Genomic DNA, 57,671 nt, shown 5'->3' on the forward strand with positions numbered 1-57,671 from the left:
AAAATCGTTGTAATTTCATTCCAATAAGTTACCTCTTCGAATTTCAACATTTCTACTGGGGCACCTGTGATGATCATACCATCGTAAAAGTTCTCTTTTATTTCACTAAACCCCTTATAGAACATTTCCAGGTGTTCTTCCGAAGTATTTTTGGGTGTATGTGTGTCCAATCTTAAAAACTCTACTTCTACCTGTAGTGGATTGTTTGATAGCAATCTTACGAAATCCGTTTCTGTGGATATTTTAAGGGGCATCAAATTCAGAATAAGCACGCGCATCGGACGAATATCCTGCGCATCGGCCCGTAGGTCGTTCATCACAAATATATTCTCCTTCTTTAGAAGCTCTATTGCTGGCAGATTATTTGGTATTTTGACTGGCATATCCTAATTTCCTTATTGTATTTTGTACAAAAGTATAAAGAATAAATGGGAACTTAAAAATTCAGGACATTGACTTTTGAGGATGTGGTTCTATATATTGTATTTATAATTGCATATAAAGTCAAATTTATCTAAGTTTGATATATTAAAATTTTTCTGATATCTTTAACTAACTAATTTATAAATTAAATAAAAAAAATGAACAAAGCAGATTTAATAAAACATGTAGCTTCGGAAAGCGGCATTTCTCAAGCTCAGGCAGAAAAAGCAATCAACAGCTTTACTTCAGGTGTTCAACAATCCTTGACTAAAGGAGAAACTGTAACACTGATTGGTTTCGGATCGTTCTCTGTAAGTGAACGTGCGGCACGTAACGGACGTAACCCACAAACGGGGGCAGTGCTAAAAATAGCCGCTAAAAAAATACCAAAATTCTCGGCAGGAAAGGCGCTAAAAGAAGCGGTAGCCGGCCCTGCGAAGAAAACAAAGAAAAAGTAAAATATATTTCTGAAATATATGAACATTACTGCGGGGCGACTATCAAGTTGCCCCGCTTCATTAGTCATCTTAATTAATTAGCTTATTTTAAGCTTTTTGGCACAGATATTGTACAACTATTAACTCATAATTTAGGTTAAATAATTGGTTTAATCCTCTGACGTCGCCCGGTGTTGGAGGATTTATTTTTTCGGTATATTCAGTAATTAAGTTTATTAAATAATATTCGATTAATTACAATAACTCTAGATTTTTAGATATATTAGGCATGTATCATAACAAAAAAACATGATCCGCTACATCTGTTTAATTAGACCACTATCCTTTTGGAAGTAGTTCTCAAAATATGTTGAAAGCGTAAATAAATCGGTGCTCATATGAAAAAATACATATCCATCCTTATCGTTATCGTTTATTGTAGCTCTTGCAATTTGTCAGCAGAGAAAGACCTGTCGCGCATTGAAAAGCGCGATAATGTTTTAAAGAACATTATCCCTCCTACTATTTCGGAGAACGTAATGCTCTTAACAAACTTCGGGGCAATTGGAGATTCGTTGACCGACTGTAAACCTGCCTTCGACAAAGCAATCGAAATATGTAAGGAACAAAATGGAGGAAAAATTGTCGTACCTGAAGGGACCTACCTTATCAATGGGCCGATTCATTTAACCAACAATGTATGTATAGAATTACAAAAGGGATCGAAATTGGTTTTTGGATCGACTCCGTCCGACTATCTCCCGGTTGTACTTACGAGTTGGGAAGGGACATTTTTATATAATTATAGCCCATTTATTTATGGCTATCAATTAGAAAACATTGCTATAGTCGGTGAAGGGACTATCGACGGAAATGCTCGTGACACCTTTAGTAAGTGGGCTGAACACCAAAAAGAAAGTCAGTTGCTAAGTCGCCGGATGAACCATGAAGACACACCGTTAGCAGAAAGGGTGTTCGGAGCAGGTCACTTTTTACGGCCTCATCTCATTCAGTTTTTTGAGTGTAAAAATATTCTAATCGAAGGTGTTACGATAAAAAACTCCCCGTTTTGGTGCGTTCATCTGTTGAAATCTGAAAACATTACAGCCCGGAAAGTAAAATTTGACGCTTTCAATAGAAATAATGACGGTTTTGATCCCGAGTATTCAAAAAATATATTGATTGAAGACATTGAATTCAACAACGCTGATGACAATGTTGCCATTAAAGCAGGACGTGATCATGAGGGAAGAAAAACAGGAATTTCATCCGAAAATATCATCATACGCAACTGTAGATTTAAAGGTTTACATGGTGTGGTTATTGGCAGTGAGATGTCGGCAGGTGTACAAAACGTATTTATCGAAAATTGCACATACGGTGGTTATTGCAAACGCGGCATTTATTTAAAATCAAACCCCGACCGTGGCGGCTTTATTCGCGATATCTATGTAAATGATGTGGATTTCGGTGAAGTTGAAGACTTTTTCTACATTACAGCTTATTATCATGGAGAAGGGAAAGGATTTGAAACCGACATCCGAAATATATTTGTGGATAATGTAAAATGTAGAAAAGCAACCAACGCTGGCTTGGTAATCCAAGGATACCCTTCGAAAAAAGTATCGGATGTTTACTTCTCCAATGTCCAGATTGATTCCTGTGAGACGGCTATGAGTTTTACGAATACGGAAAACATCGTGTTGAACGATATCATTATTGGACAGGAAGTAAAGGTACCTTCCCATGCAAAGTAAAATATTTTATATTGATTGCGTATGCGCTTGAATACGTAATCAATATAGAACATCTTAACGAATTGGAAGGATTACCCCAAATCAAATTTGTATCCTACCCCCTTCACTGTAGATACGTAGTTTTCACCTATTTTTTCGCGCAACTTGCGAATATGTACATCTATCGTCCTATTCGTCACCACCACAGAATCTTCCCAAATGGCTTTCAGAATCTGTTCTCGGGTAAAGACCTTATTGGGTTTAGACGCCAAGAGATATAGGAGCTCAAATTCTTTTTTTGCTAAAACAATTTTTCCATCAGCACGATAAACTAGAAACGAATCACGATCTATGATCAAGTCCATGATTTCAAGTTTATCCGTCTCTTCCTCTACCGACTCAGTGGCATTTCTCCGTAGGATGGCGTTAATACGGGACATCAATGCACGGGGTTTAATTGGTTTTGCAATATAATCGTCGGCACCAACATGAAATCCCGCAATTTCAGAATATTCCTCGCTTCTAGCTGTCAAAAACACCATAAAGGTATGTTTGAATTCCGGCAACGAGCGCATAATACGGCAGGCTTCGATACCATCCATTACTGGCATCATCACGTCTAAGATAATTAAATCAGGATTAACTTCCTTAGCCTTTTCAATAGCTAACTTTCCATTGGCGGCCGTATAAACCTGATAACCTTCTCGTTCTAAATTGTAAGATATCAAATCTAAGATATCCTTTTCATCATCTACCACAAGTATTTTCTGCTTGACGCTCATATTTGTTTTTTTATTAAAAGTATGTACTTTATGGTAAGATAAAGTTAAGCAAATGTTATGATATTGTTAAGTGTTAAAATAAACTTAATAAATTAATAAAGTGCTTCTAATTTAACGCTTTATTTAAAAAATCTTCCAATTCTTTTCCGCGTAAATTTTTAGCGGCTATGTTTCCGTTTGCATCAACCAAAACAGATGCTGGGATTGCTTTTATTCTGTAGGTAAGCACCAGATCCGAACTCCATGCTTTCAAGTCCGAAATATTGGTCCACATTAGCTCATCTTCTTCAATGGCACGCATCCATGAGCCCGGGTTATTATCAAAAGATACACCCAACACGGTAAATCCATTATCTTTGTACTGATTATACAAACGCACGATATTTGGGTTCTCTTTACGACAAGGTACACACCATGAAGCCCAGAAATCTACCAATGTCAATTTACCTCTGTAATCAGATAGTTTTACAACTTTATTATCAGGGGTATACGCTTCAAATTCGGGGGCCGGTTGTCCTACGGCTAGCCTCTTTAATTTGGCAGCCTCGTCCTTAAATTGGTTTACGTATCTATTTTCGCCAAACTGGTCGTGTATCTGCTCCGCATAAGCAATGATCTCCTGTTCAGCAATATCGGGATCGAGTGTACTGATCGCGTAGAAACCAGCTAAATTTTGGTTTTGAGTGGCAAATTCAACAACTTTCTTCGTATAATAACTAAGTTCTTCCTTAAATGAGGTAAGGTATTCCGAACGCAAGTTTTCAATTTCAATTTCAGTTTTTCCAGCGGTAGCTTTGACAAAGGACGACTGTAGCGAATCCTGAATAAATTCTTTCCTACGTTTTACCGGTGCGAATTCCTTCAATTTTGACGACAGTTCGGACCCGACAATATCGTATTGCTCTGGATTCTGAAGGTCAGTTACAAACTCCGTCTTTTCTCCAGGGGTTAATATAATAGGGTATCTATTCTTCCCTAATTCGACAGACAAGAGTCTCGGCTGTGTAGCTTGTCGCTCAAATTTAAATTTGTTCTGATCACCTAAAAAGACAGAATCCAACTTGCGATCGCCCTCATAAAATGCAACCACCTTAATATTACCTGGATTATTTATTTGTCCGGAAATAGATATCACATCCTTTTGACTACAACTCCACAACACGGTGAGTGCTATTATACCTAAAACAAACCTTACTGTTTTCATTTTCTATATTAATTTACAAAATCTCTTGCACGCTGAATAGCCTTATCCAGCCCTGAAGCATCTTTCCCTCCTGCTGTAGCGAAGAAAGGCTGGCCACCGCCGCCACCTTGTATATCTCTAGCAAGGTCTCTAACGATGTTACTGGCATTCCATTCTCTTTCTTTCGCCAACTCGTCCGAGATAACAACGGTTAAACTGGGTTTACCGTCAAAATCTGCGCCTAAGACGAGAAACAAATTGCTTATAGCACCCTTCAATGCATAAGCCAACGTTTTCACAGCCTCGGCATTTGGAAGCTCTACTACGGTAGATAAAAAACTAACTCCGTTTATATTTTCCAATTTTGCTTCAATATCCTTTTTCAGCAATAATGACCTTTCTTTAATCGCATGTTCGATCTCTTTACGCAACGCACTATTCTCCTCCACTATTTTACCAATAGTCGATACAAAATCTTTCGGATTATTTAATAGTTCCTTGACATTTTGAAAAAGCTCAAAGTGTTCCCGAATTACCGCAGCTGCTTTAGTCCCGGTAATCGCTTCGATACGTCTTACCCCTGCCGCGACTGCAGATTCCGAAATAATCTTAAAAAATCCGATCTGTCCCGTGGCTTTTACATGTGTACCGCCACAGAGTTCTTTAGAAAAATTATCATCAAAGGCGATCACGCGCACATAGTCACCGTATTTTTCACCAAATAAAGCGGTAACACCCGAGTCGACAGCCTGTTGAAAAGGCACCTGTCTTTCCTCTTTCAGTACAATATTTTCACGAATCCTGGTATTAACAATATCCTCCACTTGTTTGATCTCTTCCTCCGTCATTTTTGAAAAATGAGAGATATCAAATCGCAACATATCCGGAGACACCAAAGATCCTTTTTGGTTTACGTGGTCACCCAGCACTTGCTTCAATGCAGCATGCAACAAATGCGTCGCGGAATGGTTGCTCTCGGAGTCTAATCTTTTCCCGGCGTCTACATTCGCTTCAAAAAAGCCTTCAAAAGATACCGGCAATTGATCCACAAAATGAATTATCAGTCCATTTTCTTTTTTTGTATCGGTAACATTTATCTTCTCTCCTGATTCGGAAACAAGCACCCCAACATCTCCGACCTGACCTCCGCCTTCTGCATAAAAAGGAGTAACCGATAACACCAATTGATATTGATCTTTCCCTTTGGCTGTGACTTTACGGTATTTTATTATTTCCGTTTTTGCTTTTAGCACATCATAGCCTACAAATTCGACGTCGGTCTCCTCCCCGACTACGATCCAATCTCCAGCATCAATAACCGTCGCTGCGCGTGAGCGGTCCTTTTGTACATTTAAAGCCACATGAAATGCTTCCATGTCTACAGAAACACCTTTTTCACGCGCTAAAAGATCTGTCAGATCGATCGGAAATCCGTACGTATCAAATAGTTCAAATGCAAAATCTCCATCTATTGATGTGTGCTCTGCTGCGTAGTTTTCAAAACGCTGGATTCCAGTAGTCAATGTGCGTAAGAACGAAACCTCTTCCTCTAATATTACTTTTTCCACAAAATCCTGCTGTTTATACAGTTCATCAAACACGCCTTTAAATTGGTTCGCTAACAACGGTACCAATTCGTGAAAGAAAGGATTTCTGAAATTTAAAAAAGTGTAGGCATAGCGCACTGCCCGACGAAGAATTCTTCGAATGACATAGCCAGCTTTATTATTGGAAGGTAACTGACCATCTGCAATAGCAAAGCTCACCGCCCGAATATGATCCGACAACACACGCATCGCAATATCCGTCTTTTCGTCAGTACCGTATTTTATATTTGCCTTTTCCGCGATATAGGTTATCAATGGCTGAAATACGTCGGTATCGTAATTCGAGCTTTTCCCTTGTATAGCACGCACCAACCTTTCAAATCCCATACCGGTGTCAACATGTTTAGCAGGGAGAGGCTCTAAACTCCCGCTTTTCAAGCGATTGAATTGCATGAATACCAAATTCCATATTTCAATGACCTGCGGGTGATCCGCATTCACGAGATCCTGCCCTCTAACAACCATCCTTTCAGCATCTGGACGCATATCATAATGGATTTCAGAACAAGGACCGCAAGGCCCCGTATCTCCCATCTCCCAAAAATTGTCCTTTTTATTCCCCAACAAGATACGATCCGCGTCAATATATTCTTTCCAAAATTCGAAAGCCTCGTTATCGCGTTCCAATCCTTCAGAAGCATCACCTTCGAAAATGGTAACGTATAATTTATTCTTGTCCAACCTATACACTTCTGTAAGCAACTCCCAGGCCCAGGCAATGGCATCCTTTTTAAAATAATCGCCAAATGACCAGTTCCCTAACATTTCAAAGAGCGTATGGTGGTAGGTATCAATGCCCACTTCTTCTAGATCGTTGTGCTTTCCGGAGACCCGAAGGCAGCGTTGTGTATCAGCAATACGTGGATATTTAACGGTGGCTTCTCCTAAAAACAAGTCTTTAAATTGATTCATCCCGGCGTTGGTAAACATCAGTGTTGGATCGTTTTTTACCACAACAGGTGCTGATGGAACAATATGATGGGATTTATCTTTGAAAAAATTCAAATAAGCCTCGCGTATTTCTCTACTGGTCATGAACTATATCTATTTTAATAAACGATGCAAATCTACTTAAAAATGATTGCTCTTCCAACGACAAATCTATGCAGGCTGTGGGGTGATAAAACTCCTCCAAGGCAACAGCAATACAACTAAAACATGAGATGAGCCATTTTATTCCTCATTTATTTTTAGTACATTTATATGGACTATAAGTATATATAAGATTTCATGAAAAACAAGATTCTGATTCCTACAGATTTTTCCGAAAATGCATTATTTGCAGCACAATACGCCTGCAGGCTGGCGCAGCAAAACGACGCAAGCGTCACCTTATATCATTGCTATACGGCACAGTCTTCAAATTTTGATTCAGAAGAACTGGCGGAAAAATTTGAAGATGACAAAATTTTTAAAGCTGACCTGTTAATTGAGGAATTACGGAACAGCCTTATCCTTGAATTCTCCGACCTGACAATAGAAACCACTTGCGAAAGGGGGCTATTAATAGAAACCCTTCCGTTATATGTGAAACAGGAGCACATTGGGCTTATTGTAATGGGTACAACGGGCAGAGGAAACAACAAGTCTATCGTGTGGGGGAGCAATACAAGCCAAATTAGTGCACAATCCCCTGTTCCGGTAATTGCCATACCGAATAAGCATGCGTATTTTAAGCTGGAAAAAGCTGCAATTTTAACCAATTTCAAATCCGAAGAATTAGAAACCCTCAAGGATTTCTTGAATTTATTTCAACATATCCAACACCTTGAAATCATTCATGTGGTAAAAGATGAAAAGAATATAGCGCAAATTAAAGAAAAACTGGCCTCTTGGGAATTTATTGTTCAAGATTTAAATGGAATAGAGCAGGTCTCAAGCACATTAGCGTGTATCGACGAATCGGACAAAGAGTTAGACACCATTCCAGAAGTCATCAATAGTACAATTAATAAAGAAGATTTTGATATGATTGTAGTAACGAAAACACGTAAAAGTTTCTTCGAACGTTTATTTAGAAAGTCTGTTTCAAAAGAACTTACCCTTAACCTAAGGAAACCTACATTCTTTGACAACAATTAAAAAACACATTAAGCCATGACAAATAAAATAATCATTCCGGTAGATTTTTCAGAATATTCTCAAAATGCAATTGAAGTAGGTTGTGAAATCGCAAAGCAAACCTATCATGATATAGACTTGGTTCATATCTTTACAGATCATACTAATATATATCACAATGCGATTGATACGCCAGATTTAATTGACCCACGCGTTGGTATGGCAAAGAGGGATATGCAACAAGTGATTTCAAGAATAATAGGGCAATATCCGCAGGTGAATATCAATACCATTTTTAGAGATGGCAACCTATATGAAGAGATCAAAAAATTGACACATTCGAATTCGTATGACGCCATTGTAATGGGCACCAAAGGTTCTTCAGGACTTGATGCATTACTGATCGGATCTAATATGTATGATGTATTCCAGAATTCAACTACACCTGTTTTAGCAATACCTTTGAATTCAAAAAAATTCAAAAAAGACAAAGTGGGCTTGTTATGTAATTTCAAAGACGGGGAAATAGCGGTCTTGAATCAAGCCATAAAAGTGTTTAACACCAACTTCGAACTTATTTTAATACACATAAACACAAATAACACCCCAATATCTAGTATTGACAAACAGTTTGAATCTTTTATACCTCGTGTTATCGAAGAGACCGGAATAGACAATATCTCCTATGTCGTGAAAAATCAATCTTTCTTTGTCCAGTACAAAGAAAATATCTCTTCTGCTATCGACAGTGTTATAGCAGATGAATTAATAGACATCCTCTTAGTGACAAAAAGTAAAAAAAGTCTGTTCAGGCAGATCACATCTGAAAACATCGTTAAAAAAATGGCATACCAAATTAAAATACCAAAATTTTTCGCCAGATCGTAGTGACTTATTACCTTAAAGCGCTGTCCATGTAGTGCGACAGCTACATATATATTTATTTATATGTGTTAGCACCGATAAAAAACAATAATGGAATGATTTGGCAGTAGATTTGCAATGGACTTGGTATCAAATTAAATTTTATGAAACCGAGATGTAACTAATTTAAACGAACAAAGGAAAGATTAATTACATCGAGCTCTCATCAACCATTAAAAAGAAAATAAATAGATGAAAATTAGAAATTTACAAAAAGTATCTGTGTTGATTGCCGCTGGTATGATTACTACGGCGTCGTTTGCTCAGGAAAGAAACAAGACTTCCATTGAAGGCACATCTCCATTGGGCTCCACTTCGGAATACAGAACTTGGTCGGTAGGTGTCAATGCGGGTCTCCTGAACCAATCCAACATCTTCGGTTTTAACCGTGACGGTTTTGACAAATTAAACCACAACGTGGGATATAGCGCCTATATCAAAAAGCAAATCTCTCCGTCATTCGGGCTGAAAGCGCAATATATGGGTGGCAAGGTCGGTGGTATCAACGAAGACGCAACGGGAACTGATATATCCGAATTTGAAACGAAAACTCCTTGGTCTGCCGCATTATCAGCAGAGTGGACCATGGCGAATACCAACTGGCGTTTTTTCAACAGCTTTATTAAACCCTACGTTGCTGTGGGATTAGGCGGTTTAAACTTTGAGACCACTAGCATATCGGCTGACGGCACGTCAACTACTGCCGAGGCACAGACCAAACTTTACGTACCTGTAGATGCAGGTTTAAAATTTGCTGTCGCAAAGGGCATCAATATAGATCTGGGATACCAACTAAACTGGGCTAATCAGGATTTTGATGGTCAAGCAGGTGGAACTTTCAAAAACGATTTATTCTCCTATGCGCATGCCGGTTTAGAAATTGCATTAGGTAATGGCAGCAAACCGTACTTAGGAAACAGTAATCCTGTAGCTACGTTAATAGATGATTACACTAAAAAGTACGATGAACTAAAATCGGAACGTGATGCATTGGTCGCTTCAAATAATGAGTTAAAATCTCAAATGAACAACTTGAATGAAGAACTGAAAGATGATGATGGAGATGGTGTAGCGAATAAATATGACAAATGTCCCAATACACCGGCAGGAGTTAAGGTAGATGGATCAGGTTGCCCACTTCCAGAAATGAAAAATGAAACGAAAGTCATCGAGAAAATTGTCGTTACAGAAGAAGATAGAAAAGTCGTAGATGAAGCGATCAAAAATCTTGAATTTGATCTTGGCAAATCTACGATCCGATCCACCTCATTTTCCTCTTTGGATCGTGTCGCTGCATTATTGATTGAGAAAAACTTTAGCCTGAAATTAGCTGGTCATACGGACAATACCGGTTCAATGCAAACCAACTTACGTTTGTCTAAAGAGCGCGCAGAAGCTGTAAAAGCATATTTAGTATCTAAGGGAGCGAATGCATCCCGTGTAGAAGCTACTGGTTATGGCCCCAATCAACCAATTGCGACCAACGCAACAGCTGAAGGTCGTCAACAAAATCGTCGCGTAGAATTCACACTGTATTAACAGAAACACTATATAAAAAGATAAGGGAGCCATGAGCTCCCTTATCTTTTTAACCATATCGCCATGTAAGCGAAATATACCTTTTATGGATTGGATTCGCCGCTTTCAATTTCCTTACGCAGAACACTGTGTTTCCGCCCATACAAGAAATAGACCGCAACGCCAATTAACATCCAGATTCCTAAGCGTTCCCAACTTACAAGTGGTAGAGACGCCATCATTAACATGCACACAATAACACCCAATATCGGTATTAACGGCACTAACGGCGTACGAAACGGACGTTCAGCTAATGGATCTTTCTTTCTTAGCACCAAGATACCGATGCACACTAAGGTAAATGCAAGGAGCGTTCCGATACTTACCATGTGCCCCAAGTCGGAGACGGGAACAAAACCCGCAAAAATGCTAACAAAAACCATGAATATTAAGTTTGTTTTCCAAGGGGTTTGTCTTTTCGACAAATCGGAAAATATTTTCGGCAACAAACCGTCTTTACTCATCGAATAAAAGACACGACTTTGTCCGAGTAACATCACCAGAATAACAGACGTATATCCGGCAATAATCGTCACGATCATGGCCGTATTTAAAAAATGATATCCTGTTTTTTCAAAAGCGGTAGCCACAGGCTTTGCGTCGCCTTTGAAATCGGTATATGGTGCTAATCCCGTCATAACATAAGAGAAGAGCACATATAAAATAGTACAAATAATAAGCGATCCAATGATGCCAATTGGCATTCCCTTTTTTGGATTTTTCGCTTCCTGCGCAGCTGTACTAACGGCATCAAACCCGATGAAAGCAAAGAACACTACTCCTGCAGCCCGTAATATGCCACTGATTCCGTAATGTCCGAAATATCCGTCTTTAAAAAAATCAAAAAAACCAATCTTGCCCTCTTTGAGCAATGTTTCACCCTCATTCGCTGGAATGAAGGGCGTATGATTTGCTGGATTGATAAATTGCCACCCCAATGCAATAAATAACAATACAACTGCAACTTTGAGCACGACTAAAATATTGTTCACAAAAGACGACTCCTGTGTACCTCGCATGAGTAGCAAAGAGAGCAGGCAGACGATTACAATTGCCGGCAAATTGACCATTCCGCCCTCCCATGGACCTTTTAGCAGTTCCACAGGCATTTCTAACCCGAAAATCAGTAATAATTCGTTAAAATATTGAGACCAGCTTGCAGCCACGGTAGCCGCGGCCAGCGCGTATTCCAAAACCAAATCCCAGCCTATTATCCAAGCCATAAACTCGCCCATTGTTGCGTATGAATAGGTATAGGCACTTCCGGCCACCGGTATCATGGATGCAAATTCCGCATAGCAGAGACCTGCAAAGGCACAACCAATCGCGGCGATGATAAAAGCTATCGTAATAGAAGGACCCGCATGATCCGCTGCGGCGATACCGGTTAATGAAAATAATCCGGCGCCAATAATCGCTCCAACCCCGAGGGCTACTAACCCTCTGCTTGACAAGGTTCGTTTCAAAGTGCCTTCACCACTTTGTTCAGCCTCTGCGACCAATTTAGAAATAGACTTTTTATACCACATAATAAAGATTAATACATTTATAGACCCAAAGCTAAAAAAAAATAAAAAAAACCAGTGTTTTATTGAAAATTTAACCACCCTTTGTTAAAATATGCGTATTATGGTCATGTTAGCGCTTAATGTCAAATATCATATTCATCTCATAAAGCTACCTTTACAAATATAATAACCTGAACTATAGGATAATTCAGATATAATTCCTATCTTTGCATCGCCTTAGGCAATTGAGCCTATTGTATAATTTATTTCATGAACCCATTTTTAGAACTGGGAATCCGTCATGAGGTTGTTAATGCCATCACAGAGTTAGGTTTTGAAAAACCTTCCGAGATTCAGGAAAAAGCCATTCCTGTTTTATTGACTGGTAACGACGATTTTGTCGGATTAGCCCAAACCGGCACAGGTAAGACAGCGGCATTTGGTCTTCCATTATTAGAGCAATTAGACTTTTCTCAAAAACATCCACAGGCGTTGGTCTTATGTCCAACACGTGAATTGTGTTTGCAAATCGCAAAAGATTTAGAAAAATATGCTAAGTACATCGACAACGTAAACGTTGTGGCTGTCTATGGAGGTGCAAATATCAGCGACCAACTACGTCAGATCAGACGTGGCGTGCAAATTGTAGTAGCGACCCCTGGTCGTATGTTGGATATTATTGGTCGTAAAGCGATCGATTTTTCTCAAGTAAATTATGTTGTTTTGGATGAAGCGGACGAAATGTTGAACATGGGCTTCCAAGAAGACATCAACAACATTTTGTCAGAGACTCCTGACACTAAAAAAACGTGGTTATTCTCAGCTACAATGCCTGCTGAAGTTCGCCGTATAGCTAAAAACTATATGACAGATCCAGTAGAAATGACTGTAGGAACCAAAAATACAGGTAATGCGAACATCGAGCATAACTACTATTTAATTCGCGCAAAAGACAAATATGCTGCTTTCAAACGCATCGTAGATTCGAATCCCGATATCTTCGGTATCGTGTTTTGTCGTACGAAAATTGAAACGCAGGAAATTGCCGAAGCCTTGATTAAAGACGGTTATAATGCAGATTCTTTACACGGAGATTTATCTCAACAACAACGTGATAAGGTTATGAAGCGTTACCGTGATCGCAACTTACAGTTGTTGATTGCAACGGATGTTGCTGCGCGAGGTATCGATGTTAATAACGTGACACACGTAATTAACTTCTCATTACCAGACGAAATCGAAAACTACACACACCGTTCGGGCCGTACTGCTCGTGCAGGTAAGACGGGTATCTCAATCTCCTTAATCAATATTAAAGAGCAAAGTAAGATCCGTCATCTGGAGAAAGTAATCGGTAAATCATTTGACCGTAAAGAAGTTCCGCAAGGTTCTGCAGTAGTTGAAAAGCAATTATTAACTATTGTTGATAAGGTTCAAAATGTAGCAATAAACGAAGAACAAATCAATCAATTCTTACCTGCTATCATGGAAGGTTTTGAATCGTTATCTAAAGAAGATATCGTGAAAAGATTTGCTTCTCTTGAGTTCAACCGTTTCTTAGAGTATTATAAAGATGCTCCTGATTTAAATATCGATGCACGCGATACTGGAAGAGGCGATCGTGATTTTGACAGAGGTGAACGAAGAGATCGTAGCGGTTCTAAAGGATTCACACGTTTATTCATGAACTTAGGTTCAGTAGACGAATTCAATCGCGGAGAAATCTTAGGTTTTATCTGTAACACAACGAAGATATCCGGCAAGTCAATTGGTAAAATCGATTTAAAAGGCGTTTTCACTTTCTTCGAAGTACAAGACGCTGACGTTGATAAAGTAATCCAAGGATTTAAAGGCGTTGATTTCAACGGAAGAAATGTTCGCATAGAAGTATCTGGCGAAGGTGGCTCCTCTGATCGCGGCGGCAGATCACGTAATAGTGGTGGCGAACGCGGTGGCAGATCACGCTTTGGCAACAATAGTGGTGGCGACAGAAGAAGTAGTGGCGGTGATCGTAGAGAACGTAGTGGCGGCGGTGGCTTCCGTGACTTCTCTGGCAAACGTCGTGAATCTAAAAGCAAATACTAGATCGCTAGCAATTAGCTTATCATAAATAAGAGCTCCCTCAGTATAAGGGAGCTCTTGTTGTTTTATCATTCGACGGCATATTCCGAGATTTTCAATTCAATCTTAGATTAAGAAAAAAAATATAGGGATGAATAGAAAAATGACACTGCTCAATATTTAGAGAAAGCTTACTGGAACCTTTTACGCAATTGTCTTCTCCTGGATTGACGTAAGCGCGAGTTTTTCACCGGATAGTGTCTATTCTTGGTAATATTATTAAATACTAACGCAACGAGAAACAGAATCATTGCACCCGACAAAATCGGACTCAACACATACCAATACCCCATCGATGCTATCTTTGTTCCACCGGTTACCGCTATTAACGCAGTCGCTCCGCCAGGAGGGTGTAAGGTTCGGGTGACCTGCATCGCGACGATGGATAATGCCACCGCCATCGGAGCAGTTAACCATATAATATCGGGCATAATCTGGGCAACGGTGACGCCTACTAAAGCAGAAACGACATGGCCCCCAATCAAATTACGTGGTTGCGCCAACGGACTTTGTATGGCACCATATATCAATACACTCGATGCTCCGAAAGATCCTACCAAAAAAATGCTTTCCAGATCCGGGAGGCTCAACGACTGAACAAAAGCGATTATACTTATTCCGATGAATGCACCTACAAAAGACCAGAAATGTTCTTTAGGATCTACCAACGTTTCTTTGTAGAATACAACGCGATAAACTCTTAACTGTCTTTTGAGCTTTTGGGGAGACATTTATAAGATTTATATTATGGACCGCTGACGTATCGCCTCATAGATCACCACAGCTGCAGATACAGATACATTCAAAGAAGCTATTTCACCAAACATGGGAATTTTCGCTAATTTATCCGAAATACGAATCAGGTCATCAGAAACGCCCACATCTTCCGCGCCCATAATAATACAGCTCGGTACCGTGTAATCGACATCATAAATGGAGTCTTGTGTTTTTTCGGTACTCACAACTAACTGAACCCCAGATTCCATCAAATAGCGTCCCACTTTACCCAAACTATCTTGCCTGCAAACTGGAATCTTATATAAAGCTCCGGCAGATGTCTTAATCGCATCCGGGTTTATCTCCGCCGAGCCCTTCCGTGGAACAATAATAGCATGTACACCTGCACATTCAGCAGTCCGGGCAATTGCTCCCATATTCCGCACGTCGGTCACACCGTCTAGCATTAATAAAAAGGGCACTTCCCCTTTCTCATAAATTGTCGGCAATAGGTCCTCAATCTGATGATAAACGATAGGAGAAATAACGGCTATTACACCCTGGTGGTTTTTGCCCGTAATACGGTTCAATTTTTCAATTGGCACCTGTTGATAGCCGAGATTATGTTCCTTTAATAAAGATTTCAGTTCCAGAAACAAACTTCCACTTAAACCACGTTGTACAAACAGGGATTCAATTTCTTTTCCGCTATCTATCGCTTCTATCACTGCGCGAATTCCAAAAACCATCTGGTTGGATTCTCTTTTTTCACCTCTATTGTCTCTGATATGGAAAGCCATGTTATTATGTTATATTATAAAAAAAGTCAGCGTATCGTACTATTTATCGCAAAGGTAAGAAAAGAAATTTTGGTTTTTAACTTAGGCCCAAGTTAAAGGTTTTACGCAATGTTTCCAATGCAGGATTCTTTGTAGCCATTACCTGATATTTCTCTTGCGAAGTATAAGGTTTTCGCACTTTGGATTGCTCGATTTGAACCCCTTCAAGTTCCAAAGAAAAATTTCTTAACTCCACACGGAGATAGTTAAGAATATCAATTTTCCCTTCCCTAAGTTGATCCATTTGTACAGCATTCTCTACATCAACTTCGATTAAATTACCGCTTAAACGAGGCTGACTCATCGTCATAATCGTGTAAAGCGTAATCCGATTTCCTACTTTTAGATTTTCGGCCAGCACATTCCATTTTTCCAGAAAGCCATTTAATGTAACTTCTCGGAACTCATTTCCTTTTACGAGCTCTTCTTCACCTTCTTCTACCGCTTTTTCTTCAAAAACAGTACTTAAGCTCGGCACTGTTATAGATGGCTTGTAACTTCCCCATCCTTTTACCGGAGCTGGCGATTTCACCGTTGTCGATGAAGGGACAGCTGGAGCAATGGAAGAAACTTGTGTATTACCCGCCACTACTGGATGGCCAGCCGCTGTACTAGAAACTAAAGGTGCAGAAGTCGCTTTATTTGTGATTTCGGGAGCACTACTTCGCGGTATCGCTACTGATTCAGGGAGTTTTTTTTTTAATTCAGCATTTGATGCTGATATACCATTTACGCCCAATTTAATGGCAGATGACAAATGGCAGAGCTTCAGCAGGGTTAATTCAACCTGCAGCCTATGGTTCTTACTCGTTCGGTAATTGACTTCACACTGGTTTGCTATGTTTAAGGCCGATAGCAACAAACCTGTATTGATTTGTTGAGATTGCTCCAAATAGCGTTTTTTAATATTATCGCTTACTTCTAATAGCTTCAGGGTTTTTGGATCTTTTGTAACCAATAGATTTCGCAAGTGCGATGATAAACCGGCAATAAAATGCCCTCCATCAAATCCTCGATTCAAAATATTATCAAAAATCAATAATGTATCAGCGGCATTCTCTTGGGAAACTGCTGCCATCAACTGAAAATAATAATCGTAATCTAAGATATTGAGGTTATCGATTACCGCCTGATACGTAATCTGTCTATTGGAAAAACTAGCAATTTGATCAAACATCGATAAGGCGTCCCGTAAACCGCCATCCGCTTTTTGCGCGATAATATGCAATCCATCGTCTTCGTAACCGATAGATTCTTTTTGTGCGATAGTCGCTAAATGGCCAGCCATATCCTCTACCTTGATCCGATTGAAATCGAAAATCTGGCAACGGGATAATATCGTTGGCAATATCTTATGTTTTTCTGTGGTAGCAAGAATGAAAATTGCATACGCCGGTGGTTCTTCTAAAGTCTTCAGAAAGGCATTAAAAGCTGCCTGTGAAAGCATATGTACCTCGTCAATAATATAGATTTTGTACTTACCTACCTGCGGTGGAATCCGTACTTGCTCAATAAGACTCCTGATATCTTCTACCGAGTTGTTCGATGCAGCATCTAACTCATGAATACTAAATGAAGCACCATTTTGAAATGATTTACAGCTTTCGCAGGCTCCACAGGCTTCAGCTGATACCGAAATACCCTCACAGTTTATTGTCTTTGCCAAAATACGCGCGCACGTAGTCTTACCAACACCTCTCGGTCCACAAAACAGAAAAGCTTGTGCCAGTTGATTATTGTGGATTGCATTCTTTAGGGTGTTCGTAACATGTTGTTGCCCTACGACCGAATCGAAGGTAACAGGGCGATATTTACGAGCGGAGACAATAAAATTATCCATTGCTACGAAGATACGGATTTTAAGAAGTAAAAGTAAAAATTAAAAAGTAAAAATCGGAATCCCGCATTTCAGGATCCCGACCTCTAATTACAAAGAAAAGATTATTTATACCGTTTCGTTTGGTTCGATGGCTTTCCAAACAACGGCTGCAAGTATTGCTCCGACCACTGGGGCGACGATGAATAACCACAACTGCGACAATGCCTGCCCTCCCGCTAATAAAGCCGGACCAAATGAGCGAGCTGGATTCACGGAAGTTCCCGTGATAGGAATTGCAACTAGGTGAATTAACAACAAGGTGAAACCAATGGCTAAGCCAGCCATCGTGGCATTACCTACCTTAGAAGTTGTAGCTAAAATCACAAACAAGAAAATAAAGGTCAAGACGGCTTCCGTTAGAAAAGCAGCACCGGTACCGTATTCATTTTGGTATCCCTCTCCCCATCCATTCGAACCGTACGCCCATTCCCCTGCTGTGAATCCGGCCAATTGCCCACTCAATAATGTTTGCAAAACAAAAGCACCTAATAATGCTCCGACGAGTTGTGCTACAATGTATATAGCAGCATCCTTCGCAGATATTCGACCAGCAACTAGAACGCCGATCGTAACGGCGGGATTAATGTGGCATCCCGAGATACCACCGATTGCATAAGCAAATACCACGACGGACAGACCAAAAGCAACAGAAATACCCAGTAGCCCTAACCCAGCTGTACCTGCTAAAGTGGCACCCCCTGCTACTGCAGCGGCCCCACACCCAAACAATACCAAACCAAAAGTTCCAATCAGTTCAGCAACAAATTTTGATGATGTTTTAATTTCCATAACATAGTAAATTTTATAATACACTTAAAATTAGTAAATTTTAAGCAACCACACTAACAATAGAGTAATTATTTAATCTAAATTATATATCAAGGTAATAGTCCTGTACTAATACTATTTTTAAACCACTATTTTCTCATGTCGTTTTCAACAATATCCATACATTTACATAAAAGGACAATATGGCGAATGAACAAGAATTAAATGAGCTGGCAGCCCAATTGAGGAAACCACATGGAGAACAGGGAATTGAAGTAGCCAGTATGATGAATGAAACCAATCAAAAGATGACGCATCATGCGATCGATCTGCTAAAAATTGGTCCTGATGAAAACGTACTGGAACTTGGCCATGGAAACTGCGGGCATCTTTCCTATTTATTCAGTCAGCAAAAAGACAGCACTTACTATGGTCTAGAAATAGCCGAGCTAATGACCAAAGAAGCACAACGAATTAATCGAGATTTTATTAATCGTGGACGAGCATCTTTTCAGTTATATGATGGGGTAAACATCCCCTTTTCAACCGATTATTTTAATAAAATTTTCACGGTAAATACGATTTATTTCTGGACAGACCCTGCCGCGTTATTTGTAGAACTCTATCGGGTTACCAAACCGAACGGCATCGTTAACATTACGTTTGCACAGCGGGATTTTATGGAAAAACTTCCGTTCACACCTTTTGGGTTTGAATTGTACGATACAAATAAAGTCATCAGTTTAGTCGAGCAAAGTGCCTTTAAAGTTGGCGATGTACAGTCGTTAAATGAGCAAGTCAAAAGCAAAACTGGTGATTTGGTAACGAGGGAATTTACGACAGTTACGCTTCATAAATAGCAAGTATCGAAATTTGGTGCAGTATTTGCGGCTTAATTGTTAATACCACGAACAGAAAACTGTTCTATAACTCCTCCTTCTTCCCAAGTCCGTAGAAGTCCGTTCAAGTCCGTAGAAGTCCGCTTATGTCCGTTTTAACTTGCAAAGAGCTAGGGCATAGCTTCGAGGTAACTTCGATCTTTAATTACTTTTCTTCTTCGGATAGTTCTATTTAGTGTGAAATTCCGATCGTTAACTGGGGAACATTGCAATACATGCTAAAAAAATTGTACATGGTAGGGCGAATAGCACTCGGAGAATAAAATAAAAAACGCCACAGAACTTCGCTTATCAAAATTATTTTTATTAATTTTATATTAAATCTATGTAAATAAATTGTTATCAAAATGAAGCGGAGATATGTATACATCTTTTCTTGTTGTGTAGCTTTACTCTATACAATAGCTTCTTTTGGGCAATCCGTAGACACCATAGATTTTTTCAAAGAACCTTTTGTTTTTGATAAATCAAAAACTCCTCAAATTCAAATCCAGGGAGAAACAGGTGAAAAATCTATACTCGAATTTTACAACACTATTGATTCGGCGCATTACGATCAACTTATTAGTCGCCTGAAGGAATTTAAAGCGCAAAAAAAATTAAATGATTGGCTCTATTATCAGCTTATTAGAAAGGTTTCAGAGGCCATAAGTCCAAAAGCAGATAATTATCATCGTTATACATTGTACAAGTGGTATTTGATGAACAAATCTGGATATGATGCTAGATTGGCTGTGGGTGACGGGCAAATTATCTTTTATATCAGAAATAGAGAGGATATTTCTGATATCCCCTTTTTTATAGTCGATGGTCAACAGTTTACCTGCCTCAATTATCACGATTACGGCAAGTTATTTAAGCGTTCGGATGTGTATAAACCTGTTCTGATCCGTATTCCCGGAGCTACAAATGATTTCAGTTACAAAATAGCTGAAATGCCTGAGTTTAAAGACGACTCTTACGCTGTAAAAAACATAAACTTTCACTATAACAATAAGGTGTATGAATTCGACATCAAGGTAAACGACAATATTGCAACTATCTTTAAAAATTATCCTGGTGTCGACTTTGAAACCTATTTTAATATCCCGCTGACTAAAGTGACCTACCAATCACTCATTCCCGTCCTTCGAGAAAACATCAAGGATATGGATACCAAAAATGGCGTTGATTATTTGATGCGATTTACTCGATATGCATTTTTATATGAGAACGATGACGCCAATTTTGGCATGGAGAAGCGGCTATCCCCAGAACAGACACTGATCCATAATTACAGCGATTGCGATGACCGTGCTGCCCTATTCTTCTTTTTGGTAAAGGAAATTTACAATCTACCTATGATTGCCATACTCTATCCTACGCATATTACAATGGCGGTTCAATTTGAACACAGCATTGGAGATGCCATAAAATACGAGGGTCAATATTTTTCGATCTGCGAACCGACACCGCAAGGACAACATCTAAATATTGGTGAAGTCGCTGATAAGTATAAACACGAAAACTACAAGATAGTATATCATTATCAACCGAGATAGGCCCCAATATATCGAAGAAAATCAAGCTTTGTAAAAAAGCTGTAAACAAAAAAGCCGGCTTCGAGAGCCGGCTTTAATATTTTAATTAAAAATGTTTTTTGGTTACAGTCCTACAGTCCAGCCTTTAGCCCATTCAGGAGTAGCTGTACCAGCACCTGCACCAGTTGCAGCATCATTTTCTGTAAAGATTGCAGAAACATCTACTGGTTCCCCCGGGATATCTTTTCCATCAGCATCTTTTCCTGGGCTCGTCTTTTTACCTTTTGACTTCGTAACGACGTTATCAAATTTTACGTTGGTAACTTTTAGCGAACCATCTGCTACATAACCAACACCTTCGTTATGTTCTACATCAAAACCAACAGACCAAGCGCTTAAGACTACATTATCAATCTGTGCTTTAGTTCCTACACGTAATTTCATCGCCTGAGGCTCGGCCAGACCTTCTCCCGCACCGCGTCCGATTAACGTTAAGTTTTTAATTGTTGGGTTAGAGATAGGATTAGCCAGATGGTTATTTGAATTGTTGTCCGCTTCAATACCTCTGTTCCCTTTTGACGAAGCCTCTTTACCATACCAGTTCTCATTCGTACCGTTCCATCCTTCTGTCCAGTCAAACTGGTCATCTTCGTTAGCAGTTGCTACTAAATATTTCGTATCCACAGTACCACCAAACCATTCGAAACCATCATCCGAACCTTCATGAACCTGAATATATTCAATTGTAGTGCCTTTACCCACACCAAACATAGACAACCCATTAAATTCTTTCTCAGAGCTATAAGAATAACCAGAGTATTCAATACGTGCATATTTAAGTATACCTGAGTTGTCATTTTCCGCTGTACCACCATACGGCAATCCTGAAACCTCTGCGTTTGCAGTGTTTCCTTTGTTAATTGGAGCCTTACCACACAATACAATTCCACCCCATGCTTGCTGTGTTTTATTAGTCGCTGTAAAGACAATAGGTTTTTCCTTAGTTCCCTCAGCAAGAACCTGACCTTCTTGAGCTACTGCAATATAACGAATCTCTTCCCCGTCTTGGAAAGGAGTCGCCTCTACTATTACACCTGCCTTAATAGTCAATTTTCCGCCAGCTCTTACGATCAATGGACCAGTCAATTTATAAGTACCATTTTCTAAAATTAAGTTTTCACCACTTTTGACTTCTCCCTTTAGATTGTTACGAATATCATTATCAATGATATCAATTGGATCGTCATTATCACTACAAGCAGTAAAAACGATCGGCGTAGCTGCAAGCAGAGCTAACATTAACAGTGTAGAAGTAGATCTTTTCATTTTTTTGATTTTAATTTTATTCTTTCTCTATTGCAAAGAAAGCTGTTTTATATTTATTTATAATTAACTCTATGTTAGATTTTCGTTAACGATAGTATTTAGAACTTATAATTAACACCTAAGCTAAAAAACGCACCCCTTTTGTAAGACATAACCTGTATGGGTACTTCGTTTTCTTGCCATCTTTCAAAAGAGGGATTAAGGATATTTCGTGCTGCTAAATCTACTCCTATATGCCTAGTAACTTTAGACTTCAGTACAAAATCCAATGTCCCTAACCCCTTGTCAACCCAGTTGCCACGACCATTGGTTCCGACAGCGTTAAGTTTATCTGAATAATAATTATAGAGTAGAGTAGCTGTGAGGTTACGATTATTATCAAAGCTCTTTAGATAGGATACGTCAGCATTGACAATAAAATCTGATGCTCCTGTAAATTTTGATGACACTTGCGTTGGATCAATATTAATTAAACCCTCTGTCTCATTACGAACTTTATCGGGATCGAACTTTTGATCTGTCTTCATAATAGCAGTATTAAATCCTATCGAAAGTTTATCATTTACCAAGTTCATTAGATACTTTTTAGCTTCAACTTCTACACCATAAACATACCCTTTATCACCTGTATTGGCATAAGAGATATCATTGGCTGATGAAGACACCATTATCTCATTGATGGGATTTTCAATATATTTCCCAAAAGCCGTGACGGAATATAACTCTCCGTCTTTGGGAAACATCTCCCATTTTAAATCGAGGTTATAGTTATCCGAAGCATACAGATACTGATTACCAACTATAGTCTGCGTTACTTCTTCATACGGGAAGCGGGCTCGTTCCTTAAATTGGGGCAATGTATAAGTCTTGCTTGCCCCTAGACGTAAATTATTTTTATCATTCAAGGTATATTTAAGGTTCAAACTTGGTAAAAAACCATTTTTCTTTAATGTATTGTTACCTCTTGAATATTCAATGCTATAGAAATCTACATATTGCTTAATATTTTCATAACGCATCCCCAATACCCCTGTCAAACTCTCCGTCAACTTATAATCTATGTTAGCATATGCTGCATGAATATCTTGGTCGCCATTGTAGTTTTGGAAAGCATTACCGGCTAAACCAACGATATTATAAAAGCTCCCATACCCAGAGGCTCCTAAATATTGATCCAAATTAGAAGGATCGATCTTCGTTGTACCCTGTTGACCATCCAAAATATTGAAATTAAGCTGCATTACATCAAATGAGCGTTCTTTCATCCTTCCGTTATAGCCTACTGTAAACTTACCTTTATCAGCTCCAAGTTTGTAAGAAGCAGACACATTTGCTGCTAATTCATTTTCTTTCAAATAATAAGTATAGCGATGGTTATCCGCTGCATTGATCCGAATAAAATAGTGATCTCCGTCGGTTGTCTCGCTGTACATACTCTGCAAACGATCCGGCATATCCCCCTTCACATTGTTGTAGGCTAATCCCCAATCCAATTCTAGTTTATCCGTTAAAGTATGCTTACCTAACAACTGGTTGATCAATAATTGTGTGCTTGAGAATGTGCTACGGTTAACAGTTCCACGATAGTTTTCTGCATCAACACCAGCATCTCTAATAAAGCCTGTAAACATATCCCGATAATGATTGCCTGCATTGACATACATAAAATTGTACGTCAGTTTATGTTTAGCATTAATTTGGTAATTAGCATTCAACATTCCTGTGGTATTTGCCGTATAGTTTTGCTGCGATTGGTTTAAAGCTTTTAACGGGGCACCTTGAGCACTAAAACTTGAATTCACTCCATCGCGCGCACCATAACCATTCGCAAAATTAACTACCGCGAATAAGCTCAATCTACCTTCCTCGCCAACTTTGAATGAATCCCCTGCTTTTACTGCAAAATTAAGTGGAGTTACTGTCTTCTTCTTGGGATCCCAGCCATTCTTAAAATGGTAACTACCTTGGGCATCTGCTGGTGCATTGTAATCAGAATAACCAAAAAAATTCGGACCATCTTGCAGATAAAAATTGTCCCACTGCTTCAAAGCATTGGTATTTATTGTAGATCCTAACGAGACTTCAAATAAACGATCGCCTGTAAAATCTTTAGATCCGATATTGACAGTTGCACCACCAAAGTCTCCGCTCAAAGAAGAATGATGTGATTTATCAACACCTACGTAGTCGACTACATCTGTCGTAAATATATCTAAAGCAATGTTTTTCAAGTTAGGATCACTCGAAGGAACAGGCAAGCCATTTAGGGAAGTCGAGATATAACGATCGCCTAGTCCGCGTACATAAACTTGAGTAGAACCTTCTTGTCTGGAAACACCTGATAATTGGCTTACTGCAGCAGCAGCATCTCCCACCCCTTTTCTAGAGAGCTCCTGTGCACCGATCTTCTCAACGAAGAGATTGGAGTTTTTACGTTCTTCCAACAGCGCTATTTCGCTAGCTTGTATACGTCGTCTTGTGACGACCACCTCATCCAAAGTAGATGACTCGTTCACTAAAACGATACTGACATTTTCCCAGTTTTTATCCGCCAATACAATCGGCGTGATTTCTTTGGTGTATCCTAAATAGCTACTTACTATTTCATAAATACCTTTTTTATTTACCGGAATAATAAACTCTCCGTTTTCATTGGTAGAAGTCGCTTTACTATTGTCTGCTAAGGAAACACTTACACCAGAAATTGGCTTCATGGTCTCGACATCGATAATCCTACCGCGGATACCTAAAGTTGATCCAGAGGCAGAAACACCATCAGCAACGGAAGCACTATTCTTCTGTTGTGCATTCAATGTCTTGGTAGTATCCTGTTTATTGGAATTCTTCGGTAAGATATTCCCTTTGGGATCTACTTTCTGTGCAGAAACAACTGAGCATACTATTATACCTAATAATAGTAGACTTGCTCTTTTAATGTTTAAATTTAGTTTCAACTTGAATTAATTTTAATTTAACACAAAAGTACAGGAGACACATTAACTCAATGTTACCGGTAAATTACCTTTCGTTAAACCTAATGTTAATTATTTGTTAACAAAACACAAAAACCATTGAACACAGCGTTAAAGCCAGAGAATAAGACCCCACGTATTTAGGATACGTTAAATTTTCTTTAATACATCTATTGTTAATCATGTAATAATTTCATTAAGATTTTCTATTCTAAGTAATTTCCGATACCTTTAGAGGTAAAACTAATTTCCGTTAGAACAATTCATGGTACGTTCAGAAAATCTTACGTTCAACTATTTCTCCTCGCACAAACTTCAGTTTCCTGACTTTACGATAGAAAAAAATCAACATACGCTTCTATTGGGAGATTCGGGAACAGGAAAAACAACTTTACTTCATTTACTAAGCGGTTTATCCAAGCCTTCTAATGGCAAGGTGTATATTGGAGAACAGGATATCTACAAGCTTACCGAAAGCCAATTGGATGGATTTCGTGCTAAAAACATCGGCTTTATCTTTCAAGAAGCACATCTTTTAAAGAATTTAACAGTTAGCGAAAATATTGAACTGGCACAACATTTGGCAAAAAAAGCGGTTGACACAGATATCATATTCGAAATCCTAGACAAATTACAACTGACAGAAAAAGCTGGTAGCTACCCATCTCAATTGAGCAGAGGCCAGCTTCAACGCGCGGCGATAGCCCGCGCCGTGGTCAATAAACCAAGGCTATTGGTTGCTGATGAACCTACAGCTGCATTGGATGACACCAATACAAAGCGTGTTTTAGACCTACTTTTGGAAACGGCTACTTCTTACGGAGCTACGCTATTAATCGCTACACACGATAAAAGAATTAAGGACAACTTCTCCAACACCTATCAACTTTAATATGAGTACTTTCGCATTAGCTTGGAAGAATATTACCCAACAATGGGGATCGACGCTGCTAAGTATATTTTTGACTGCTTTTGGGGTAGCCATATTATTAGTCATTTATATATCAGGAGACAGCTTTGAAAAACAGCTGAGCAACAACAGTAGAAATGTGGATTTAGTGATCGGTGCAAAAGGAAGTCCACTTCAATTAATCTTAAGCACGCTGTATCATGTCGACAATCCCACCGGCAACATTCCGCTGTCAGAGGCAGATAAAATTGCGCAAAATCCTTTTGTACAAGTGGCCGTGCCGATATCCCTGGGGGACAATTTTAAGGGTCATCGCATCATCGGGACAGATACTTCTTTCTTATCGCTGTATGAACTCACTATTTCAGAAGGAAAAGTCTGGAAAAAATCATTCGAAATCGTCATCGGTCAGGAAGTAGCCCGAAAACAACAGTTGAAAATTGGGGATCAGATACATAGTGCACATGGCCTATCAGCGGATGCACATGTACACGACGAACATCCTTTTACAGTGGTCGGCATCTTGCAACGATCCAATAGCGTGATCGACAATTTAATCTTATGTAATCTGGTCAGTATTTGGGATGTACATGGTATAGCCCATGAAGAGGAGGCTCATCACGATCATAACGAAAACAGCCAAGAAGCACATAAACACAATCACCTTGAAGACGATCATCATCATGACCACGACCACAATGCCCATAGTCATCCGTCTACAACGTCGTCAACAGACTCCGCGAACACGAATCAAGCTGAAGAAGAGTTTGTAACCGAAAAACCGCAACCGGAAGAATTTATCAAAAGTATCGGACAAGATATGATCGCTGATCAAGGTGCTGAAATTACGGCACTGTTAATAAAATATAGTTCCCCTGCTGCAATAGCCACTATACCCCGACTCGTGAATCAGACCACGAATATGCAGGCAGCATCGCCTGCTATTGAAAGTTCGCGTATTTTCTCTTTACTCGGTGTCGGTCTTGATTCTTTGACCATTCTCGCCTATATCATTATGATTATAGCTGGACTCAGTGTATTTCTCAGTTTGTACAATGCATTGAAAGAACGTAAATATGATATGGCTATCATGCGGACAATGGGCGCGACAAAAACTAAACTTTTCACCTTGGTAATAGTCGAAGGACTAGTGATTACGTTAATAGGAGGTTTTATCGGTTTATTAATGGGACATAGCATACTTTACTACATCAGCACGCAGACGAGCCAAAGTGCAGATTTCATCGAAGTATTCAAATTATATCCAAACGAGGTTCTTATTTTAGTAGCAGCCGTTTTGTTAGGTGTCATCGCGGCGCTGATTCCTGCATTCAAAGCGTACAATACAACTATTTCAAAAACTTTAGCTTCTAGATAGGTTAATTGAAAAGCGGAACAGATCTACTAGCAAATATATAAACAACACATGAATAAACTATTTCTTATACTGAGTTTCCTTTTCCTGAGCAGTGCAATGTCTAATGCACAGATCAAAGATTATCCAAATCTTAATGTGCCCGACCATACTCCCATGATGAATAATACGTGGGAAGCCATTGACAAAATGATGTACAAAGTTACTACAGAAGGCAACAAAAAAGTATACACCCCGCATTATCCAGCGGAATTAAAAAAATTAGAACATAAAGTTGTGGAGTTACCGGGCTACATTGTACCCTTAACGAGCGGGCGTAATCACAGTACATTTATGCTTTCGGTGTTACCTATTACACAATGTCAGTTTTGCGGCACCAACGGGATACCACCCATGGTAGAAATTTTCATGAAGAAAGGCACGATTAAATACACAGATGAGCCTATAAAATTAAAGGGGAAAATAGTGTTCAATCCCGAACCGCTAAAAGGAAATGCGGAGATCCAGGTCGTAGAAGCAGAACTCATAAACTAGCGATTAAGCAAAGATATTTCCAGTACGGAGGCCAACGCAGCGGTTTCCGTACGTAGTCTAGCCTCCCCCAATGATAAGGGCGTATATCCGGTCTGCAAAGCATATTGGATTTCATGTTCAGAAAAATCTCCCTCTGGCCCTATCAGAATCAAATAGTTTTCTTTTTTTGAGAAAGAGTTGGTGATGTATTTTTTATCGCCATCTACACAATGTGCAATCGCTTTTGTAGACGGTATATTTTGTTGGCTGTCTATAAATTTAGTAAACGAAATCGCAGGGTTTACCTTGGGAAGATAGGCTTTCAGGGATTGTTTCATTGCAGATACCGCCACTTTTTCCAATCGTTCGATTTTCACTTCTTTACGCTCTGAATGCGCGCAGATAATAGGTGTAAACTCCTGCAGACCGACTTCAGTAGCTTTCTCCAAAAACCATTCTATTCGATCTATATTTTTTGTGGGTGCTACTGCGATATGAAGGTGATAGGTATTTGGATTATAATTTTCTTCAACCTGAATAACGTGAAGGCTTGTTCTTTTGGGATGAGCTTCAATAATTTCAGTTTTATAGATCCCTCCTCTTCCATCTACCAAATGGATAATGCTTCCTGCAGAAAGACGCAATACACGGATCGCATGCTTACTCTCTTCTTCGCTTAATAGAAAAGAGGAATGATAGGCTTGTATTTCAGGCGTATAAAAAAGATTCATCTTTCTTATTTATCATCCTCATCATCATGAGGGGTTTCGACTAGGTCTAATTTTACAAACTCGATATTTTGCTGCGTTTTTTTCATAATGGTAAAGTTGTAGCCGAACTCTTCGGCCGTCTCACCTACATCAGGGATTTTTTCAAACACATGACTTACCAATCCGGCAATGGTGTCGTAATCCGAGCTTTCTGGCAACTCTATCGGCAGATAACCATTAGTATCGTGCACACTTGCCCCCGCATCTACCATATATTCGGTTTCCGAAATACGCTCTACCATCGGCGTCTCTTCGTCGTACTCATCCTGAATTTCACCTACCAGTTCTTCTACAATATCTTCCAGTGTAACCATACCAGCCGTTCCGCCAAATTCGTCTAGAACAAATGCAATTTGAATGCGCTTCAGTTGAAATTCGGCCATCAGATCATTGATCTTCTTGGTCTCAGGAATAAAATACGGCTTACGCATGATGTTTCTTAACACCACATCCTTACCTTTTACAATAAGTGGAAGAATATCTTTGGTGTGAACGATCCCCACAATCTGATCGATATTATCGTCATAAATAGGAATACGCGAATATCCCTCTTCGGTTACCGTACGGATGAATTCGTCTATGGGGTCATTGATTTCAACAGCAACAATTTTGGTACGGGGTACCATAATATTTTTAACAATGCGTTCGTTAAAATCGAATACATTTTTAATTAATTCGTGTTCCGAGTTATTCAGTGCGCCACTCTCCTTACCTTTTTCTAACAAATACTGCAATTCTTCGGAAGAGTGATTTGCTTCTCCGGAATGCGTTTCAATACCAATAAGTCGCAACAAAAAGTTTGCGAATCCATTTAACAACCAAATGATAGGTCTAAAAAGATAGTAGAAAAACTGGAGCGGTAAGGCAATCCGCATTGTCGTAGCTACTGGTTTTTGGATCGCAATTGACTTAGGTGCCAACTCGCCAAAAACGATATGTAAAAATGTAATAATAGAAAATGCAAGTATATGTCCGGAATACTTGGCCCACCATCCAACCAACTCAATGTTGAACACAGCAAATAGGTTATGTACTATTTCTGTCATCACGCGTTCGCCCACCCAACCCAGGGCCAGCGAAGCTAAAGTGATACCTAACTGTGTCGCAGCTAGGTATCCATCTAAATGCTCCGTAATATTTTTCGCAATTTTAGCAACATTGCTTCCTGATTTTGCTTGAAGCTCAATTTGAGAAGCCCTTACTTTGACAATAGCAAACTCTGCGGCAACGAAAAAACCATTTGCAAGCACTAAAAATACAGTCCAAAAAATATCAAAAGCCATTTACGCGTTATTTGTTTCCAAATTCTTTATTATACAGTTCTATACTCTCTAAAATCACTTTTTGAGCATAAGAGCGTCCATATAAATTTTCAATTGTTACGTTTTTCTCTTCCAGCGCTTTATAGTCTTGGAAAAAACGTACAATTTCTTTCATCGTATGTGGGGGAAGTTCAGATAAATCATTGATATAATTTACCGACATGTCATTTTTTGCTACGGCAATGATTTTATCATCCTGTTCGCCTCCATCAATCATGTGCATTACTCCTATCACCTTGGCTTCGATTAAGCTCATAGGATATACATCTACTGAACATAAGACCAAAATATCTAGTGGATCTTTGTCGTCACAATATGTTTGAGGGATGAATCCATAATTAGCGGGATACATGACAGATGAGAATAAAACTCTGTCTAGTTTGATTAAACCGCTGTCTTTATCAATTTCGTATTTTGCTTTTGAACCTTTAGGAATTTCTATAATAGCATTTACAGAATTTGGCAAGTCCTCACCAGGAGAAACTTGATGCCAAGGATGTTGTGTACTCATTAATTTTTTACTGTTTGTTATGTTTATTTTCTGTTTTTAAGCCATCTTTTTAACAGCGCTATTGCTATAGGCAAAAACGCTATAACAATCAGACCCACAATTATGTATTCAACATACTCTATTATCCAAGGAAACTGAATCCCTAGAAAATAGCCTGAAAGTGTCAATAAAGAAACCCACAAAAATGCACCTATTATATTAAACAGCACAAATTTTCGGAAATTTAATTTGACCACTCCTGCGAATATGGGCGCAAATGTACGAATTATCGGGACAAACCTACCGATAATCAACGCGGTTCCGCCATATTTCTGATAAAATTCTTCTGCCATAATCACGTACTTCCTTTTAAAAAGAAAGGAATCCTGCCGTTTGAAGAGCATAGGCCCTGTTCGATAACCAAACCAATAACCTATGAAATTACCCAATATACCTGCAATTAATATCCCGAAATACATGGTCGTGATGTTAACATCGATTTTCCCCAACGCACAAAAAAGACCTGCAAGAAATAACAAATAATCTCCTGGAAGGAAAAAACCAAAAAACAAACCTGTCTCCGCAAATACAATCAAGCAAACAATATAAAATCCGCCATGACTTAACAGGTACTCGGGATCCATCAATTGCTGAAAGGACATTAAGAACTCTTGCATATTTATTTTTTAAATTCTCGAATAGAAGATTTCAACCTTAACTAGCATTCGTGATGCGTGCGATGGATTCGCGAATATCTTCTGCAATTTTATTCATTTCATCTGCTGCTAAGGTGAGTTTTGGTTTTTCAAAATTCATATCATGCACGTGATTTAAAGGAATCAAATGGATATGGGCATGGGCCACTTCCAGCCCGACCACGGCAATACCTACTTTGCGACAAGGAAATACATCTTTTATACCCTGCGAAACGATCTTCGCGAAGATCCACATCCCTACATATCCCTCATCCTCCATATCAAAAATATAATCTGTCTCCTTTTTCGGAATAACTAGAACATGTCCTTTTGTCAAGGGGTTGACATCCAAAAAAGCCAAATAATCATTACTCTCAGCGACTTTATAAGCTGGGATTTCTCCCGAAATAATTTTTGAAAAAATGGTAGACATATATCTATCGATATTAAAATTAAGTAACAAACTTAGATAAATTTGCGTTCATATGCAATTTATAATTGTATGGAATACAAAAGTACAAAAGCAAATTATTCATAAGTATATGCTCATAATGTATGAATGAGCGCTACGCGGTTATCGATCTCTCCCCTGCCTTCAATAACTTATTTACAGCGGAAATATAGCAAAAAGGTACTAGCAAAAAAGGAGCTCTATCTTCTAGAACTCCTTTTTTGCTATTGGTGAGCGGTTATGGCAATACCGCTCATAACCTAATATTATACTATCTTGAAATTTCTAATACTTCCAATTCTATTTCGCCGGCTGGTACGGCTACTTTAGCGATGTCTCCGACCGAAAGACCTAGTAATCCTTGAGCAATCGGCGACTTCACGGAGATCTTACCAGATTTCAAATCCGCCTCCGTTTCCGAAACCAATTGATACGTCATTTCTGCGCCATTTTTCTTGTTTTTAAGTTTAACAATGGAAAGGGCTAATACTTTTGACGTATCTAATTTTGATTCATCAATCAATCGAGCGCTCGACAATACTTCTTCTAACTTAGCGATCTTAGCCTCGTGCATTCCTTGTGCTTCTTTCGCGGCATCATATTCCGCATTTTCCGACAAATCACCTTTGTCACGAGCTTCAGCAATTGCATTCGCTATTTTAAGCCTCCCTTCTGTTTTCAAATATTGAACCTCTTCTTTTAGCTTTGCTAATCCTTCTTCTGTGTAATAAGTTACTTCTGCCATATTATTAATTTAACTTAGTTATTTTATAATTTATTTTACAAAAAGAAACAAGACCACATTATCCTTCGACGGACAATATGGTCTTGCTCTTTACGAAAATAAGAAATTTCTTTTATATTTCCAAATTAAAAAAAATCATTCTTCGTCCACAAATTTATACCCCAACCCCCTTACCGTTTGAAGATATGTAGGTTTATCGGGATTGTGTTCTATTTTCTTGCGTAGGCGCACCACATGCATATCCAGTGTACGCGTATTGACATTTGAGCTGTAGCCCCAAACCACTTCCATAAGTTCTTCCCGCGTGATTTCTTTCCCCATATTTTGAAGAAAATGTAGCAAAATCCTATTTTCCAATATTGTCAATTCGATTTTTTTGCCATCCCTAACGAGTGAATGTATCTGTGGGTGATGCTCTGTACTTCCAAATATGTGAATATCTTTATTACTTTTGGGGACAAAAAATCGTACCTTATTTTCTATCATTGCGACCAATACATCCATATTAAATGGTTTAGTAATATAATCGGTAACCCCGTAGCTATAGGCATCAATTTTATCTACATCCTGAGATTTGGCCGTCATCATGATAATGATCTTTTCAAACCCCGCTTTACGTACAGCTTCACATACTTCAATTCCTTCTTTTCCTGGAAGCATCCAATCCAAGAGGACAATATCTGGTTGCTCCTCGAGAATCATCTTCTCCGCTTCCAAACCGTTACCGCTCTGAATGACATTATAATCTTCAGTTTGCAACCTATGACTGACCAAAAATCTCAAATTTTCGTCGTCCTCTATGACCGCCACTGTAATATCTCTATCCATAAATTAAACTTTTTTAATATCTAATGGAAAAGTAAGCGTAAAAACCGTACCAATACCAAGTTGGCTTTCTACTTTTATTTCTCCGCCCATAAATTCGGTAATTTCTTTACAAAAGGCCAAGCCCAAACCAATACTTCCTTGTTGATTAAATTGGTTCTTTACGCGATAAAATTTCTTAAAAATACTATTAAATTCCTTTTTATCTATACCTATTCCTTGATCTTTAAATATAATAACAAAATTTCTCTTATTTTGTTGAACCTCAACCTCTAAAACTTTCCGATCAATCGGTGAATACTTATATGCATTGTCGATCAAGTTCTGAAAGACACTGTTCAATAAGACGGGGTCGGCGTATAGTTCATTATGCACGGTAATGGAATAATGAAGTTTTAGATCAGCATATTTCAATTTAAATGCATCGAATACCCGTTCGCAAAATTCTTTCAGGTCAATATACTCGCCATTGAATTTCATAGATTTATTTTCTATTTGTGCGAAAGAAAGCAGCTTATTCATCAAACTATTCAATTTATCGGCTTCTTGATCCAATATTCTACCATACATTTCCCGCTCTTTGATAGATAAATTCTCTGCACTCTTGATGTTATTACCTGCAATTTTAATAACACTAACAGGTGTTTTAAATTCATGGGTCAGATTATTAATAAAATCGTACTGTAATTGATACAGCTTACTATTAATCATCACATTACGATATATTAAATACCCAATAGACAACATAATCAGATATAAAACGGATAGCGCGGCTATTACAGGAAAAAAACGTTTATTGACTTCTCTTTGAACATAATCCTGAGAGGTGTCAAACTGTAATTTATAATCTGAAAGCGCACCTGGTAGTGGAAGTTCTGTACTGAGGTAGGGTTCGCTTTCCGTCACTCCTTGTTCAACAATAGGCTTTATATAAATATCTTCATATAAGCTGGGATACTTATTTACAATTTTAATTTTTCGAGGATCAATGGAAAACACAAACATATCCTGTTCATACGTACTTTCGGGCAGATTTCCATCACCCATCATCGCTTTATACGCTACTAAATCCGAAATCCTCGGAATATTCATATAGGTTATTTTACCGGGTTGCACAGAATAGAACACTTTATAAATTTCGTTATCTGTAATGCGGATGGAATCGGTAAGCCGATCCAGGTAACCAACAAGTTTTAAGACCATATTATTAAACTCGTCAGAATAGTTACGGTATTCATCCATATTCTGCCGCTCGCTTATAAGTCTATTATCTTTATTCAGGTAATAATCGTAGCTTGCTTTTGACGATATCAATAAGTTATTAAATTTTACGCCTTTAGCTAAAGAATCCTTATTTGTAAAGACCAGATCAAAGAAAACAATTTTATTCACAAATGGAAATTTCCGTAAAACTGAACTAGATAGCTCAGAAGCCTGAGTAGAATCTATATATCCTTGATAATAGGAAACTTCGGGAATTTTAGTACTAAAAAATTCGTTAAAAGGCTTGATGGATTCGTCGAACACTTCCACTTTCCTGTTGTTGAATTCGGTCTCCACGAAATTAATGGTCATATTACGGGCTAGAAAGCCAGACACTACAAACAACATCGTTACCAACAACAAAAATGCGAGTAGCAATCCAAGATTTTTCCGATACTTGAAATCAAATTTACCCATTTCAATCTAGATACATCGCCAAAAAAGCTTCTACTTCTTGGTAATATTCAATCGTATTCTCTTCTTTTCTAAAACGTTTACCTTCTTCCTCTTTGTAAACATAACGAATAGGAACATCTCTATTTTTTACCTTTTGAACGAATTGATTGGCATCCGTGACACTGCTATGTTTATCTTTACCTCCTTGGAAAAACAGAATCGGTATATTAACTTTTTCGGTATGAAATAAAGGTGAGATCGCTTTAAACAGTTCATATTCTCTCGTTGGATCGCCAATGATCTGGGCATACAACTTGAGATACTGTTGATAATAGGGCGGTATTTCTTTAAAATAGGTAAATAAATTAGTGTACCCCGAGGAGGAAATAGCACACTTGTAGAGCGTAGGGTTAAAACAAGCAGCATACAATGCGGAATACCCACCAAAACCAACCCCCATGATCGCAATACGATTTTTGTCTGCAATGCCCTGGTGAATAAGCCATGTTACGCCATCCGATATATCATTTTGAATCTCCCCGCCCCATTGCTTGAATCCCGCGGTAAAAAACTCTTTCCCAAACCCTGTTGACCCTCTATAATTTACCTGAAAAACCGCATATCCCCTGTTCGCCAAAAATTGTACTTCAGCATTGAATCCCCAAATATCTCTTCGATTAGGCCCATCATGTACTAGAACGACCACCGGATAGGATTTTTGCTCTTTTAATGGATAAGTTAAATAGCCTTTTATCGTTTTTCCGTCCCTGGAATAATAGGAGACTTCCTTCATTTCGCCTAAATACCTTCCCGTCAACTTTGGATTTTGGGCAGTCAGCTCGACTACCTTATCGCTATCTGTATGATAGTAGTATATACTACCTGGATTACGATCCGTATACGTTTTAAAAACAAGCGTATTGAACATCGAATCTACATCCAATATATCGATACTATAGTCGTTAAATTTTTTTTTGATATGTTTATATATTTCTGCTAACTTGGGGTTATGAATGACAACTTCTTTATGGTTTTTATAAACGGTGCTAAATAGAGGTTCTTCATTGGAAAAAAAGTAACCCTCTCTATTGACATCTGCATCTTTGTCGGCAAATATAACTCGCGTTTCTCTCCCATGTTGAATTCCCATCTCTACCAAAGCGAGTTTATCGCGGCCGATATTGGATAGCGCATACATACTATTCACATCTCCCTTTGCCGGACCCAAAGGAAAAATTGTCGATTCAAAGTCCGTTTTTATTACACTGTTAAAAGGTAATCCCTCTTCTGCACGATACCAAAATGTTTCTACAACGCTATCGCTACTCATCACCAATCGTACTTTTCCATCGCTGGAAGCAAACCAAGAAGAAAAGTTACCTGGATTCTGATCGACCAGCATAGCTCCGCCTCCATCCAATCGAATGCGGTACAAGTCAAAAACTGAAGAATCCCTTTTATTCATCAAAGCCAAAATATTACCGCCGAAAGAACGAGGCGTATTAAGCCATCGGATTTGATGGTCGTCAACAGGTATCAAGGGTTTTGACAACTCATACCTGATGTCTATTGTGTATAAACGAAGGCTATCTTCAAATGATTGCGAATTAGAATATACTATAGAATCATTAGTCGCCCAGAAGAAATACTGCACATTCATATTGTCCTGATAGGTCAGCTGCTTGGAAGAGTCCGGATTAACGATATCCAACACAAAAATATTCCGGCAGTGATCTTCCAACCCCAAATATGCGACCTTACTTCCGTCGGGAGAAAGTTTAAAGCTCGTTTTCTCTGTTTTCTCAAAAAAATCTTGTATAGGAATCCTGCTTTCCTGAGAACCTCCACAGGAACACAGAAAAAATAATATGTAAAAATAAATATTCAGCTTATTCGTCAACCACATCTTAAATACCTCGTATCTTCAAATATTAGAAAATTTTAACACTTCTATTGCATTGCAACCTTAATTTTACAGCAATCTATAAAAAATCGGAAATCGAGATATAAAAAATATTGTAATTTTGCGGCATGTACTTATACAATATTTCCATTATCGTCGATGACGAGAATCATCAACAGCTGATAAATTGGGTAAAAAAAGATTGGCTTTCAAAAATTCAAGGCGAAGTAAAGTTTTTAAAAATGCTCAATACTCCTCATGAAGGTTCCACCTATTGTGTGCAAATTATTGCCGACAATGAGCAAGCTATTTATTCTTTCCAAAAAGAGTACGTGTCAGTTCTTCAAGAACACATCGCCTTATACTATCTGGAAAAAGCTTTTATATTCGATAGTACTATGGAATACATTTCAAATATTGACGAAAGCACTTAAGAACGCTTTTTTTATTAATGTTGGAATGGGGATACTCTTTCTTCTTTATTACGGTATTTTTTATACCACAACAATCCAACTCCGGCACCTACGATGAACGGAATAGATAGAAGAAATAAGATACCATCATTTAATCCTTTACCCTGCGTATTTTCCCCTTGCGTACTATTTTCCGCATTCAACGAACACATCGCACATTGTGCGACTACTGCATTCGGCTGAAAAAGCAGCGTAAATGCAAAAAAAATCGTGGTAAGAATAAACAAGGATGATCCTTTCATAATACAAACTTACAAAATTAAAACTCAATTGGTGTTTTAGATTATTTTTTTGAAGGTTTCAATAGTTGGAGTATTAAATTAATCTATTACCCCATATCCTCTATGATTAAGGATTCTTTTTTAAAAGGGTTTCAAATTTTTCCCAAAAACCATCTATCGGTAGCGGTGCAGTTAGACGAACAGACTCTTCCTTTATAGGGTGTACGAATTCCAACGACCTGGAATGTAAACAAATGGTTCGACGAATACTACCTCGTGGATACCCATATTTATTATCGCCTACAATGGGACAGCCCATATATGCCAACTGACATCGAATTTGATGCGTACGCCCGGTAAGTGGCTTTACTTCCAATAAATAATATCCTTCTAAATGCCCAACAACCTGATAATCCAGTTCTGCATAACTTCCATTTTTCACTTCACGATCATAAGCCTTGGTAATCATCTTTTTACGATCCCGGAGTAACCAATTTGTTAGCTTACCCGACGAGTCAGCCGGTTTATTCTTAACCAAAGCCAAATAGGTCTTTTCTATTTTCCTATCGTGAAAAAGACGATTCATGCGATCCAGTCCCTTACTTGTTTTGGCTAGTAGGATCATACCACTAACGGGACGATCCAATCGATGAATAACACCGACAAATGCCTCATTGGGTTTGTTGTATTTAATCTTCAGATATGTTTTTACCATCTCTTCAAGAGATGTATCTCCTGAAGGATCTACTTGCACGATATCACCACCACGTTTATTAATGGCGATATAATGATTATCTTCAAATAGCACGTCTTTATCCGTGATTCTATCCATTGTAATTCTTAATTATAAACGGCTCCTTGCTTTTTATCCATCCTGAACGACACGACTGCGAAACAGACATCAGGGGCAAGTATCGAATCCCGTAGAATCTTTATCAGCCAAAACTCTCTCCAAAGTCGATATGATAGCGAAAGTTATTTTACAGTATCCTGTTCGCTCTCTAGTTGCTTGGCTTCCTCTTTTGCTTTCTTTTTAAAGAATCCCCTTAGCAGAAAGTTACTTTGCAAGGCTTCCATATTTTGATCTAGTTTTTGTGTACTCAGATTCAGGTTTCTCAGTATCTGCTTGATTTCATCTGCTGCTGCAGGATCGTTTGTCAAAACACCAAGCGCATTATCCGGCCGATTGAGCCGTGCAGAAGTTTCATTCAGATTATTCATCAAAGCTGTTGCTGTCTGTGTGACTCCCTGTAATTGAGCAGCGGACTCTCTCAAACTTGCAAAAACCTGCGTATCTGTTGTCAAATCATGGATTAGCCCCTGATTGTTATTCAGTTTTTTGGTCAATAAAGCTAAGTTTGCAGAAGCCTGATTGGCATCAGACATCACTTTATTTAAGCTGTTTACTGACCCTATTAAAGAGGTGGATATTGTCGAATCCGTCAGCAGCGTACCAACAATACCTTTTCCATCAACCATATCTTTGGATATCAACGCAAAATTTTTAGTGATTTCAACTAAATTCTCGTTATTGGTTTGCAATGTCGCAAACATCGCCTCCGTATCAGTTCCTTTTCCAGACTCAATAACATCACCGTTTTTGAGTGGGGATGCTTCGTTGGTTCCACCGATAAGATTGACAATAGCATTACCGATCAAACCGTCCGAACCTAATTTAGCGACGACGTTTTCTCGGATAAATTGACTGGATTTCTCTTCAATATGCATCACGACTTTCACATCATCGATACTTTGAAACTTGATCTCTTTAACGGTACCTACCTTAACCCCGGAAAACCAAACATTATTACCGACTTTCAATCCTTTTACGTCGTGGAAATAAGTTGTTACCACCAAATTTTTACTAAATTTATTTTGTTGTGTCCCCAAGACAAGTATGCCTGCTACTAATATTACTAGTCCTAATAACACGAATAAACCTACCGTTATAGACCTTTTTTTCTCGCTTGTACTCATATGTTTTAAACAATAAAATTATAATCGTAAAATGGTTTAACACGTTCATCCTCCGTGTCAAAAATCTGTTCAAATGTACCCTGTCGTTCAAATTTCCCCCCTAGCAACATGACCATTCGATCTCCGACCATCTTTGCACAAGCCAAATCATGCGTAATAATAATCGAAGAAGTTTTATATCTTTCTTGAACTTCGTTAATCAATGAATTAATATCCAAACAGGTGATCGGATCTAATCCGGCAGTAGGCTCATCATACAGCATTATATCGGGACGTAGAATCAAGGTGCGTGCGATACCAATACGTTTACGCTGGCCTCCTGATAGTTCCGAAGGCATCTGATTGATCGCCTGTGATAATCCGACTCCATCTAACACTTCTTCAACTTCCTTATTAATTTCTGCACGTGTTAAATTACGTTTATTCCGTACTAATGGGAATTCCAGGTTTTCGCGAACCGTCATACTATCGTATAAAGCACTATTCTGAAACGAAAAACCGATCCGTTGGCGCAGCGCTCTTAGCTCACGTTCGTCTAATTTATTCACCAACTCACCTAATACCTTAATATCGCCGTGATCAGGCTTTAAAAGTCCTGATATTAATTTAATTAAAACGGACTTTCCTGTTCCTGATCTTCCTAAGACAACTAAATTCTCTTTGTTATACAAGTTCAGTTCTACATCACGTAAGATATGTAAATCACCGAAAGATTTACTCACCTTATCGACATTAATTACTACATCTTCGTAGTTTATATTTCGAGCTTCCTTTTCCATGATTTAAAAAAAAGATAAAACTTGTACAATCAATAGTTCTTCAATAAATACCAAGAACATAGAAGACACTACCGCCGTGTTAGCCGCTTTTCCAACTCCTTCTGTACCTTTAGAAGAATTATATCCAACGTAGCAACTGGAAAACCCTATGGTAAAGCCAAACACCACCGCGCGTATTACCATCGCAAAAACATCTTTAACGGCTATGGATTCAAACACCTGATTAAAAAAGCTCAACATGGTAATATCATCTTTGGCCGCTATACTCAAGTACCCTCCCAATAACCCAATACCAGCTACGTAAAAACAAAGAACCGGAATCATCGTTGTAGTTGCTATAATCCGACTTACAATTAAAAATTTAGTCGGATTCGTACCGGATACTTCCATCGCATCAATTTGTTCTGTTACATTCATCGAACTCAATTCCGCACCGATTTGTGATCCAACTTTACCTGAGGCAATCAATGCGGTCACTAACGGCGCCAATGCTCTGACGATAGCAATGGATATTAAAGCCGGAAGCATTGATGTTGCGCCAAACTCTTCAAGGGAAGGGCGTGATTGTTTCGTGAATACAAAACCAACGATAAAACCCGTCAAGCTAATCAGCGGAAATGATTTCCACCCAATCTCATAACATTGTCTGATAATCTCCTTTAATTCATATGGTGGCGATACCAACTCGCGTAGAAATCGCATAAAAAACCGGTGTATCTTAGCGAATTCAATCAGTAGACTCTCTATTTTTCTTCTCATTAATTTTCTGAAGTTGGTTCTTTATACTATCGTATTCATTCAAAGTTTGGGCAAATGTACAAACTTTTTATTTTGTTACTGAAGGTTTGCAAACGATTAAACACCATAAGAATATCAGCAAATGGTAAAATGTTTGGTGTTTTACAAAAAAAAATAAATGCGCTTAAAATTATTTGGTTTCCTTATACCATGATTAGGCACCTCATTAAACCTTCTCTATCCTTTTGAGGTCATATAAAAAACAGCGATTATCATTCATTTCAAATAAAGGACATTATGAAAAATCAGATAACACGACGAATTCTAATAATTGCTTTCCTATTAGTAAGTGTCTTCTCCTTTAATAAAATCAAAGCACAAGGATATGGAAATATGTCTTTAGATGTGTTTTATAACGAATTGTCACCATATGGATATTGGGAAAATGACCCTTCTTACGGCGACATTTGGTTTCCCGACGCCGGATCGGACTTTCGCCCTTATAGCTCCAATGGATATTGGACGATGACCGAATATGGCAACACGTGGGTATCCGACTATCCATGGGGTTGGGCTCCTTTCCATTACGGCAGGTGGGTACATACGAATTACAGAGGTTGGGGCTGGATACCCGGATATGAGTGGGGACCAGCTTGGGTAGATTGGCGTTCGGGAGATGGGTATTATGGATGGGCTCCGATGGCGCCGAGGGTAGGCTTGACTGTCTCTATAGGCCTTCCTGTGAATCTTTGGTTATTTGCGCCTACGCGTCATATTTACGCGAGAGATATGTATCGTTATTCCTATGCGGGTCGATCTAACTTTTTTAATCGGACTACAATCATCAACAATACCTATGTAGTCAACAACCATCATTATTATGGTGGCCCCTCACGAAGGGACCTTGAGCATAGATTAGGCCGTCGTATTACGGTAAGAAACGTGCGTCATGCGGATCGCCCAGGAGCTTCCCGCGCCAACAGCCGTTCGGTTTCTATCTATAGACCTGATATGGACAAAAACAGAAATACACGTTCTGTCTCGCGCAATAACAACATATCCAGAGATAACACTCGCCGTACGGAAACTAACACGTCCCGTAGCAATAACCGAAATACGACCGCAGGACGAGGAGAAAGCTCTAAGAATACCAATCGACAAGTGGCATCCCCCGGACGAAGCAACGGATCGAGAACGACGGGTACACGCGAAATGAAAATAGACCGCAACGGGAATGCGACAATTACGAATGGCAACAGCCGTCAGTCAACCAATCGAACTAATCAGTCGACACAAAAGGTCGACCGTTCGAACCGTTCTAATGGCAATGCAGCCCGTAATGCAACAACGCAAAGTCGACAAAAAGAAAACAGGTCTGAAAGAGTTGCGGCCAAGCCACAACGGGAAACTAGGACATCAAGTCGTCCGTCTGCAGAACGAAGCAACAGGCAACAGACTACACCACCAGCTCAGCGTCAGCAACAACAAAGAGAGCAACGGAGCCAACCACGTACTCAGCAAAGTACCCCACAACGCGTACAACAGGCGAGTGTACGTGAGTCGCGCCCGGCTGCCAGCTCCAGAGTTGAGAGAAGCTCGACGCCAAGCCGTCAAACATCCAATTCATCTGCCAATCGCCGAAGTAGCAATAGCACCGAGAGAAGTAATGGAAGGGGCGGCAGTCGATAATTAAGATTTAATTGAAACAAAGGCGGGCTAGATATAATCTAGCCCGCTTTTTTGTAAATAATCGGTATTATTATCTAAGTTTGTAAGCGACTCAATTCGCGCGTAAAGAAGTATAACAAAGCTTATATGGCAAAACTTATTTCCATCTTAGATAATGACTTTTATAAATTCACGATGCAATATGCGGTCGTGAAATTGTTCCCTAAAGCGAAAGCAAAATATCAATTCATCAACCGAGGAGAGCACAAATTCCCGGCTGGCTTTGACATACAGCTTCGCAAGGCAATAGACGACATGGCGCTCCTTAAGCTGACTCGATCCGAAAAAGAGTTCTTCTCCCAAACCTGTCCGTACATTGATCCTACGTATTTTGATTTTTTACAAGGATATCGATATGATCCGGATGAAGTCGTCGTCCAACAAAATGGAAACGAGGTCACTGTTAAAATCGAGGGGTACTGGTACAGAACAATTCTCTGGGAGGTTCCCATTCTTTCGTTGATAAGCGAATTATACTATGAGACCACAGGCGCCATACGTGCGTCGGATGAAGAAGTGATACGTATCGTCGAAAATAAAATGAGTAAATACGACAAGCTCGACATCACCATTGCCGACTTTGGAACTCGCCGCCGCCATTCGTATGACGTTCATGATCTGGTAATCAATACACTAAAAAAACACCAATCTACTACCTTTATCGGAACCAGCAATGTCCATCTTGCGATGAAGTACAAAACAAAGCCCATTGGTACGCATGCTCATGAATGGTTTATGTTTCATGCGGCCAAATATGGTTACAAAATGGCAAATCTATTGGGGTTGGAAAATTGGGCAAATGTATATCGAGGCGATTTAGGGATTGCGCTATCCGACACCTACACTACGGAAGTATTCTTTAAACAATTTGACAAAAAGCTTACTAAACTTTTTGACGGTGTGCGTCACGACAGCGGAGATGCTATCGTATTCGCTGAAAAAACTATAGATCATTATGTTAGTAAAGGAATAGACCCGTTATCCAAAACTATTGTTTTTTCGGATGGACTAGACTATAACAAAGTAGAGAAAATCGTAAAGTATTGTTCCAACAAGATTGGTCACTCATTCGGCATTGGAACAGATTTCACCAACGATGTAGGATTAGAACGCATGAACATTGTGTTAAAAATGACGGAGGCGCTCCCCGACGAGGGCGAATGGACTCCGGTCATCAAATTATCTGACGAACCTTTCAAGCACACGGGAGACCTCGCCGAAATTGAAATGGCCAAGAAATACCTTCAAATCGACGAACATGCATAGAGACGTATACGGAGAAGCCTTATTCGATTTTTACACGAATGGTGCATTGAAAACATCTCTTTTACTACATAGCAGCTACGGTGATATCGAGGAAATGCCCATTGAAGTTTTTTACCGAGATGAAGATGACCTGCCCGAACTCGAGTTCATCGCCCTATCACTCTGCGATGGTAAGGTATTAGATGTTGGTGCCGGAGTTGGTTCCCATGCGTTGTTCCTTCAAGAGAAAGGTTTTGACGTTACAGCACTGGAAGTTTCAGCTACTGCATGCAATATCATGTACCAACGCGGTGTACAACATATCCTACAGGAAGATTTTTTCCGATTAAAAAATCAACAGTTTGATACGCTGCTCTTTTTAATGAACGGGATAGGACTTGCAGGTACCACAGACGGCTTCCGGAATCTGCTACAACACAGTAAATCATTATTGAGCGAAAAAGGCCAATTGCTGTTTGACAGTTCGGATATATCCTACCTTTATGAAGAGTACCGTATTCAACGACCAATCTATTATTTTGGCGAGATAACCTATCAATACGAATACAACGAAAATAAGGGCGAGCCGTTTAAATGGCTATACCTCGATCAAAAGACGCTGATAGACATCGCCAGAGCTGAGAACTGGGTTGTTCAGATTCTATTTGAAGATGATAGCGACCAGTATCTTGTGCGGATGGAGCCAAGGAAGTAAAGGATTAGGGCAACCCTTTTGGGATTGCCCTAATTTATTCTAATCAATCCACTCAAAGCCCGTATAAGGCACCAGGGCGGCCGGTATGCGAATCCCCTTACCGGTCTGGTTGTTTTCAAGTAAAGTTGCTACAATGCGCGGCAAAGCTAATGCCGATCCATTTAGGGTGTGGGCCAATTGCATTTTTCCTTCCGTATTTTTAAAACGCACTTTCAATCGGTTAGACTGATAGGTTTCAAAATTAGAAACGGAGGATACTTCTAACCAGCGCTTTTGCGCCGTACTATAGGTTTCCATATCGTAAGTCAAAGCGGAAGCAAAGCCCATATCCCCCCCACAAAGACGCAACACGCGATACGGCAGTTCCAATTTTTGCAATAAAGATTGCACATATTGGCTCATTTCTTCCAATACGTCATATGATTTATCTGGATGTACGATCTGTACAACTTCCACCTTATCGAACTGGTGCAAACGGTTCAAACCGCGTACATGGGCACCGTATGAACCTGCTTCACGACGGAAACAAGGTGTGTATCCACAGTGTTTGATCGGAAAATCCTCTTCCCTAACAATTACATCACGATAGATATTCGTAATAGGCACTTCTGCGGTAGGAATTAAATACAGATCATCTTGTGTTACATGGTACATCTGGCCTTCTTTATCTGGCAATTGCCCTGTAGCATAGGCGGATGCTTCGTTCACCACAATAGGAACCTGCACTTCTTTGAAACCTACTTTTTCTGCTTCGTCTAAAAAGAAATTAATTAATCCTCTCTGCAAACGTGCACCCTTTCCTTTATAAACCGGAAACCCCGCTCCCGCTACTTTTGTTCCCAATTCAAAATCGATAATATCATATTTTGCTGCCAATTCCCAATGTGGAAGTGCACCTTCTTCTAACTCTGGAATCGTACCATACTCAAAAACAGTTTCATTATCTTCTGCCGCTACACCTTTTGGCACCGAAGTATGGGGTAAATTGGGCAAATGAAGTAATTTATCATTTAATTCCTTTTCCGTGCTTTCTAAATCGGTCAACAAATTCTTTATTTGCTCTTTATATCCCGACGATTTCGCTTTCACGGCTTCAGCTTCTTCCTTGTTACCTTGGCGCATTAATTCCCCAATTTGCTTTGCGGAAGAATTGGCCTCTGCTGATAATGCGTCTGATTCGCTTTGAATCTTGCGGCGTTGCTCATCCAATAAGATGATTTCGTCGACTAAATTCAAATCCTTGAAATTCTTAACGCTTAATCTTTCGATTACCGTATCCCTGTTCTCACGGATATAATTTAATTGCAACATAAATATTTATTTTTTTATAGGGACAAAGATAAGAAGACGAAGCGAGAAAGACCGCATCATGTATGTTGATAGTTCAGGAAAAAAATCCACTTGAAACCTAGACTTTATTTTTTATTATGTTATATTTGCTTAACGTAACAACTCGTATTAGTACGATACACGAAACGTATTTATCAGTTTTTTTTCATGAACAAATATTTCCCTCAACAAACCGTCTTTTCAAAGCATTTCCTTGCTTTATTGGTCATTCTTATCTTTTCCTTCACATCTGAGGAAGTGGCGTTTTCACAAACAAAAGGCAAACCCAACATTATCCTTATTCTTGCCGATGATTTAGGTTATGGGGACGTGGGCTACAACGGACAAAAGCTGATCCAAACACCATATATTGATCGGTTGGCGGCAGAGGGCATGCGTTTTGATCAATTCTACGCCGGAACATCCGTCTGCGCGCCTTCAAGATCCGCTTTGATGACGGGACAACATAGTGGTCATACCTACATTCGGGGAAATTTAGGTGTAAACCCAGAAGGACAATACCCTATTGCCGATTCAGTGTTGACTATTGCGGAGGTGTTGCAGCAAGCAGGATATATAACAGGAGCGTTTGGAAAGTGGGGACTTGGCCCCGTACTCTCCGAAGGTGACCCAACCAAACAAGGCTTTGATCGCTTCTTCGGTTATAATTGTCAGTCACTAGCACACCGTTACTACCCTACGCACTTATGGAAAGATACAACTAAAGTTATCCTAACTGAAAATGGCGATCTTGCGTATCAAGAACAGTATGCTCCAGAGCTGATTCAACATGAGGCATTGGCATTTATCGAAGAGAACAAAGAAAAGCCGTTTTTTCTTTTTTTGCCACATATCTTACCACATGCTGAACTTCTTGTTCCTGAGGACAGTTTATTCTATCAATATAAGGGCAAATTTCCGGAGGAACCTTATCTCGGCGAGGATTACAAAAAGGGAACCAGACCGGCTGGCTATACCTCGCAGCGCTATCCGCGCGCCACCTTTGCTGCGATGGTTGCTAGATTGGATCTGTACGTTGGACAGGTGTTGAATAAACTACAGTCACTGGGACTGGACGAGAATACGCTAGTTATTTTCAGTAGCGATAATGGACCACATCGCGAAGGTGGTGCTGATCCGCTTTTTTTCAATAGCAATGGCGGATTGCGCGGATTAAAGCGGGATTTGTATGAAGGGGGGATTCGCGTTCCATTTGTGGCCCATTGGCCGGGCACGATCCAAGCAAAAAGTAATTCCAATCATTTGGGCGCCTTTTGGGATATCTTTCCGACTTTTGCCGAAATTGCCGGAGTACGAAACTCAAATGCGGTAGATGGGATTTCTTTGCTAAATACGTTGCTCGGGGAAAAAGAACAGCGCAAACATCCATATTTATATTGGGAATTCCACGAGCAGGGCGGTAAACAAGCTATTAGATCCGGAAGATGGAAGGGAATTCGCTTGAATGCGATGACAGAAAGTCCTCAACAACTTGAACTGTACGATATCACAGAAGATCCTCAAGAAAGACATGATGTAGCCGACAAGCATCCCGAACTTGTAAAGAAAATAGAACGCTGGATGACAGAAGCACATCAGGAAAGCGCAATTTTTCCTTTTACTGTAAGGTGAGTTGTAATCCCCCTCCTACTTTTCATATACGGCATCGTATAATCACCATGATTTAGTATCTTTGATTATGCTATACTTAGTTCCCACCCCAATTGGTAATTTGGAGGATATGACGTTCCGTGCAATTCGTATACTGAAAGAATCCGATCTGATTCTGGCGGAAGATACTCGCACAAGCGCGCCACTTTTAAAACATTTTGGCATTGATAAAAAAGTATTTGCGCATCATCAGCATAATGAGCATAAAGCTGTGGGCGAGATCATCCGGTTCTTAAAAGAAGGTCAACAGATCGCCTTGATCTCGGATGCGGGCACACCCGCCATATCAGACCCTGGTTTTTTACTTGTTCGGCAGGCCATTAAAGAAGGTATTACCGTGCAATGCCTACCCGGGGCAACAGCCTTCGTTCCGGCACTTGTCAACTCGGGCCTGCCCAACGACAAGTTTTGTTTCGAAGGATTCTTACCTGTTAAAAAAGGCCGACAAACCCGGATGAAACTGCTTTCCACGGAAAAACGGACTATGATATTCTATGAATCACCGCATCGTCTTCTCAAAACCATTGAAGAATTCATACAGTACTTTGGCGAAGACCGACAGGCTTCCATATCGCGGGAATTGAGCAAACTATACGAAGAAAATGTACGTGGTACACTTGAAGAGTTAAAAAACCATTTTGAAAACAATCCCATAAAAGGCGAATTCGTATTTTGTGTAGCGGGTGGCGAAACAGCGCAAAGAGATAGGAACACGGAATAAAAAATATTTATAGACATCGGTATCTGCAGAAACATGAATATTTCGTAATTATGTTTTAACTTAGTACTAAAGTTGTCCAACAAATGGGAATATAAAATGAGCATAGATAAGTACATACAAGACGGTCAAGACCCGAAAGTCATTGAGAAAATATACACTAAAATCATCGACATGTTAACACATGGCGAATCGATCAATTATATCGCTCTGCAAAAAAAGCCTGCGGTGACGTTATTGCCCGATAGCATCACGATTAGTAATAAACGCATCTTTTTATGTGAGTTTACCAAACTCGGATTAGCGACCAATTTTGAAATTTTTTCATGGAAAGACATTAAAGACATTGCTTTTAAAGAAGAGATTTTTGGATCTAAAGTTACCGTTATTCCATTTACCGGGGAGAACCTAAGTATCGATTACATTCCTAAAATACAAGCTCGGAAGCTCTATCAGTTAATCAAAGATGCATTGGAGAGTAATAAAAGCGGCGTTGAAAAAAGCACGCCTATTGCAAAAGCTTCCTCTCCCTCGCCGTCATATCCGGCTACGGAGCCTGCACAGGTTAGACCGCGCTATACGGAGCCTGTAAAAAATGAGGCGAATGTAGAGAGATCACCCATTGCTGCACCTACTCCTAAAGTAATAACAGAACAGGATAACACGACGAACAATTTCGGTACCCCGGCGCAGACAGCTGTTCCACTGTCAACTTCAAAGCCGGAAGAAGAGGACGAATTAACCCAGAAGTTAAAAAAGCTAAAAACACTTTACGACAAACAGTTGATCACTCAGGCGGAATACGAGACGAAAAAATCAGAAATCCTGTCGCAGTTATAGCACAATCAAAAGGGGATCGGTCTTTTAAACGGACACAAACCCGGTATAATGACAATAGTAGCAGATGAAGAACAACTACCTGTTGGCGCTGTTAAGTGCCTTTATTCTTTGGCTAGCGTGGCCACCCATTCCTTATAGCAGTATTTTCCTTTTTGTAGGTTTCGTTCCTTTGCTGATTGCGTGTGAACGTGTGATGCGTAGTACCTTCACCAAAAAAGGCAAAAAGATATTTATCCTGGCTTTTGTAACAGGCTTTGTTTGGAACACCGCTTCTATATACTGGGTATTTAATGCCATGAATGCTTATCTACCGGCATGGGTTTCCATACTGATTTCTTTGATCCCATTCGGACTAGCACCACTGTTAATGGCTTTAGTATTTCGGTTATACTATCAATTACGCAAACGCAACACCGTCTTTCTAAGCTTTTTCGGATTGATCGCCTTCTGGATCACCTACGAATATCTACACCAAATATGGGATCTATCCTTCCCGTGGATGACGCTAGGCAACGGTTTTGCTAATTTCCATCAGCTGATACAATGGTATACTATTACTGGCGTATACGGTGGCACTCTTTGGGTATGGGCAACGAACGTTCTTATTTTTCTCCTGATATGGCAACGCATCAGCAAAACAGAATCAATATCTACTAAAAAGCTTGTTATTTCCGTTTTCTCACTTGTATTAATCCCGAGTGTAATATCCATTATCCAATATATTTCTTACGAGGAGCACGTCAATCCCTCGGAAATAGTGGTCGTACAGCCCAATATAGATCCTTACGAAAAGTTCGGATCTATACCTCCAGAGGATCAACTGCACAACCTCATTACCTTGTCGGAAGGTGTTGCAAAACCAAATACAGAATTTTTCATTTGGCCTGAAACGGCTGTTTCAGCTCGAGGCAGAATCGACGAAGAGGAATTCAGAACATATTCAGCTTATGAAGGGATAAGTCACTTTTTGGAGAAATATCACAACGGAAACGTCCTCTCAGGTATCGAAAGCTATCGAATCTATATGAATCAAGCGACACCGACAGCGAGTCGCTATGGAAACGTTTTCGTAGATAGTTATAATGCCGCTGTGTTGATAGATGGGTCGTCTAAACTCCAGTTCTACCACAAGTCAAAGTTAGTACCCGGGGTTGAGCAGATGCCATTTGGCAGTGCACTATCGTTTATGAAACCTTTGTTCGATCATTTTGGGGGTACCACAGGCGGTTACGCCAGTGACCCCGAGCCTACGGTATTTTATTCAGCAAGCGGAATAGGCGCCGCTCCGGTAATATGTTACGAGTCGATTTGGGGAGATTATGTCGCGCAGTATGTTAAAAAAGGGGCCCAATTTATCGCTATAGTGACTAACGATGGATGGTGGAAGAACACCTCTGGTAAAGATCAACATCTTCAGTATGCGAAGCTTCGGGCCATTGAGAATCGACGCTGGGTGGCACGATCTGCTAATACAGGGATTTCAGGTTTTATAAACCAACGAGGCGACATTGTCCAAAAAACGGCCTGGTGGGTACCGGCAGCTTTATCTCAGGAAATAAATTTAAATGAGGAACTCACTCTTTATACTAAGTTGGGTGATGTAATCGTGTATTTGTCCCTAATCGGCAGTTTAGTGTCGATTGCGCTACTGCTAAGACCAAAATCCAAATAATGGTATTAAAATTACATTACATTCGTTAAATTTGCGGCTATGCATGTATATTTAGACAATGCCGCTACAACGCCTTTGGATTCGGAGGTCTTAGAAGTAATGGTAGAAACCATGAAAAACGATTTTGGAAACCCCTCTTCAATCCATTCTCATGGGCGTCAAGTGAAAACGATAATTGAAAAAGCAAGAAAGACCATAGCGACCTTACTACACGCTTCTCCTTCCGAAATATTTTTTACTTCTGGGGGTACCGAAGCCGATAATATGGCTATTGTACGCTCTATCGAAGATTTCGGCATTACACATGCGATCACATCCCCGATAGAACACCACGCCGTACTTCACACCTTGGAAGAGCTGGAAAAAACAGGTAAGATACACTTGGATTTTCTCCGTTTGGACGAGAAAGGCAACATTGATCTCTCGCATTTGGAATCGCTACTTACCACCAATCCGCGAACTTTTGTATCTATAATGCATGCTAATAATGAACTGGGCAATTTAACGGATATCAAACGTATCTCAGAAATCTGTAAACAATACAACGCAATCTTCCATTCGGACACGGTACAGACGATGGGACATTATGTGCACGATTTATCCGAATTAAAGATTGATTTTATTACGGGAGCCGGGCATAAATTTCACGGTCCGAAGGGTGTGGGTTTTTTATACATTAACGGGAAGAATAAAATAAAGCCCTTTATATACGGAGGAGCGCAAGAGCGCAACATGCGCGGTGGAACTGAAAACGTATACGGTATTGCAGGCCTCGCGAAAGCATTGGAAATAGCCTATCGTGATATGAACGACCACCAACTATATATCCAAGGTTTAAAGGATTACATGAAACTGGAATTGCAAAAAGCCATTCCCCATATCAGATTCAATGGAAATACAGAAGCGGACAACTCATTATATACTGTATTGAATGTATCTCTACCCTGCACGGATATGAGCGATATGCTTTTATTTAACTTAGATATTTCGGGGATATCTGCCTCCGGCGGAAGCGCTTGTAGTTCAGGTTCGGATATAGGATCTCATGTTTTACGTGGTATTAAAGCAGATAGTTCACGTCCCTCGGTTAGGTTTTCCTTTAGTAAAAACAATACAAAGGACGAAATAGACTTTGTAGTAGCAAAGCTAAAAACGCTCTGTGAATGAGTCAGTAACCTGAAAGAAGACCTATGGTCTCCTCTTTTAGGTTATTGTCATTTTATCTTTTCTAGTTGATAATTTTCTGCCAAATCTCCGGTAATCGTATTCCCAGCTAAATCCAGTTGCCAGAGTATACCGTCAACGATCTTATATTCGTAGTCCAACCCCTCTAGTACTAGATTATTTTTTTCTATCTTCCAATTTCCATTTTTTATAAACTTGTCGGATGATTTCCCGACGTATATATATATCAATTCGTAAGAATGATCTTTACTTAATGCCAGTACGGTATTGATTGTTTCACAATCTGCACAGGGTAATTTACCTGAGTAGTGACCAATAACGTTCGCAGAAAGAAACTCTAAATTTTCTTTTTTATCAAGCGTATTGGATGACTTCTTATTATTTATACAGCTAATAAATAATAAAAAAGCGACTAGAATAGAAAACAATATCGTGGAAAATGTTCGCATTTACTTCATTTGCTTATGCCTTTCAAAAAGGATACCAAAATTCAGCAATAGCATTTTTTTTAGTCACTAATCATCGTCATCATCAAAACCTGTTGCCAAATTGTATGCATTCTGAAGCTCCCCCAAAGCATGTGTATTTCTTACCTTACGAGCCACGTGCATTCCCAGTTGATAAATCTTTAACGCTTCCTCTTTATTGTTTTCCTTCTCTAAAAACTTCCCATAATGATAATATGTACCCACGTAATCCGGAAAATTTTCTACCAAATCTTTAAATCCTTTTTCCACCTTTTCCATATCCTCAGCCTTTAGGTATTCCATGGTGAGTGCATATTTTAAAAAAGGATCCTGAGGACTTTCCGCTACAAACGACAATAATTGTGTTAATCTATCCATGAAAAAGATTTCTATATTATTTCACAAAATAAGTCAAAGCAATTCTAAAAACAAAACGAAGGCTTATAATGTCCTGTATTAAGTAGATTTCTAGAAAGGATAATAATCTCAAACAAATCTTTTATTTATGCACATTCTTTTGTCGCTCGCCGCGACGTGGCATTCCTTTTTTCCGCAAAAAGGAATCAAAAACTCGTCGCTGTACCCATTTGCAACAGCGATTCGTGCCTCCTCCTGCTATTGGCAAATGGCTAAGGCGACATTTGTCGAATTGTAAGGGTGCTGCGTTTGTATGTTAAGCACAAAAGCTGTTGGATAGCACGGAAGAATATATAGCATGTGCGCGGATTACTTATCTCGTCTCATTTACAGCGGCGGAAAAACAAAGAGAATGAAGCTGGATACGTGCGGAGGGAGAGGCCTTGGGGGCTCCAAGGACTAGGCCTCCGCGGCCAATGAGTGGAAGTAAACTAGATTAATTTAATCCTTCCTTTATTATCCCTGCCCGTATCAAGATTAACCTAAAGTCTACACTCTAAATTACTATGCTAGCATACAAAATGACAAAAAATTGACCGAGACTGATAAGGGAAGATTCGGATAAAATAGTAGGTTTGTATAAACGCTATTAATTATGAAGATATTAGTTTGCATCAGCAATGTCCCCGACACGACATCTAAAATAACTTTCACGAATAATAACAGTGAATTCAACAACACTGGAATTCAATACATTATAAATCCATACGATGAAATTGCACTATCTAAAGCCGTGGATCTCGTAAATGGAGGAGCCGACGGAACAGTTACTGTAATTAATGTCGGTGACGTTTCTACGGAGCCCACCATCCGGAAAGCGCTTGCGATTGGCGCCGATCAAGCAATACGCGTAAATGCTACTCCTAAGGACGCGTGGTTTGTCGCCAACCAAATTGCGGAATATGCAAAATCAAATGATTTTGATTTGATTTTAACCGGACGGGAATCCATCGACTACAACGGAGCACAAGTACCTGCAATGCTTGGCGAGCTTCTTTCGATTCCCTCGGTTTCTATTGCTAAAAAATTGACTATTGAAGGCAATGAAGCAACCATCGAGCGTGAGATAGAGGGTGGCAAAGAAGTGCTGACAGCGAACTTACCGGTTGTTGTAGGTACTGCTGAAGGGGTAGCCGAGCCAAAAATCCCGAACATGAGAGGCATTATGGGTGCCCGTTCAAAACCGTTGGAAATCGTCGAACCGATAGCAGTAGCAGCCTTGACATCCTTTAGTCACTATGAAACGCCAGCCATACGAAGTAACGTTAAATTGATCGAAGAAAGCAATGTAAATGAGTTAGTAAACTTATTGCATACCGAAGCAAAAGTTATTTAATCACTTAATTAAGAAATGACATGTCAGTATTAGTATATATAGAAAATACCGAAGGGTTACTTAAAAAATCGGCTTTTGAGGTTGCTTCTTATGCGTCACAAATTGCAAATCTACAACAGACCCAAGCCGTAGCTATTTCCATCGGAGATGTGGCCGATACTGAGTTGCAAAAGTTAGAAAACTATGGAATCAGTAAAGTTTTAACGGTGACTAACGATAACCTTAAATCTTTTATTAACCAGGCATATGCTTCTATAATTGCTGCCGGTGCACAAAAAGAGGGGGCAGATATCGTCGTACTGTCGAATTCATTCAGCGGAAAAGGTCTCGCTCCCCGCATTGCGACAAAGCTGGAGGCTGGTTTAGTATCAGGTGCAATAAGTATCCCTACCTTCAACGCTGATTCGACTGAGGTGAAGAGAACTGCTTTTTCAAGTAAAGCCATTGCAACGGTAACCATTACTTCACCGATTAAGGTAATTACCTTATCTCCAAACGCATTCGAAGTCGAAGAACATAAGGTATCAGCACAAATAGAAAATTTTGTACCTGAGATCGCGACGACGGATTTTAACACCATAGTGAAAGAAATTGTGCGTGCTACAGATAAAATTTCTCTTCCTGAAGCCGAGATTGTTGTTTCTGCAGGGCGGGGACTTAAAGGACCTGAAAACTGGGGAATGATAGAAGAACTAGCAGATGTATTAGGTGCAGCTACTGCCTGCTCTAAACCCGTATCCGATGCAGGCTGGAGACCACATGCTGAGCATGTCGGTCAGACCGGGATAGTGGTAAGTCCTAATCTTTATATTGCCATAGGCATTTCAGGAGCGATCCAGCATCTTGCGGGAGTAAGCTCTTCCAAAACAATAGTTGTCATCAATAAAGACCCTGAAGCACCCTTCTTCAAAGTAGCGGACTACGGGATAGTGGGTGATGCTTTCGTCGTTGTACCACAGCTTATTGCTGCGCTAAAGACGTACAAGGGAAATTCGTAAATAGGTCAAGGGATATAGGCGACCTGAGCAGAAAACTGCTCAGGTCTTTTTATTTGCCATGAATATTTTACATCTTTGCATTACCGTAAGGTGTTTTAGGATGAAGAAAATTAAGCTAGATATAGTGGGCTTGTCGTATAGCCAAACACAGTCAGGCGCATACGCGTTGGTATTGGGAGAAGTGAATGGTAACCGTAGACTTCCGATAATTATCGGAAGCGCTGAAGCGCAATCCATTGCAGTTGAAATTGAAAAAATGACACCGAGTCGTCCGCTTACGCATGACCTTTTTAAATCCTTTGCCGAGACTTTTGATATCAACATCAACGAGGTATTAATTTACAATCTAGTGGATGGAATTTTCTTTGCCAAAATCAGTTGTGTAAAAGATGGGAAAACGACAGAAATTGATGCGCGTACTTCTGATGCCGTTGCGTTAGCCGTTCGCTTTGATTCCCCGATCTACACGTATGATTTTATTATGTCTTCTGCCGGAATCGTCATTGAAAGCAACGATTTTGCGTTCTTGGAGAATATCAGTTCGCCTGCAGAAGCTATTACTCCTCCAACTCCCACAGAAAAACAAAAAGAACAAGCTCCTATTAAACCTGAAGTATCCCCCTACGCTTCACTCACTGACGAACAGCTAGAAAATACACTCCAAAAAGCTATTGAGAATGAGCAGTACGAAACCGCTGCTAAGGTTCGAGACGAAATCGAACGTAGAAAATCATAACGTATATATATGTCTACAAAGTTAAGATTGACCATCATGAATTTCCTGCAATTCTTTGTGTGGGGTGCATGGTTGATTACAATAGCCAACTATTGGTTTGGGACAAAGCAATGGGACGGAACGCAATTTGGGGCTATATTTTCTACCATGGGTATTGCCTCACTTTTCATGCCTACATTAATTGGCATTATTGCGGATAGATGGATCAATGCGGAACGCCTATATATCGCACTGCATTTTTTGTATGCCTTATGTCTAATCTATCTAACACAAGTTAACGAACCTTCAACATTTTTTAATATCATGCTCGCAGCGATGTGCTGTTACATGCCCACGTTAGCCTTATCCAATTCTATCGCGTATACAGCATTGACGCAGGGGCAATATAACCTCATCAAAGCTTTCCCTCCTATTCGTGTATGGGGAACAATTGGCTTTATTGTTGCGATGTGGATAACTAACTTGACGGGAAATAAAGCTACCGAATATCAATTTTATATTGCGGCTGCGGGATCTATCACACTCGCTGTCTATTCGCTTTTCTTCATTCCCAACTGTCCACCTCAGCATCTAACAAAAGCTAACGCAAGTATCACACAGCTACTTGGATTAGAAGCATTTAAGCTTTTCGGAAACTATAAAATGGCCTTGTTTTTTATCTTTTCTATGTTTCTGGGCGCAGCGTTACAATTAACCAACGCATACGGGGATGTTTTTCTCGATGAATTTAAATTTTATCCTAAATACATAGACGCTATCGTGGTGAAATATTCCACCATTATCATGTCTATATCGCAAGTTTCGGAAACACTATTCATCCTAGCAATCCCCTTCTTTCTGCAAAAGTTTGGAATAAAACGTGTAATGCTTATATCGATGGTAGCCTGGGTCTTGCGCTTCGGGTTATTTGCTTATGGAGACCCATTCAGCGGATTATGGATGATTATTTTGTCCTGCATAGTATATGGAATGGCATTCGATTTTTTCAATATCTCAGGTTCTCTTTTTGTGGAGACTACAACGGACTCCAAAATAAGATCTTCTGCCCAAGGTTTATTTATGATGATGACTAACGGATTTGGCGCTGTATTTGGTTCGCTGGCATCGGGATGGCTTATTGATAGATATTATACCTTATCTTTTGACAATATCCACTCCCTATCAAGTTACTTGGACACCAGCCCGGATAATTCCAATTTACACAATTTTATCTCCTCAAGAGGTGTAAATATATCAAACGGAGCTTTTGATCATGCAATCTTCCTAAAAGATTGGTATCATATCTGGATCGCATTCGCCATTTATACGCTCGTGATTGCGGTGGCATTTGCAGTGTTATTCAAACATGAACACCAAAGTCAACAAGTTGTTGGTGAACATTATCACTAATATTTTACTATCTCGCTTTCACTTCTGCAAGCATGGTCATTACATGATCAATAGTGGACTTAGCGGCATCTTTCATTTTCGGATTTCCTTCGTAATCCG

General features: G+C 39.5%; 54 protein-coding genes (2 of these 54 cut by a window edge). 25 read left to right on the forward strand and 29 right to left on the reverse strand.

Going from position 1 to position 57,671, the window contains the following annotated elements:
• Positions 1 to 383: the beginning of a homoserine O-acetyltransferase MetA gene (metA, locus tag C4F40_RS09925; protein ID WP_196939161.1), read on the reverse strand. Its footprint begins 562 nt before the window's first position; only the first 383 of its 945 coding nucleotides appear in the window; its start codon is at positions 381 to 383; its stop codon lies beyond the left edge, outside the window.
• 198 nt (positions 384 to 581) lie between these two features.
• On the opposite strand from metA, the gene C4F40_RS09930 reads away from it, so the two are divergent.
• Both C4F40_RS09930 and C4F40_RS09935 read left to right on the forward strand, forming a co-directional pair.
• Complete coding sequence (locus C4F40_RS09930; RefSeq protein ID WP_196939162.1) at positions 582 to 881, forward strand: HU family DNA-binding protein; 300 nt, start codon at positions 582 to 584, stop codon at positions 879 to 881.
• Positions 882 to 1,258: 377 nt separating this feature from the next.
• Positions 1,259 to 2,617: a glycoside hydrolase family 28 protein gene (locus C4F40_RS09935; RefSeq protein ID WP_196939163.1), complete on the forward strand. Its 1,359-nt coding sequence runs from the start codon at positions 1,259 to 1,261 to the stop codon at positions 2,615 to 2,617.
• A gap of 71 nt (positions 2,618 to 2,688) precedes the next feature.
• Here C4F40_RS09935 and C4F40_RS09940 read toward each other — a convergent pair whose 3' ends face one another.
• The 3 genes from C4F40_RS09940 to alaS all read right to left on the reverse strand — a co-directional run bounded on the left by C4F40_RS09940 (position 2,689) and on the right by alaS (position 7,203).
• Positions 2,689 to 3,378 (reverse strand): response regulator transcription factor, encoded by a 690-nt coding sequence (locus C4F40_RS09940; protein ID WP_196939164.1) that lies wholly within the window; start codon positions 3,376 to 3,378, stop codon positions 2,689 to 2,691.
• A gap of 106 nt (positions 3,379 to 3,484) precedes the next feature.
• Positions 3,485 to 4,582, reverse strand: a complete 1,098-nt coding sequence (locus C4F40_RS09945) for a TlpA family protein disulfide reductase (RefSeq protein WP_196939165.1) — start codon at positions 4,580 to 4,582, stop codon at positions 3,485 to 3,487.
• An 8-nt stretch (positions 4,583 to 4,590) separates the two neighbouring features.
• A complete protein-coding gene (alaS, locus tag C4F40_RS09950) occupies positions 4,591 to 7,203 on the reverse strand; it encodes an alanine--tRNA ligase (protein ID WP_196939166.1) in 2,613 nt (870 codons plus the stop codon).
• Positions 7,204 to 7,398: 195 nt separating this feature from the next.
• Between alaS and C4F40_RS09955 the strand changes: the two genes are divergently transcribed.
• The 3 genes from C4F40_RS09955 to C4F40_RS09965 all read left to right on the forward strand — a co-directional run bounded on the left by C4F40_RS09955 (position 7,399) and on the right by C4F40_RS09965 (position 10,692).
• Positions 7,399 to 8,250 (forward strand): universal stress protein, encoded by an 852-nt coding sequence (locus tag C4F40_RS09955; RefSeq protein ID WP_196939167.1) that lies wholly within the window; start codon positions 7,399 to 7,401, stop codon positions 8,248 to 8,250.
• A gap of 15 nt (positions 8,251 to 8,265) precedes the next feature.
• Complete coding sequence (locus C4F40_RS09960; RefSeq protein ID WP_196939168.1) at positions 8,266 to 9,117, forward strand: universal stress protein; 852 nt, start codon at positions 8,266 to 8,268, stop codon at positions 9,115 to 9,117.
• A gap of 228 nt (positions 9,118 to 9,345) precedes the next feature.
• Positions 9,346 to 10,692, forward strand: a complete 1,347-nt coding sequence (locus tag C4F40_RS09965; protein ID WP_196939169.1) for an OmpA family protein — start codon at positions 9,346 to 9,348, stop codon at positions 10,690 to 10,692.
• Positions 10,693 to 10,775: 83 nt separating this feature from the next.
• Here the strand turns inward: C4F40_RS09965 and C4F40_RS09970 are convergent, their stop codons facing one another.
• Entirely contained in the window at positions 10,776 to 12,260 is a 1,485-nt protein-coding gene (locus C4F40_RS09970) for an amino acid permease (RefSeq protein WP_196939170.1), read from the reverse strand.
• A gap of 249 nt (positions 12,261 to 12,509) precedes the next feature.
• Between C4F40_RS09970 and C4F40_RS09975 the strand changes: the two genes are divergently transcribed.
• Positions 12,510 to 14,324: a DEAD/DEAH box helicase gene (locus C4F40_RS09975; protein WP_196939171.1), complete on the forward strand. Its 1,815-nt coding sequence runs from the start codon at positions 12,510 to 12,512 to the stop codon at positions 14,322 to 14,324.
• A gap of 167 nt (positions 14,325 to 14,491) precedes the next feature.
• Here the strand turns inward: C4F40_RS09975 and C4F40_RS09980 are convergent, their stop codons facing one another.
• The 4 genes from C4F40_RS09980 to C4F40_RS09995 all read right to left on the reverse strand — a co-directional run bounded on the left by C4F40_RS09980 (position 14,492) and on the right by C4F40_RS09995 (position 18,584).
• Positions 14,492 to 15,091, reverse strand: a complete 600-nt coding sequence (locus tag C4F40_RS09980; RefSeq protein ID WP_196939172.1) for an HPP family protein — start codon at positions 15,089 to 15,091, stop codon at positions 14,492 to 14,494.
• A 9-nt stretch (positions 15,092 to 15,100) separates the two neighbouring features.
• Positions 15,101 to 15,877: a 23S rRNA (guanosine(2251)-2'-O)-methyltransferase RlmB gene (gene rlmB, locus C4F40_RS09985; RefSeq protein ID WP_231389993.1), complete on the reverse strand. Its 777-nt coding sequence runs from the start codon at positions 15,875 to 15,877 to the stop codon at positions 15,101 to 15,103.
• Positions 15,878 to 15,953: 76 nt separating this feature from the next.
• Positions 15,954 to 17,756, reverse strand: coding sequence for a DNA polymerase III subunit gamma/tau (locus tag C4F40_RS09990; protein WP_196939173.1), 1,803 nt, complete (start codon positions 17,754 to 17,756; stop codon positions 15,954 to 15,956).
• A gap of 105 nt (positions 17,757 to 17,861) precedes the next feature.
• Positions 17,862 to 18,584, reverse strand: a complete 723-nt coding sequence (locus C4F40_RS09995; RefSeq protein ID WP_196939174.1) for an MIP family channel protein — start codon at positions 18,582 to 18,584, stop codon at positions 17,862 to 17,864.
• A 182-nt stretch (positions 18,585 to 18,766) separates the two neighbouring features.
• Between C4F40_RS09995 and C4F40_RS10000 the strand changes: the two genes are divergently transcribed.
• Together C4F40_RS10000 and C4F40_RS10005 are read left to right on the forward strand one after the other, a co-directional pair.
• Positions 18,767 to 19,423, forward strand: a complete 657-nt coding sequence (locus C4F40_RS10000) for a class I SAM-dependent methyltransferase (RefSeq protein ID WP_196939175.1) — start codon at positions 18,767 to 18,769, stop codon at positions 19,421 to 19,423.
• 386 nt (positions 19,424 to 19,809) lie between these two features.
• Complete coding sequence (locus C4F40_RS10005; protein WP_196939176.1) at positions 19,810 to 21,003, forward strand: hypothetical protein; 1,194 nt, start codon at positions 19,810 to 19,812, stop codon at positions 21,001 to 21,003.
• Positions 21,004 to 21,105: 102 nt separating this feature from the next.
• Here the strand turns inward: C4F40_RS10005 and C4F40_RS10010 are convergent, their stop codons facing one another.
• Entirely contained in the window at positions 21,106 to 22,281 is a 1,176-nt protein-coding gene (locus tag C4F40_RS10010) for a hypothetical protein (RefSeq protein ID WP_196939177.1), read from the reverse strand.
• A 125-nt stretch (positions 22,282 to 22,406) separates the two neighbouring features.
• On the reverse strand, positions 22,407 to 25,262 hold the full coding sequence (locus C4F40_RS10015) for a TonB-dependent receptor (protein ID WP_196939178.1): 2,856 nt from the start codon (positions 25,260 to 25,262) through the stop codon (positions 22,407 to 22,409).
• A 283-nt stretch (positions 25,263 to 25,545) separates the two neighbouring features.
• On the opposite strand from C4F40_RS10015, the gene C4F40_RS10020 reads away from it, so the two are divergent.
• Genes C4F40_RS10020 through C4F40_RS10030 form a run of 3 tightly spaced genes read left to right on the forward strand, consistent with a single transcriptional unit; the run spans position 25,546 to position 28,099 of the window.
• On the forward strand, positions 25,546 to 26,172 hold the full coding sequence (locus tag C4F40_RS10020; RefSeq protein ID WP_196939179.1) for an ABC transporter ATP-binding protein: 627 nt from the start codon (positions 25,546 to 25,548) through the stop codon (positions 26,170 to 26,172).
• A gap of 1 nt (position 26,173) precedes the next feature.
• Positions 26,174 to 27,568, forward strand: a complete 1,395-nt coding sequence (locus tag C4F40_RS10025) for an ABC transporter permease (RefSeq protein WP_196939180.1) — start codon at positions 26,174 to 26,176, stop codon at positions 27,566 to 27,568.
• A 48-nt stretch (positions 27,569 to 27,616) separates the two neighbouring features.
• Positions 27,617 to 28,099 (forward strand): hypothetical protein, encoded by a 483-nt coding sequence (locus C4F40_RS10030; RefSeq protein ID WP_196939181.1) that lies wholly within the window; start codon positions 27,617 to 27,619, stop codon positions 28,097 to 28,099.
• Here C4F40_RS10030 and C4F40_RS10035 read toward each other — a convergent pair.
• The 9 genes from C4F40_RS10035 to C4F40_RS10075 form a co-directional block, all read right to left on the reverse strand.
• Positions 28,096 to 28,809: a 16S rRNA (uracil(1498)-N(3))-methyltransferase gene (locus tag C4F40_RS10035; RefSeq protein ID WP_196939182.1), complete on the reverse strand. Its 714-nt coding sequence runs from the start codon at positions 28,807 to 28,809 to the stop codon at positions 28,096 to 28,098. The genes C4F40_RS10030 and C4F40_RS10035 overlap by 4 nt on opposite strands.
• 5 nt (positions 28,810 to 28,814) lie before the next feature.
• Complete coding sequence (locus C4F40_RS10040) at positions 28,815 to 30,131, reverse strand: hemolysin family protein (protein ID WP_196939183.1); 1,317 nt, start codon at positions 30,129 to 30,131, stop codon at positions 28,815 to 28,817.
• Between the two features lie 7 nt (positions 30,132 to 30,138).
• Positions 30,139 to 30,681: an inorganic diphosphatase gene (locus tag C4F40_RS10045; RefSeq protein WP_196939184.1), complete on the reverse strand. Its 543-nt coding sequence runs from the start codon at positions 30,679 to 30,681 to the stop codon at positions 30,139 to 30,141.
• A gap of 23 nt (positions 30,682 to 30,704) precedes the next feature.
• On the reverse strand, positions 30,705 to 31,337 hold the full coding sequence (locus C4F40_RS10050; protein ID WP_196939185.1) for a DedA family protein: 633 nt from the start codon (positions 31,335 to 31,337) through the stop codon (positions 30,705 to 30,707).
• A gap of 37 nt (positions 31,338 to 31,374) precedes the next feature.
• Positions 31,375 to 31,788 carry an HIT family protein gene (locus C4F40_RS10055; RefSeq protein WP_196939186.1) on the reverse strand — a complete coding sequence of 138 codons (414 nt, stop codon included), beginning with the start codon at positions 31,786 to 31,788 and terminating at the stop codon, positions 31,375 to 31,377.
• Positions 31,789 to 32,077: 289 nt separating this feature from the next.
• Positions 32,078 to 32,551 (reverse strand): transcription elongation factor GreA, encoded by a 474-nt coding sequence (greA, locus tag C4F40_RS10060; RefSeq protein WP_196939187.1) that lies wholly within the window; start codon positions 32,549 to 32,551, stop codon positions 32,078 to 32,080.
• Between the two features lie 135 nt (positions 32,552 to 32,686).
• Entirely contained in the window at positions 32,687 to 33,379 is a 693-nt protein-coding gene (locus C4F40_RS10065; RefSeq protein ID WP_196939188.1) for a response regulator transcription factor, read from the reverse strand.
• Between the two features lie 3 nt (positions 33,380 to 33,382).
• The gene (locus tag C4F40_RS10070) at positions 33,383 to 35,056 is read right to left on the reverse strand and encodes a sensor histidine kinase (protein WP_196939189.1); all 1,674 of its coding nucleotides are present in this window, start codon (positions 35,054 to 35,056) and stop codon (positions 33,383 to 33,385) included.
• A 1-nt stretch (position 35,057) separates the two neighbouring features.
• On the reverse strand, positions 35,058 to 36,941 hold the full coding sequence (locus C4F40_RS10075) for an alpha/beta hydrolase family protein (RefSeq protein ID WP_196939190.1): 1,884 nt from the start codon (positions 36,939 to 36,941) through the stop codon (positions 35,058 to 35,060).
• A gap of 125 nt (positions 36,942 to 37,066) precedes the next feature.
• On the opposite strand from C4F40_RS10075, the gene C4F40_RS10080 reads away from it, so the two are divergent.
• Entirely contained in the window at positions 37,067 to 37,372 is a 306-nt protein-coding gene (locus C4F40_RS10080; RefSeq protein WP_196939191.1) for a DUF4286 family protein, read from the forward strand.
• Between the two features lie 14 nt (positions 37,373 to 37,386).
• On the opposite strand, the gene C4F40_RS10085 is transcribed toward C4F40_RS10080, so the two are convergent.
• The 5 genes from C4F40_RS10085 to C4F40_RS10105 all read right to left on the reverse strand — a co-directional run bounded on the left by C4F40_RS10085 (position 37,387) and on the right by C4F40_RS10105 (position 41,147).
• Entirely contained in the window at positions 37,387 to 37,653 is a 267-nt protein-coding gene (locus tag C4F40_RS10085; RefSeq protein WP_196939192.1) for a hypothetical protein, read from the reverse strand.
• A 106-nt stretch (positions 37,654 to 37,759) separates the two neighbouring features.
• Entirely contained in the window at positions 37,760 to 38,464 is a 705-nt protein-coding gene (locus C4F40_RS10090; RefSeq protein ID WP_196939193.1) for an RluA family pseudouridine synthase, read from the reverse strand.
• 143 nt (positions 38,465 to 38,607) lie between these two features.
• Positions 38,608 to 39,609, reverse strand: coding sequence for an MlaD family protein (locus tag C4F40_RS10095; RefSeq protein ID WP_196939194.1), 1,002 nt, complete (start codon positions 39,607 to 39,609; stop codon positions 38,608 to 38,610).
• 5 nt (positions 39,610 to 39,614) lie between these two features.
• A complete protein-coding gene (locus C4F40_RS10100) occupies positions 39,615 to 40,388 on the reverse strand; it encodes an ABC transporter ATP-binding protein (protein ID WP_196939195.1) in 774 nt (257 codons plus the stop codon).
• A 3-nt stretch (positions 40,389 to 40,391) separates the two neighbouring features.
• Positions 40,392 to 41,147, reverse strand: coding sequence for an MlaE family ABC transporter permease (locus C4F40_RS10105; protein WP_196939196.1), 756 nt, complete (start codon positions 41,145 to 41,147; stop codon positions 40,392 to 40,394).
• 276 nt (positions 41,148 to 41,423) lie between these two features.
• On the opposite strand from C4F40_RS10105, the gene C4F40_RS10110 reads away from it, so the two are divergent.
• From C4F40_RS10110 to C4F40_RS10120, 3 genes are all read left to right on the forward strand, one after another.
• Positions 41,424 to 42,815 carry a DUF6600 domain-containing protein gene (locus tag C4F40_RS10110; protein ID WP_196939197.1) on the forward strand — a complete coding sequence of 464 codons (1,392 nt, stop codon included), beginning with the start codon at positions 41,424 to 41,426 and terminating at the stop codon, positions 42,813 to 42,815.
• A 126-nt stretch (positions 42,816 to 42,941) separates the two neighbouring features.
• On the forward strand, positions 42,942 to 44,120 hold the full coding sequence (gene pncB, locus C4F40_RS10115) for a nicotinate phosphoribosyltransferase (protein WP_196939198.1): 1,179 nt from the start codon (positions 42,942 to 42,944) through the stop codon (positions 44,118 to 44,120).
• A complete protein-coding gene (locus C4F40_RS10120) occupies positions 44,113 to 44,814 on the forward strand; it encodes a class I SAM-dependent methyltransferase (RefSeq protein ID WP_196939199.1) in 702 nt (233 codons plus the stop codon). The genes pncB and C4F40_RS10120 overlap by 8 nt, the downstream gene beginning before the upstream one ends.
• 39 nt (positions 44,815 to 44,853) lie before the next feature.
• Here the strand turns inward: C4F40_RS10120 and serS are convergent, their stop codons facing one another.
• Positions 44,854 to 46,125 (reverse strand): serine--tRNA ligase, encoded by a 1,272-nt coding sequence (serS, locus tag C4F40_RS10125; RefSeq protein WP_196939200.1) that lies wholly within the window; start codon positions 46,123 to 46,125, stop codon positions 44,854 to 44,856.
• 186 nt (positions 46,126 to 46,311) lie between these two features.
• Between serS and C4F40_RS10130 the strand changes: the two genes are divergently transcribed.
• The 5 genes from C4F40_RS10130 to C4F40_RS10150 all read left to right on the forward strand — a co-directional run bounded on the left by C4F40_RS10130 (position 46,312) and on the right by C4F40_RS10150 (position 52,211).
• A complete protein-coding gene (locus C4F40_RS10130) occupies positions 46,312 to 47,775 on the forward strand; it encodes an arylsulfatase (protein ID WP_196939201.1) in 1,464 nt (487 codons plus the stop codon).
• Between the two features lie 67 nt (positions 47,776 to 47,842).
• Complete coding sequence (gene rsmI, locus C4F40_RS10135) at positions 47,843 to 48,535, forward strand: 16S rRNA (cytidine(1402)-2'-O)-methyltransferase (protein ID WP_196939202.1); 693 nt, start codon at positions 47,843 to 47,845, stop codon at positions 48,533 to 48,535.
• A 96-nt stretch (positions 48,536 to 48,631) separates the two neighbouring features.
• The gene (locus C4F40_RS10140; RefSeq protein WP_196939203.1) at positions 48,632 to 49,372 is read left to right on the forward strand and encodes a PH domain-containing protein; all 741 of its coding nucleotides are present in this window, start codon (positions 48,632 to 48,634) and stop codon (positions 49,370 to 49,372) included.
• Positions 49,373 to 49,436: 64 nt separating this feature from the next.
• A complete protein-coding gene (lnt, locus tag C4F40_RS10145) occupies positions 49,437 to 51,044 on the forward strand; it encodes an apolipoprotein N-acyltransferase (RefSeq protein ID WP_196939204.1) in 1,608 nt (535 codons plus the stop codon).
• 39 nt (positions 51,045 to 51,083) lie between these two features.
• On the forward strand, positions 51,084 to 52,211 hold the full coding sequence (locus C4F40_RS10150; RefSeq protein ID WP_196939205.1) for a cysteine desulfurase family protein: 1,128 nt from the start codon (positions 51,084 to 51,086) through the stop codon (positions 52,209 to 52,211).
• 47 nt (positions 52,212 to 52,258) lie between these two features.
• Here C4F40_RS10150 and C4F40_RS10155 read toward each other — a convergent pair whose 3' ends face one another.
• Together C4F40_RS10155 and C4F40_RS10160 are read right to left on the reverse strand one after the other, a co-directional pair.
• Entirely contained in the window at positions 52,259 to 52,678 is a 420-nt protein-coding gene (locus C4F40_RS10155) for a copper resistance protein NlpE (protein WP_196939206.1), read from the reverse strand.
• 66 nt (positions 52,679 to 52,744) lie between these two features.
• On the reverse strand, positions 52,745 to 53,074 hold the full coding sequence (locus C4F40_RS10160) for a tetratricopeptide repeat protein (RefSeq protein ID WP_196939207.1): 330 nt from the start codon (positions 53,072 to 53,074) through the stop codon (positions 52,745 to 52,747).
• Positions 53,075 to 53,201: 127 nt separating this feature from the next.
• On the opposite strand from C4F40_RS10160, the gene C4F40_RS10165 reads away from it, so the two are divergent.
• The 5 genes from C4F40_RS10165 to C4F40_RS10185 all read left to right on the forward strand — a co-directional run bounded on the left by C4F40_RS10165 (position 53,202) and on the right by C4F40_RS10185 (position 57,572).
• Complete coding sequence (locus C4F40_RS10165) at positions 53,202 to 53,351, forward strand: hypothetical protein (protein ID WP_196939208.1); 150 nt, start codon at positions 53,202 to 53,204, stop codon at positions 53,349 to 53,351.
• A 357-nt stretch (positions 53,352 to 53,708) separates the two neighbouring features.
• Complete coding sequence (locus C4F40_RS10170) at positions 53,709 to 54,449, forward strand: electron transfer flavoprotein subunit beta/FixA family protein (RefSeq protein ID WP_196939209.1); 741 nt, start codon at positions 53,709 to 53,711, stop codon at positions 54,447 to 54,449.
• 20 nt (positions 54,450 to 54,469) lie between these two features.
• Positions 54,470 to 55,447, forward strand: coding sequence for an electron transfer flavoprotein subunit alpha/FixB family protein (locus tag C4F40_RS10175; protein WP_196939210.1), 978 nt, complete (start codon positions 54,470 to 54,472; stop codon positions 55,445 to 55,447).
• A 100-nt stretch (positions 55,448 to 55,547) separates the two neighbouring features.
• Positions 55,548 to 56,183 carry a bifunctional nuclease family protein gene (locus tag C4F40_RS10180; protein ID WP_196939211.1) on the forward strand — a complete coding sequence of 212 codons (636 nt, stop codon included), beginning with the start codon at positions 55,548 to 55,550 and terminating at the stop codon, positions 56,181 to 56,183.
• Between the two features lie 9 nt (positions 56,184 to 56,192).
• Positions 56,193 to 57,572 carry a nucleoside permease gene (locus tag C4F40_RS10185; RefSeq protein WP_196939212.1) on the forward strand — a complete coding sequence of 460 codons (1,380 nt, stop codon included), beginning with the start codon at positions 56,193 to 56,195 and terminating at the stop codon, positions 57,570 to 57,572.
• Between the two features lie 7 nt (positions 57,573 to 57,579).
• Here the strand turns inward: C4F40_RS10185 and C4F40_RS10190 are convergent, their stop codons facing one another.
• Positions 57,580 to 57,671: the 3' end of a hypothetical protein gene (locus C4F40_RS10190; RefSeq protein ID WP_196939213.1), read on the reverse strand. 325 nt of this gene lie beyond the right edge of the window; the window shows 92 of its 417 coding nt (coding positions 326-417); its start codon lies off the right edge, out of view; the stop codon is at positions 57,580 to 57,582.

The sequence above is a fragment of the Sphingobacterium pedocola genome, from assembly GCF_015209965.1.
Taxonomy (GTDB): Bacteria; Bacteroidota; Bacteroidia; order Sphingobacteriales; family Sphingobacteriaceae; genus Sphingobacterium; species Sphingobacterium pedocola.

Coding starts and splice junctions, on each gene's coding strand:
- C4F40_RS10000 (WP_196939175.1), top strand. CDS start 18,767: ATGGCGAATGAACAAGAATTAAATGAGCTGGCAGCCCAATTGAGGAAA.
- C4F40_RS09975 (WP_196939171.1), top strand. CDS start 12,510: ATGAACCCATTTTTAGAACTGGGAATCCGTCATGAGGTTGTTAATGCC.
- C4F40_RS10065 (WP_196939188.1), bottom strand. CDS start 33,379: ATGGATAGAGATATTACAGTGGCGGTCATAGAGGACGACGAAAATTTG.
- C4F40_RS10165 (WP_196939208.1), top strand. CDS start 53,202: ATGCACATTCTTTTGTCGCTCGCCGCGACGTGGCATTCCTTTTTTCCG.
- C4F40_RS10185 (WP_196939212.1), top strand. CDS start 56,193: ATGTCTACAAAGTTAAGATTGACCATCATGAATTTCCTGCAATTCTTT.
- C4F40_RS09945 (WP_196939165.1), bottom strand. CDS start 4,582: ATGAAAACAGTAAGGTTTGTTTTAGGTATAATAGCACTCACCGTGTTG.
- rlmB (WP_231389993.1), bottom strand. CDS start 15,877: ATGGCTTTCCATATCAGAGACAATAGAGGTGAAAAAAGAGAATCCAAC.
- C4F40_RS09930 (WP_196939162.1), top strand. CDS start 582: ATGAACAAAGCAGATTTAATAAAACATGTAGCTTCGGAAAGCGGCATT.
- C4F40_RS10085 (WP_196939192.1), bottom strand. CDS start 37,653: ATGAAAGGATCATCCTTGTTTATTCTTACCACGATTTTTTTTGCATTT.
- pncB (WP_196939198.1), top strand. CDS start 42,942: ATGGCAAAACTTATTTCCATCTTAGATAATGACTTTTATAAATTCACG.
- C4F40_RS10030 (WP_196939181.1), top strand. CDS start 27,617: ATGAATAAACTATTTCTTATACTGAGTTTCCTTTTCCTGAGCAGTGCA.
- C4F40_RS09995 (WP_196939174.1), bottom strand. CDS start 18,584: ATGGAAATTAAAACATCATCAAAATTTGTTGCTGAACTGATTGGAACT.
- C4F40_RS10155 (WP_196939206.1), bottom strand. CDS start 52,678: ATGCGAACATTTTCCACGATATTGTTTTCTATTCTAGTCGCTTTTTTA.
- C4F40_RS09990 (WP_196939173.1), bottom strand. CDS start 17,756: ATGGATAATTTTATTGTCTCCGCTCGTAAATATCGCCCTGTTACCTTC.
- serS (WP_196939200.1), bottom strand. CDS start 46,125: ATGTTGCAATTAAATTATATCCGTGAGAACAGGGATACGGTAATCGAA.
- alaS (WP_196939166.1), bottom strand. CDS start 7,203: ATGACCAGTAGAGAAATACGCGAGGCTTATTTGAATTTTTTCAAAGAT.
- C4F40_RS10150 (WP_196939205.1), top strand. CDS start 51,084: ATGCATGTATATTTAGACAATGCCGCTACAACGCCTTTGGATTCGGAG.
- C4F40_RS10070 (WP_196939189.1), bottom strand. CDS start 35,056: ATGGGTAAATTTGATTTCAAGTATCGGAAAAATCTTGGATTGCTACTC.
- C4F40_RS10130 (WP_196939201.1), top strand. CDS start 46,312: ATGAACAAATATTTCCCTCAACAAACCGTCTTTTCAAAGCATTTCCTT.
- C4F40_RS10005 (WP_196939176.1), top strand. CDS start 19,810: ATGAAGCGGAGATATGTATACATCTTTTCTTGTTGTGTAGCTTTACTC.
- rsmI (WP_196939202.1), top strand. CDS start 47,843: ATGCTATACTTAGTTCCCACCCCAATTGGTAATTTGGAGGATATGACG.
- C4F40_RS10090 (WP_196939193.1), bottom strand. CDS start 38,464: ATGGATAGAATCACGGATAAAGACGTGCTATTTGAAGATAATCATTAT.
- C4F40_RS09940 (WP_196939164.1), bottom strand. CDS start 3,378: ATGAGCGTCAAGCAGAAAATACTTGTGGTAGATGATGAAAAGGATATC.
- C4F40_RS10170 (WP_196939209.1), top strand. CDS start 53,709: ATGAAGATATTAGTTTGCATCAGCAATGTCCCCGACACGACATCTAAA.
- C4F40_RS10025 (WP_196939180.1), top strand. CDS start 26,174: ATGAGTACTTTCGCATTAGCTTGGAAGAATATTACCCAACAATGGGGA.
- C4F40_RS10095 (WP_196939194.1), bottom strand. CDS start 39,609: ATGAGTACAAGCGAGAAAAAAAGGTCTATAACGGTAGGTTTATTCGTG.
- C4F40_RS10105 (WP_196939196.1), bottom strand. CDS start 41,147: ATGAGAAGAAAAATAGAGAGTCTACTGATTGAATTCGCTAAGATACAC.
- C4F40_RS09965 (WP_196939169.1), top strand. CDS start 9,346: ATGAAAATTAGAAATTTACAAAAAGTATCTGTGTTGATTGCCGCTGGT.
- C4F40_RS10075 (WP_196939190.1), bottom strand. CDS start 36,941: ATGTGGTTGACGAATAAGCTGAATATTTATTTTTACATATTATTTTTT.
- C4F40_RS10160 (WP_196939207.1), bottom strand. CDS start 53,074: ATGGATAGATTAACACAATTATTGTCGTTTGTAGCGGAAAGTCCTCAG.
- C4F40_RS10035 (WP_196939182.1), bottom strand. CDS start 28,809: ATGAATCTTTTTTATACGCCTGAAATACAAGCCTATCATTCCTCTTTT.
- C4F40_RS10055 (WP_196939186.1), bottom strand. CDS start 31,788: ATGTCTACCATTTTTTCAAAAATTATTTCGGGAGAAATCCCAGCTTAT.
- C4F40_RS10050 (WP_196939185.1), bottom strand. CDS start 31,337: ATGCAAGAGTTCTTAATGTCCTTTCAGCAATTGATGGATCCCGAGTAC.
- C4F40_RS09960 (WP_196939168.1), top strand. CDS start 8,266: ATGACAAATAAAATAATCATTCCGGTAGATTTTTCAGAATATTCTCAA.
- C4F40_RS10175 (WP_196939210.1), top strand. CDS start 54,470: ATGTCAGTATTAGTATATATAGAAAATACCGAAGGGTTACTTAAAAAA.
- C4F40_RS10020 (WP_196939179.1), top strand. CDS start 25,546: ATGGTACGTTCAGAAAATCTTACGTTCAACTATTTCTCCTCGCACAAA.
- C4F40_RS10040 (WP_196939183.1), bottom strand. CDS start 30,131: ATGGCTTTTGATATTTTTTGGACTGTATTTTTAGTGCTTGCAAATGGT.
- C4F40_RS09955 (WP_196939167.1), top strand. CDS start 7,399: ATGAAAAACAAGATTCTGATTCCTACAGATTTTTCCGAAAATGCATTA.
- C4F40_RS10045 (WP_196939184.1), bottom strand. CDS start 30,681: ATGAGTACACAACATCCTTGGCATCAAGTTTCTCCTGGTGAGGACTTG.
- greA (WP_196939187.1), bottom strand. CDS start 32,551: ATGGCAGAAGTAACTTATTACACAGAAGAAGGATTAGCAAAGCTAAAA.
- C4F40_RS10010 (WP_196939177.1), bottom strand. CDS start 22,281: ATGTTAGCTCTGCTTGCAGCTACGCCGATCGTTTTTACTGCTTGTAGT.
- C4F40_RS09935 (WP_196939163.1), top strand. CDS start 1,259: ATGAAAAAATACATATCCATCCTTATCGTTATCGTTTATTGTAGCTCT.
- lnt (WP_196939204.1), top strand. CDS start 49,437: ATGAAGAACAACTACCTGTTGGCGCTGTTAAGTGCCTTTATTCTTTGG.
- C4F40_RS10080 (WP_196939191.1), top strand. CDS start 37,067: ATGTACTTATACAATATTTCCATTATCGTCGATGACGAGAATCATCAA.
- C4F40_RS10120 (WP_196939199.1), top strand. CDS start 44,113: ATGCATAGAGACGTATACGGAGAAGCCTTATTCGATTTTTACACGAAT.
- C4F40_RS10140 (WP_196939203.1), top strand. CDS start 48,632: ATGAGCATAGATAAGTACATACAAGACGGTCAAGACCCGAAAGTCATT.
- C4F40_RS09980 (WP_196939172.1), bottom strand. CDS start 15,091: ATGTCTCCCCAAAAGCTCAAAAGACAGTTAAGAGTTTATCGCGTTGTA.
- C4F40_RS10100 (WP_196939195.1), bottom strand. CDS start 40,388: ATGGAAAAGGAAGCTCGAAATATAAACTACGAAGATGTAGTAATTAAT.
- C4F40_RS10180 (WP_196939211.1), top strand. CDS start 55,548: ATGAAGAAAATTAAGCTAGATATAGTGGGCTTGTCGTATAGCCAAACA.
- C4F40_RS09970 (WP_196939170.1), bottom strand. CDS start 12,260: ATGTGGTATAAAAAGTCTATTTCTAAATTGGTCGCAGAGGCTGAACAA.
- C4F40_RS10110 (WP_196939197.1), top strand. CDS start 41,424: ATGAAAAATCAGATAACACGACGAATTCTAATAATTGCTTTCCTATTA.